Below are 57,494 nucleotides of genomic sequence, written 5' to 3'. Positions count from 1 at the left end.
CCTCTCCGGCGCCAACATGAGCGGTACGGATCTGACGGACGCGAGCCTCCACGCGGCCGATCTGACGCGCGCCGATCTGTCCCGCGCCACGCTGGACCGCGCGCAGCTCTCCTCCGCGCTCCTCAAGGACGCCGACCTCGCCTTCGCGAAGGGGTCGCGCGCGCGCTTCGAGGACGCGTCGCTCGAGGGCGCCGACCTGCGGCAAGCGCGCCTGGTCGAGGCCGTCTTCGATCGGGCGTGCCTCGCGGACATCAACGGGACCAAGGCCGACATCTCGCGCGCGAGCCTCGCGGGCGCCAACCTCGCGGGCGCCGTCCTGCGCGCGGCGAAGCTGAAGGAGGCGAGCCTGCCGTGCGCCAACGTCGAGGGCGCCGATCTGCGCGACGCGGACCTCGCGGGCGCCAACGTCTATGGGGTCAAGCTCGCGAGCGCGAAATCGAGCGGCGCTATCCTGCGCGCGCTCGTCGAGATCCCACCGGCCGACGCCGGCATCGACGGCTCTTCGGCAGGTTGACCATCCGACGGATTCTGCCTAGTTCTATCAGCGAGCTCCTCGGGACGACCGGCGAACGATTCACCCGGTGGCATCGGGCGCGCGTCCTCGAACAACGCAGGGAAGGCCATGGACGACCTCATCAAGATCTCATCGGGCGTGCTCCCCAGCTCCACGCGCGTCGTCGGCTTTCGGGGCGTCGAGGCCATCTCGCGCCCGTATCAGCTCGAGATCTTCCTCCTGCTCCAGGGCGAGGACGCGGAGTCCCTGGACCTGCCCGATGCCGTCGGCGCCAAGGCGTCGCTCGTGCTCGACTGGCCCAAGGACAACGTCCCGCCCTTCGTCTTCGCCGGCGTCCTCGCGACCGTCGGCGTGCTCCACGAGCTGGACGGGCGCTCGCTCCTCCGGGCGGTGCTGGTCCCGAAGCTCTGGCTGCTCGGCCTCTCCAGGCGCAGCCGCATCTTCACCAAGCTGTCGCTGCCCGACGTCATGAAGGCCGTCCTCGAGGAGAACGGCATCGGACCCGACGAGTACGAGATGCGCCTCGGCAGCTACGAGGTCGAGGAGCACATCTGCCAGTACCGGGAGAGCGATCTCGACTTCATTTCGCGGTGGATGGAGCGCGAAGGCATCTTCTACTTCTTCGAGCACACGCCCGACGGCGACAAGGTCATCTTCTGCGACACGAAGTCGTACGAGGAGGACCCGATCGGCGAGCCTGTCCGGTACCACCCGCAGCTGGGGTACGACGTGAGCGCGGGGATGGCGCTCCGCACGTTCACCAGCCAGCACACGACCTTGCCGGCGGTGATCAAGCTCAAGGATTACGACTATGCGCGGCCCAACCTGAGCGTCGCCGGGTCGGCGCGCGTATCGCCGAACGGCGCGGGCGAGGTGAGCCTGTACGGCGAGCGCTTCTTCACGCCGGCCGCGGGCGATCGGCTCGCGAAGATCCGGGCCGAGGAGCTGCTCGCGCGGCAGGTGCTGTACCAGGGGGCGGGCACGCGGCTGCACCTCCGGCCCGGCTACACGTTCGAGCTCGACGAGCACCCGCGCGCGGCGTTCAACGCGAAGCACCTCACCATCGAGGCGCACCATCACGGCAACCAGCTGGCCGGGGCCGCCGGGTACCGCGAGCTGCTCGATCTGCCCCACGAGGAGACCTATTTCGTCGAGATCACCGCCATCCCCGCGAAGACGCAGCTCCGCGCGGAGTCCCGCACGCCCTGGCCCCGCATCTACGGATACGAGAACGGCAGCGTCGACGGCCCGGCCGAGAGCGAGTACGCCCAGATCGACGATCTCGGCCGCTACAACGTGAAGTTCAAGTTCGACGAGAGCAACCTGAAGAGCGGGAAGGCCTCGACGTTCGTGCGCATGATGCAGCCGCACGGCGGCGGCATCGAGGGCTTTCATTTCCCGCTCCGCAGGGGCACGGAGGTGGTGCTCAGCTTCCTCGGCGGCGACCCCGATCGGCCGGTGATCGCGGGCGTGGTGCCGAATGCGCTCACGCCGAGCCCTGTCACGAGCGGCAACCACACGAAGAACGTCCTCCAGACGGGCGGGCGGAACCGGCTCGAGCTCGAGGACAAGACAGGGCAGCAGCGCGTCACCCTCTCGACGCCGTACTCGAACACGTACCTTCGCATGGGCGCGCCGAACGACGATCACGAGCTCATCGTGAAGACGGACGACAACACGCTGCTCGACGCGGGCAAGAACTTCGACCAGACCGTGGGCCTGAACGGCGGCGGCTCCTGGGTCGCCACCATCAAGGACAACTGGATCACCCACGTCCAGTCCGGGATCCACGAGCTCTTCGTCGACGCGAGCACCTCGTACACCGAGGTCAAGGGCGACACGGCGCTCCACGTGCTCAGCGGCAACCTCTTCACCGACGTCGACACGGGCGTGATGACCACCACGGTGAAAGGAGACACCACGACGACGGTGAAGACCGGCGATTACACGGTCAACGTCGAGGCCGGGGACACCCTCGTCGACACGAAGGCCGGGACCACGACCGTCAAGAGCAAGGGCAAGATGACGCTCGAGACGCAGGACCAGTGCGAGGTCAAGGTCAAGAGCAACATGATCCAGACGGTCGACGGCAACCTGATGGGGCAGATCAAGGGCGCCGAGGAGCTCAAGACGTACGGCCCGTTCAAGAAGCTCTTCGTCTCGAACAACGTCAACGTGACGGCCGGCATCAAGTCCGACACGTTCCTCGGCCTCTCGAACACCAACGCCGTCGGCGCCACCGTCGCCACCTTCATCGGCGCGAAGGCGACGCTGGAGCTCTCGGCCGCGCTCACCGCGACCTACGCGGCCAAGCTCGACATCACGGGCGGCGTGGCGCTGGCGTTCAAATGGGGCGCCTCGCTCGCGATCAACAGCGCCGTCGAGGTCACGGTGAAGCCTGTCTCCATCCAGTCAGGCGCGGCGAAGATCTCCCAGCTGCCGACGCGGCTCGCGATGACGGCGCTGCGTTATCACCTCTCGGGCGTCCATGTGCTCAGCTGAGAGAGCGAGCAAGGTCATCTCGTCCAGGAGCTCGGCCTCGACCGCCGGCCCCCGCGGCCAGGCCGCGGCTCGGCGCCCGTGAGCCCGAAGGGGAGATCGCGCAGCGACATGGGTACGATCATCGTCCTCTCTGCCATTCTCGTGCCGCTCCTCGTCCTCGCGGCCATCCTGTTCTTCGTCTTCCGCAGGGAAGATGCCGGCGTCCGCGCAGGGCAAGAGCGGATGACCCAGCTCGCCGCGAGGGCGGCCCGCGCGAGCCTCGCTCAGGCCACGGTGGTGTCGAGCCGGACCCTCGGCACCTTCGAAGACGGCGCCATGGCCTTCGTCGAGCTCCGGCTGGAGGTGCAGCCGGCCGGCGGGGCCGCGTACCTCGCGAGGACGGAGTGGGAGCTGAACATCAGCTCGCTGTCGATGGCGGAGCCGGGAAAGCGCGTCGCCGTCAAGATCGATGGTGACGACCGCGAGCTCGTTTATCCTGACGTGAGCTGGGCCAACCTGTCTCGCTCGTACATCGCGCGCGGCGCGGCGGACAATCGCGCCAATCGCGCCGGGCGCGTCCAATGAGCGCCCGCCCGGCCTGAGCGACCCTTATCCCCCATGCGTGTCATCAAACCTCAGCGTCTCTCCGTCCTGCAGCGCGTGTTCGAGCTGAAGCAGCAGCGCTTCCTCGCGCTCGGCCTCACGGCGTACCTCCCGCTCGACGCTCCGGAGCTGCCGCTCCCGGAGATCGCGATGTGGCAGGAGATCCCGAGGCAGCTCGGCAAGGACGTCGCGCTCGACGAGGGGCTGCCGAAGCCGCGGAGCGAGGTGCTCGCCTTCGGCAAGGCCTTCGCGGCGGGCGGCACCCCGCGCCCGGCGTTCCGGGCCCGCGTCCAGGTCGGCCCGATCGACAAGGCCGTGTACGTCGTCGGCAAGCGCCGCTGGGAGCGCGGCGTGCCGAGCGAGCCCGAGCCCCTGACCGAGCTCGCCCTCGGCTGGGACAAGGCCTTCGGCGGGCCGGGCTTCGCCCCGAACCCGATCGGGACGGGGGCTGCCCCGGCCGAGGAGGACGGGAAGAGCCACCACCCGCTCCCGCAGCTCGAGCACCCGAAGCACCTCATCACCTCGCCAGGCGACAGGCCGCCTCCCGCGGCGTTCGGGCCCCTCGACCCCACCTGGCCCGAGCGCCACGCGAAGCTCGGGACGTACGACGCGGCGTGGCTCGAGAGCGACTTCCCGGGCTTCGCCCGCGATCTCGACCCGGAGTACTTCATGGTGGCGCCGCCCGATCAACGCCTGCCCGGCTTCTTCCAGGGCGGGGAGCCGATCGCGCTCGAGCAGCTCCACCCCGAGCAGGCCACGCTGACGGGCCGCGTGACCGAGCTCGTCGCGCGTTGCTTCGTGACGCGGGCCTCGCGCGAGGACGCGCTCGAGGAGATCGGGACGAGGCTCGAGACGCTCGTGCTCCTGCCCAACATCCGCCGCATGATCGCGATCTTCCGGGGCGTCGCGCGCGTCGAGGAGGACGACGCCCGCGACGTGAAGTGCCTGCTCGCCGCGCTCGAGCGCCGCGGCGCCCCCCGGCCGAAGGAGCACTACGACGCCGTCCTGGCGCAGCGCCTCGACAAGAAGAAGGGGCACCTCGTCGCCCTGCGCGATCGCGATCTGCTCCCGGACCCCGACCCCGACGCCCCCGCGCTGCCGGACGAGAAGATCAGCGACATGGACGATCTCCTGCGCCGCGAGGGCGTGCTGGAGCGGCGGTCGCGCGAGCGGGCGCAGCGGGAGCTCGACAACGCGCGCATGGCCGTGCGGGTGCTCGGGATCGATCCGGACGAGAAGGGCATCCCGCGCGAGCTGCCGCCGCCGGAGGCGCCGCCGAAGCTCGACGAGCTGCCCGAGTACATGGAGCGGGTCGAGGCGGAGGCCGCCCGCCTCGAGGCCGAGGCGAAGGTCAAGCAGGCCGAGGCCCTCGAAGACGCGCGCCAGAACCTCGCCGAGCACGGCATCGACATCGACGAGGTGATCGAGAAATCGAAGCGCGAGGCAGGCGGGCCGCCCGGGTTTCGCGCGGACGAGCACCTCGCCCGCATGCGAGAGACCGCCCAGATCGGCCGCGACCTCGGCGCTCCGATGGACGAGCTCGAGGCGCAGCTCGAGGATCCGGCGTTCCTCGCGAAGCTGCGCAAGCTCGAGGAGGCGCAGCTCCTCGCCTACAGGCAGGCCGCGCACCACATGGCGCCCGCGGCGCTCCCGGACGACGCCGCGCAGCGCGACCTCCGCGGGCGCGTGGAGGCGGCGGTCGCGTCGGGGAGCCCGATGACCGGCTGGGACCTCACCGGCGCCGACCTCCGCGGGCTCGACCTGTCCGGGGCCGTCCTGCGGGAGGCGCTCCTCGAGCGCGCGGACCTGCGCGGGTGCGCGCTCGCCGGCGCGGATCTGTCGGGCGCCGTGCTTGTGCGCGCCTGCCTCGAGGGCGCCCGCCTCGAGGGCGTCCGCCTCGAGGGCGCGAACCTCGGCGAGGTCGCGGCGCGCGGGGCCGACTTCGGCGGCGCGCGCCTCGCCAAGGCGATCCTGCAGCGCGGCGAGCTCGAGGGCGCGCGCTTCGCCGGCGCCGACCTCCGCGGCGCCGACCTGTTCGAGGCGCGCCTCGCGCGCGGCGAGCTCGAGGGCGCGCTCGCGGACGAGGTCCTCTTCTACGAGTGCGACCTCGAGGGGGCGCGGCTGGATCGCGCAAACCTTCGGAAAGCCACGTTTTTCCGGTGTCGCATGGCCGGCGCGAGCCTCGCGGAGGCCGTGATCGAGGGCGCGGCGCTCGTCGAGACGGGCGCCGAGGGCGCTTGCTTCCGGGCCGCCCGCGCGAACAACCTGCGCCTCGTGCTCGCGTGCCAGCTCGGCGGGGCCGATTTCTCGGGCGCGGAGCTCGCCCTCGCGACGATGCGCGGCGCCTCGCTGAAGGGCGCCGGGCTCGCGCGCGTCCGGGCCGACGGCTGTGACCTCAGCGAGTCGGACTTGCAGGGGGCCCGCCTCGCGGGCGCGAGCCTGCAAGGGGCGCGGCTGATGCGCGCGGATCTCGGCGACGCCGAGCTGTCGGACGCGAACCTGATGGAGGCGATGCTGCAAGGCGCGAAGGTCCACGGCGCGTCGTTCTCCCGGGCGAACCTGTTCCGCGCGAACCTGATGGGCACCGAGGGCGACACGCGCACGAGCTTCAAGGACGCCCACGTCGTCCAGACCTTGTTCCCGAGGCGAAAGCGATGACCAAGGACGATCTCCTCGCCCGCGTCGCGAGCGCGGATCCGGTGGCCGACGAGGATCTCGCGGGCATGGACCTCCGCGGCGCCGATCTCTCCGGAGCCGTCTTCGAGCGCGTGTCGTTCCGGGGCGCCGACCTCACGGGCGCGCGGCTCCACGAGTCCATCTTCTCGGATTGCCGGTTCGAGGGGGCGCAGCTCGCGGGGGCGCGCCTCCGCCACGGCACGTGGGACCGGTGCACGTTCCTCGCGGCCGACCTGCGTGAGGCCGATCTGGTCGCCGTAAGCCTCGTCGAGTGCGATCTGTCGCGCTCCTCGCTCGACGGCGCCGACCTGACCATCGCGAGCCTGATCAAGCCGCGCCTCGAGGAGGCGAGCCTGAAGGGGGCGAACCTCGACCGCGCCGCGCTCGTCGACGCCGACGCCCCGCGGGTGAGCTTCGAGGGCGCGAACCTCGCGCAGACGGTGCTCCTCAAGGCGGACCTGTCGACGGCGCGCCTGCGCGGCGCGCGGCTCGAGAAGGCGATGCTGATCGGGGGCAAGCTCGCCGGCCAGGATCTCTCGGGCATGGATCTCACGCTCGCGCAGCTCATGGAGGTCGACCTCGGCGGCTGCGACCTCCGGGGCGCGCGGATGGCGCAGACGAATTTCAAGGGGGCTTCCCTCGCGGGCGCGCGCCTCGACGAGGCGAGCCTCGAGCGGGCGCTCTTCGCGGAGGCCTGCCTGTCGGACGCGACGCTCAGGAAGGCGAAGGTCGATCAGGCGCTCTTCGTGAAGGCGCGGCTCGAGGGCGCGAGCCTCGAGGGCGCGAGCGCGCACCAGGCCATCTTCAAGCACGCGAGCTGCGCCCGCGCGACGTTCGCCGGCGCCGACCTGACGTACGCCGATTTCTCGTACGCGGACCTCGCGGGCGCCGACTTCTCGCACTGCACGCTGTTCCGCGCGCGGTTCCACCGGACGCGCGAGCAGGACACTCGATTCACGAACCGATCCGCGGCGCTCGGCGACGACGAGGAGCTCAGCAAGGCGGAGCGGCGTACGGAGGGCCGATGAGCTCGGCGCGGAGGTACCGATGAGAGACAATCTGGCGAGAAAGCTGTCGTGGCCTGCGCAGGAGGTCGCGATCGTGGTGGGCGTCTCGGGTCGCAGCCTGCGTGTCAGGTCGAGCTCGGGCGAGGTGGAGGCGCGGCGGGCCGCCAGCTGTCTTCTCGAGCCCGCCCTCGGCGACGAGGTGCTCGTCGCGCACCACGAGCGCGGCTCGCACGTGCTCGCGGTGCTCGAGCGCGACGACGCGGCGCCGGCGCGGCTCTCGGCCGAGGGCGACCTGGAGATCGCCGCCGCGTCGGGCAGGGTGTCGGTGAGCGGGCGCGATGGGGTCGAGGTGATCACGCCCGCCGAGGCCACGATCGCCGCGGGCTCCGCGCGCCTCTCGGCGGCGCGCGCCGAGGCGGTGGTCGGGGTCCTGAGCCTGCTCGGCGACAGCCTCACGGCGAAGGTCGACCGCATCAAGACCGTGGCGCAGTCGGTGGAGACGGTCGCCGAGCGCCTCGTCCAGCGGCTCGACAGGGCTTACCGCTTCATCGCGCGGTCCGAGACGGTGCGCGCCGAGTACCTGGAGCTCGAGGCGCGGGCTGCGTTCCACGTCAAGGCGGAGACGACGCTCGTGAACAGCGGCGGGCTGACCAAGATCGACGGTTCCCAGATCCACCTTGGCTGAGAGGGAGAGATGTTCGCGAACACGCAGATGATGGGCATGTCTCTCGGCGCACCCGACGTGTGCCTCACGCCGATGCCTGCACCGACCCCGGTCCCGTACCCGAACATCGCGATGCAGCCGATGGGCATCCCGGCCGCGTACAACGTGCTGTTCATGTGCACGCCGGCGCACAACCTGGCGACCACCGTGCCGCTCACGAACGGCGACAATCCCGGCGTCGCCCTCGGGGTCGCCTCGGGCATGGTGATGGGCCCGTCGCGGCATGTCACGGCGTCGTTCACCGTGCTCGCCGGCGGCATCCCGGCCACGCGACTGACCAGCATGACGATCACGAACTCGACGAACTGTCCGGCCGTATCGATCGTGCCGAGCCAGGTCAAGGTGCTCCTCCTCGCGCCGTGAGGGACCATAGCAGGCACCGCCTTTCGCTCATCACGGGCCGCTATGCGGCGCGGCAGCAAGAGAAGCTCGCGGGCGACCGCCGGGCGTTCGACGACGCCTTCCGGGCGGTGAGCGGCGAGGTGATAAGGCCGGTCCTCGAGGAGATCGCCTCCGAGCTCCGCTCCGCCGGCCACGTTCCGCGCATCGCGGTCGATGAGGAGCCCGAGGCGCCGAGCATCGCGCTCGAGCTGGGGATCCGGGGAGCGGGCGCCTCACAGGGGGCGGACCGCATCGCCTTCTCGGTCATCCAGCGGCGCGAGGCGCCGGAGGTCCTCGCCTATCTCATCGTGAGGCCGCCGCCGATGGATCTCCTGCGCTTCGCGAGCCCCGCCGAGATCACCGCATACCAGGTGGAGCAGCTCGTGATCGACGCGATAGAGCATATCTTCGCGTGCCGCTCTGTGTGATGCGCACGGCCGTGCACGGTCGGCTCACCGCAGCGCGGAAGTCCCGCGGGCAGCCGCTGATGAGCTCCTGAGTCGCATAGCCGATCCCGTACTCGTCGAGCGTGGCCGACCGGGTGCGTCACTCACAGCACGAAACCCGCCCTCCACGACGGTGACCGATGGTGGGGGAGGGGGGCAATCTGTCGCGACAAGCGCGTATGGGAAACAGCAGAGCGTCTGTTTCGCCAGCTCACGCGAGCGCGATCCTCAGAAGCTCATGCGCAGGGTCGCGCCCGTCGGGCCGACGGTGAGCTCGGGGGCCTGGATCGCCACCTTGTGAGGGATATCGTCGCGCACCCAGACCCGCTGGTTGCCGACGAGGCCCGCGACGAGCAGCACGAAGCCGGTCACCTGCGTGGCCCCGTCGAAGAGGAGGAGGGCGGCAGCGAGCCGGCCGTCGTCGCGGTCGACGTCGACCTCCTCGCCCGTGCCGAGCGTGATGAACGGGCCGCCCACGGGCACGAGCAGCGGCGAGTAGCTGACGGCGTCATGGCCTCCCTCGCTCAGGATGCTCCCCGCCGTCAGCGCCGAGAGCGCCCACGCGCTGGCGAGGACGATCGACCCCGCGACCACCAGCCGGCGGTTCATCTGCGTCTCGACGCGATAGCCAGCCGGCCGGATCCCGCCTTCCGTGAAGGTCAACGTCCGCGGCATGCCGAGGATGACGGACGGCGCATACGGCACGTAGCCGGGCGGCACGTGGTCAGGCGGCGGCGCGTATCCAGGCGGCAGCGCGTGGCCGGGCGGTGCGTAGCCGGGCGGCGCATAGCCGGGCGGCGCATGGCCGGGTGGCGCGTAGCCGGGCGGCGCGCCGGCAGGGGACGGCGCGTGGCCAGACGGCGCCGCGCTCTGCGCGGACGGGGGGGCGTCGCTCTCCGCCGCGGCCGGCGCTGCGAGCGCGAGCGCGCCAAACAGCGCGGCCATCGAGAGGGCGGTGCGGATCGCGGTCACGTGCGTCTCCCTTCGGGGTGAGGGCTGTCGGCGCAGGGGCACGAGCTCAGAATTTCCATCGGAGGCTGGCGGAGGACCCGCCGATCGAGACCTCGGGCCAGCGGGACGCAGCGAGCCCAGGGTCGCGTGAGCTCACCGTGAACTGGCGCTCGAGGTAGAGGTCCTCGTTCGCGAGACCGGCGGCGTACAGGATGAGCCCGCCCACCTGGGTCACGGCGTCCATCGTGAGCCAGAAGATGCCCGCGCCCTCCGCTTCCAGGGTCCCGATCGCGATCATCGGGCCGGCGAACGGGATGAGCAGCGGCCCGAACTCGTCGAAATCGTCGTCGTCGAACGACGCGATGCCCGCGACCGTGAACGTGAGAGCGTACGGGATCCCGAACGTCAGCAGCCCCGCCGTGGCGAGCTTGCGGTCCGCCCTGGTCCGGAGCGCGTAGCCGCGCGGGATCGGGTCCCCCTCTTCGTACTCGATGGTCCGTGGGTTGGCCCACGGCGGCAGCGGCGGCGCCGGCAGGTAGTAGCCCTGCGGGATGGGCACCAGCGCGCCGCCCGCCGGAGCGACAGGGGCGGGCGCCGGAGCGATCGGGGCGGGCGCCGGAGCGATCGGGGCGGGCGCCGGAGCGACAGGGGCGGGCGCCGGAGCGACAGGGGCGGGCGCCGGAGCGATCGGGGCGGGCGCCGGAGCGATCGGGGCGGGCGCCGGAGCGATCGGGGCACCCGCTGCCGCGGGCGTCGCGCCTGGCGCGGTGGGCCTCGCCGCGTCGCCGCGCGCCGGCTTCTGCGGCGCGGCCTGCGCCTGCGCGGCCGCCGGCGCGGCGAGTCCGAGCAGCGCCGCGAGCACCGCGGCGGCCTGCACGCCGCGAACGCGCGGCGCTGCGTCGCGGCGCAGCGGTACGATACTCCCTTTCGTTTGCCCGATCGGCATGCTGGCTCCCGTCGCGCTCGCGCGACGACTCCAAGGAACTGCGGGTGGCTTCGGTGCAGCGAGGCCAGGATACGCAGACCGTTCACGAACTCAATCCGCCCGCACAGTGCGGGCGGGCGCCGCGCTGGGAGCCCCGACGCTGGCGAGCCGGTCGCCCGCTCCGGCCGCACGATGGGCCACCCCTCGGCCATGCGCCGCACGCCGGAGGAGACCCTCGTCGTCGCGCAGCCCGCGATGCCCCGCCCCTCGGCGCACGCTGGGCTGCCGCTCCCCGGGCGCCGGCGGCGCCCTCGCGCCCCTCGCTCGCCAGCGCAATACCCGCCATCGCCGAGCGTGGTCTGCGCGCGCGCGGCGCCGTGGCCCCGCCGCCGCGAGTCATGAGCCGCCGGCGACGCGAGTCATGAGCCGCCGGCGACGCGAGTCATGAGCCGCCGGCGACGCGCGGTCGAGCCGTGCACCTGGGACAGCCCTGACAGGCAAGGACCGTAGCGAGTGGACCCCTGGGACAACCACGATGCGTAAGGGTCATGGCAAGTGGACGCCTGGGATCACCCTGACAGGTAAAGACTGTATGTCTCTCACCTGCTCTGGCTCAGCTCGCCACCGCCTTATCGGGCGCTACGCTGTTGTCTGATCAAGGGTGATGTCGCAGCCCCCCACGGCGAGCTCGGCAGAACCATGGCCTTCCATGACATGGCGGCGACGACCGCCAGCGGAGGAGCGAGACGATGACAAGGACCTCATTCATGGTGTTGGCGTGCGCGGCCGCCGCGCTGAGCAGCGCGTCGTGCGGAGGGACGGACAAGGGCAATCGGGCCACGGGCGGCGGCGATACGGGCAGCGGCGCTGCCGGCGGCGGCGGTACCGGCGGCGGCGCTACCGGCAGCGGCGCTACCGGCAGCGGCGCTACCGGCAGCGGCGCCACGTCAGGGACCGGCGCACAGCCAGGGGCCGGCGAGCAGTTCTCCGTCGACGCGCAGGGCGGGACCTTCACAGCGGACGACGGCTTCACCATCGAGGTGCCGCCGGGCGCGGTGAACGAGAACACGGTGATCACCATCGAGCGCATCGACGAGGCCCCCGAGGGCGCGGTGGGGCCCATGTACGTCCTCGGCCCGGAGGGCCTGACGTTCGAGAGGCCGATCACGCTCACGCTGCCGATCACCGTCGAGCTCAGGGCGGAGCTGGGCGAAAGCGCGGTCCTCGGCGCCTATGGCTTCACCGCGCAGGAGGGCTCGGACGAATTCGCGCCGCTCGCGCGGCACGACGTCTCGAGGGACAGCGTCGTCACGGAGACCGATCGCCTCTCGAGGATCTATCCAGGCATGATCCTGGCGACCCCGATGGCCAGCCTGCACCGCTACCCGAGCGCGCTGGCCGCCGACGAGTCCTTCCTCTACTTCGCGAGCGGCGGCACCGAGGACGTCGCGACCGGGGACAACAACGACGGATTCATCTACCGCGTGAGGCTGGGCACCGCCGAGGCAGAGGCGATGATCCCCGCCGATCCCGATCCCAAGGCGCTGTGGGTCAACGACTCCCACGTGTACTGGGCGAGCGGCGGCGATGATGACCCGGTGATCCCCTCGGCGCTCCGGCGCGTCGACAAGGCGACCCTGGAGGTGGAGACGCTGGCCCAGATCGGCTATGTCGTGAGCGTCATCGGCGACGCGTCGGCCGTCTATTTCGGCGACGGTGATGGAGAGAACCTCTTCGCGATGCCGCTCGACGGCGGCGAGCCGGTCGCCCTCGCGTCCGGCGCCGGGAGGCCCGCGTACCTCGCGCAGGACGCGCAGAACCTCTACTGGACCGGCGGCGCGGCGACCAACAAGGTCTACAAGGTGGCGAAGGCGGGCGGGGAGGTGACCGTCATCGCCGACAACGAGGCCGAGCCGGCCGGGATCGCGGTGGACGCGGCGTTCGTCTACTGGGCCAACGCCGGCGACGGCGGCGTGTTCAAGGCGCCCATCGCCGGAGGACAGAAGACCTTGATCCACAGGGGGGACTCGATGGCGGGGCTGGCCCTCCGGGGCTCGACGCTGTTCTCCACGGACACGCGCGGGAACCGCAGCGTCAACGCGCACGATCTCGAGAGCAACAGGACCGTCCTGCTGGCGTTCGGACAGCCCGTCCCCTGGCGTGTCATCGCCCCGGAGGCGCAAAGCGTGTTCTGGTCCAACGCCGGCGACTACCGCTACCAGGGGCAAGTCGCGTCCTACCACGCTCCCTGATCCCCCGTGCCCCGGCGGTGACCGCGAGGGCGCGCCCGCGTGGCTCGCCCTCGTTGTCGCCGTGGGTCAGGGGCCGAACGCCGCGACGAAGACGTCCTCGTCCCCTGTCAGCGGGCCGGAGCCGAGGTCGAGGGTGCCCGTGAACGTCGCCGTGGCCAGCACGCGATCGAGCGGATCGACGGCGATGCTGAAGGGCGACCGACCCGTCGCTGGAGTCGCTCCCGACGCCCTTGCTCCAGAGGGTGATGCCCGCCGGGTCCAGCTTGAACAGGAAGATGTCCTGCGCGCCCGCGCTGCTCACCGGCCCCGCGCCGAAGTCGACAGTCCCCTCGAACGAGCCGAGGACGACCACGTTGTCCTCGCCGTCGACCGACAGGCCATACACGTCTTGATAGGCCTGGTCGCCGAAATGGCGGACCCACTCCACGTCCCCTGCCGGGTCCGTCCTCATGACGTAGATGTCGCTCAGCCCGGCGCTCGGGATCGGCCCGGTGCCGACATCCAGCGAGTCGACGTAGCCTCCCGCGTTCACGAGGCTCCCATCGGAGAGCGCGGCGATCTTCGCGCCGAACTCGTCCCCAGGGCCGCCGTAGCGCCTCGCCCAGGCGAGCCCGCCGTCCGGATCGAGCTTCGCGATCAGCACGTCGCGCTGCCCCGCGCTCGTGAGCGGGCCTCCGCCGAGATCGGCCGTACCGCTGAGCTGGCCAGTGAGGAGGACATTGCTGGCCCCGTCGGCGTTGATGCACCGTGGCCGTGGCCGTGACCGCGCCGTGGGTGCCTGTCATTCGCCCGGAGCGCGCTCGCGGACGCCGCTGTTCCGTCGGGCTCGGGGCTCCCCTGTTTGCTTTCAGGGGGCGCGGCGCAACCGACCATGGCGGATGTCATCATCACGGCGGCATGCGTCCTGCTGTTCCTGAGAATCGTCGAGACGTGAGGCATGAGCTCCTCCAGCGCGCCTCGAGGTGCGCGCTCTTTGCTCGACCATGACGACCTGCGAGCCATGGGGCGTGCAGGCCATGGTCTCCGTGGAGCGATCGATGTTGCCATCCTCTCGATCATTTCAACTCCATGATGGCCTGGCATTGCGAGTCCGCCGTCGACCTGAACGCACGCCGGTCCAGGGAGAGGCGCCACGGGCGCTGAGCGGCTGCAGACGTAGATGGCTGAAAATCCGCTCGCCGCGGTCCGCGGTCCGCGGTCCGCGAACGGCGAAGGGCCACTGCCGCGCTCGCCGAGCGCGGCGCCGCTGGGCTTCAAGCAGCTCGCGGGCCGAGGTGGAGGCGCGAGCCTCCATCGCCCTGCCGATGGAGGAGGCTGTCGCCTCCATCGCCGGGTCGAGCGGCGGTCTGGCCCCACGACCTGCGTCGCGCTCCTGCGCTGCGAGGCCATCGAGGGCACAGGAGCGCTCAGGGGATCGTCGTAGGCACGCTCCCTGCTCTCTGGCTGGTTGCGGGGGCGGGGCGGCCCGAGCGGCCGGCATACCAAGGGGAGTCACACCATGAAGATTGCTGCGTATCATCTCGGTCTCGGTCTCATCACCTTCTCGACGGTCACGGGCTGCGTGGCGGCGGATGACGGCAGCTTCGACGAGGAAGACATAGCGGAGAGCGCCGAGGCGCTCGGAGGAAACCCTGACCCCTGCGCGATGGGGACCGACCCGAACTTCACCAGCCCGCAGCTCACCGCGATCGGAGCGAGCGCAAACTACGTCCGCGCCTACCAGTGGATCGACGGCATCTGTCCGGACATCGGGCAGGATCGGGCGACGACGATCGTGGATTTCCCCGTGCCCGGCTATTATCAGCACCAGACCCCGGAGACATACCGCTTCGACGTGCAGCCTACCTTCTGGGACTCCTCGTCCACCTCGTGGAGCGACGCGTCACAGGCGATGAGCGACTGCGCGAACACCAAGATGGCCACGCGCGTGCAGCGCTGGGACGCCGCCACGAGCCAGTTCGTGCAGCTCACGTACAAGGAGCAGGCGGGCACGTGGCTCTGGGACAACCCGCTGACCGGCCGCGGGCACTGCTCGACGCCGGCGTTCGTCTACTTCCACGAGAACTACGGGACCGCGCAGCAGGTCGCCACGAGCAAGTACCGCGTCCGCACCTGGGCCACGCAGCCCGACGGCTCCCACGCGACCGTCTGGATCACGGGGACACACACGGGCCTGTAACCCGCGCGCGACGCTCAGCTGTTCGCGCGAAGCGCCTTGAATTCGCCCGGGTCCTTGATCACCGCTGGATTGTTTGCGTCGGCGAAGAGCGTGGTGTCGTCGTACTTGCCGAAGTGAGTCACCTCGTTCGTGCCACCGACCGCCGGGAAGCCGTCCGGGCCGGCCTTCACGCCGATGGCGTTCATCAAGCCGCAGAAGTACTTGTTGATCGGCTGCGTGGCGATGTCCGGCGGGGTCCCGGTGGCGTCCACTTCGCTGTAGGCGAGCTCCGTCTGGCCGGGGCCGCAAGCTCTCTCGCTGTTGCCGCGGGTCAGGTCCGCCCTGCCGCCTTCCACGTTCACGGCCTGACCCACCTTGAAGTAGCCTCCACAGCTCCCCGCCTGGAGGATCGGAAGGTTGTTGAGGTTGTGGCTGTTGCCGTCCGAGCATTCCTGGAACCAGACGGTCGCGGTGTTGTCGAGGAGCTTCACGTCGCCCTCCTCCAGGCTGTCGAGCCGACCGACGAGGTAGGCGAACTTCTTCGCGTACCAGTCGTCGATCTCATGGATCATCTCGAGCACGCCAGGGACGCACGTCCCGCCCATGCTGGCGTTGCCGATCCGGTGGGAGAGGCCATGGGACTCTATCGTGTGATCGATGCCATCCCACTTGAAGACCGTGGTCCCGGGGAACTTCATGAAGATGACGCGGCTCTGGTCGCAGAGGGCCGAGAGGACCGCGAGGTCCATCATGACGTTCGTCGATCTCGACAGGTCGCGATTGATGCCGCCTTGCGACGCCTGCACGGACTGGCTCGTCAGGCCGAGCGCCGTCGCGGTGGCTTCGCTGCACTGGGCCGTGACCGCGCCCGACGTCTCGTGGAGGAGATCCATCCAATCGGAGAGCTTTCGCCTGTCCGACCGGCTCATGTCGAACCGCTGGAGGGTCGCAAGGTCGTCTCGCACGACGTCGATGACGCTCTTGCCGCGGGCCACCTCGTACGTGTCCGGCGACATGGACCCGCGATCGAAGAGGCTCGTCAGGTTGTTGAAGATCGCCGCCGGAGACCCGACGCCCGGGAACACCTCCTCGGGCGCGGAGTACGAGAAATTCGATTTGCCGTCGGATCTCGTCCCGCCGATGTGCATCACGAGGGGAGCCGCGCCGCCGGGGTTGACCTGATCCGCACAGATGTGGTCGAGCGATCGACCGGTTGATTTGGCGTCGAACCTGGGGTTCTGGGGCGTCACCGGGTGACAGGTGAAATACGAGCCCATGACCTGGCTGTGGGGATCTTCGTCCTGGCCGTGGGTTCGCTCGAAGCTCCACTCGTTCATCGCGCGGATGCCGCGGGGCACGAGGAGCTTGGCCGCGAAGGGGGCGAGGTGCTTGAGCGTCGTCGCCTCGTAATCGGCGGCGGTCAGGGGGCCATGGGCCTTCTCGGGGAACCACCGGTTCGTCAGGCAGCCATAGTGCGTGAAGAGCACGATCAGCCGCTTCGGCGCCCCGGCGCCGCCCGCCTGCGCATTCGCGGTGCGCCCCGCGATGGAGCTCAAGAACGGCGCGGCGACGACGGCTCCACCCAGGCCTCGGAGGAACAATCTTCGGGTCAGAGTCTTCGCCATGGGCGGATTTCCTTTTCGGTCGTCGTCCCGATGTGCGAGCGCTGTCGTGTTGCTCGCGTGCTCCCCACGCCAAGTAGAGCGCCATGCGTGAGGTGCATCAAACGGAGATTTCGCCCGCGCGGCACAGCCATGCGGCATAGTGGCAACACGAGTGGAACACCTGTGTCGAGCGGACCGATCGAATGCTACTCTGGCGGTCGAGGAGCGCCCATGCCCGATCCGTACGACCTGCAACGATTCGTGGACGCGCAGGCTCCGGTCTATGCCCGCGTCCTGGCCGAGCTGCGCCGAGGAGAGAAGACAAGCCACTGGATGTGGTTCATTTTTCCGCAGCTGAAGGGCCTGGGCCACAGCGCCATGGCGCAGAGGTTCGGCATCGCTTCGAAGGGAGAAGCCGAGGCGTATCTGCAGCACCCGACGCTCGGTCCGAGGCTGCTGGAGTGCACTGGCCTCGTGAACCAGATCGAGGGGCGCTCGCTCTACGACATCTTCGATAGCCCCGATGACATGAAGTTTTGCTCGTCGATGACCCTGTTCTCCCGCGCGGCCCCCGGCGAGGGGGCGTTCCTCGCGGCCCTCGACAAGTACTGCGGCGGCGAGCCCGATCCGCGGACGCTCGCGCTGCTCGAGTAGCGCCGGCCGTCGCCGGCCGCGCCGCTGGAGCGCCCCCCGTGGGTGGATCGTCGACGCGCTCGTCCGCGTCGCGTGCGCCCTCCTTGCCTGTAACATTTCAATGTCACGGTTGCTGTCGGCCCGCGCGGGAACAGCACGACCGACGTTGCGGACGCCACCTTTCCTGCCGCCAGCTCCAGATTTCGCCCTGGGCGGCCGCTTGGAACCGAGGCAACGCAATTTCCTACTTGATCCGCCGTCGTGGACGGACGAGTGAGCCGGCGCTCGCTCCGGCCGGGGGCGGGCGAGAGGACCATCACCCGTGGATGCATTGTCGTACCAGTCGCTCGTAACGGGCGCCGTCGCGCTCATGGTCGCACGCACGTTCTACGTGCGTGTCAAGAAGGCCCCTGAAGGCAACGAGACGATGGCGCGCATCGCGCGCTACGTCCGCGAGGGGGCGATGGCCTTCCTCGCGCGCGAGTACAAGGTGCTCGCCGTCTACGCCGCCGCCGTCTTCGCGCTCCTGGCCGCGACGCTCGGGCTCCTGTCCGCGGGCGCCTTCGCCGCCGGCGCGTTCCTGTCGCTCATCGCCGGCTTCTTCGGCATGAAGGCCGCGACGTACGCCAACGTTCGCACGGCCGAGGCCGCGCGCGCGCACGGCAAGCCCACCGCGCTCGTCACCGCGCTCGACGGCGGCGCCGTCATGGGCCTCTGCGTCGCGGGGCTCGGCCTCATCGGCCTGGGCGGCATCTACGCCCTGTTCCGCAGCCACGAGCACCTCGCGACGATCGTCCACTCGTTCGCCGTCGGCGCGAGCTCGATCGCGCTCTTCGCCCGCATCGGCGGCGGCATCTACACGAAGGCCGCCGACGTCGGCGCCGACATCGTCGGCAAGGTCGAGGCGAACATCCCGGAGGACGACCCCCGCAACCCGGGCGTCATCGCCGACAACGTGGGCGACAACGTGGGCGACATCGCGGGCATGGGCGCCGACATCTACGAGAGCTACGTGGCCGCGGTCGTCGCGGCGATCGCGCTCGGCCTCACGCTGCCGATCGCCAAGCTGCAGCAGCTCGCGCCGTCGGTGAGCGAGCAGGAGCTCCGCGCGATGGCGGTGTCGCTGCCGCTGCTGCTCGCGACGATCGGCCTCGCGGTCTCGGTCGTCGGCATCTTCATCACGCGCGCGCTCAAGAACCTGCCGCCGGCCCGGGTGCTGCGCCTCGCGCTCATCGTCCCGCCGTTCCTCGTCGTGCTCGCGGCGGCCGGCATCCTCCCGGGGCTCGGCTTCAGCTCCGGCACCGTCATCACCCTCGCGGCCGGCGCCGCGGGCGGCGCCATCGTCGGCCTCGTGACCGACTACTACACGTCGATGGGCCCCATCCACAAGGTGGCCCAGAGCTCGCTCACCGGCCCCGGCACCAACGTCATCCGCGGCATCGCGGTCGGCCTCGAGAGCGTCGCGATCCCCCTCATGACCCTCGTCGCCGTGGGCTGGATCTCGAACCACTACCTCGGCCTCTACGGCATCGCGCTCGCCGCGGTCGGCATGCTCGCGGGCACCGCGATCGTCATGACCGTCGACGCGTACGGCCCGATCGCCGACAACGGCGGCGGCATCTCCGAGATGGCCGGCCTCGGCAAGGAGGTCCGCGCGATCACCGACGAGCTCGACGCGGTCGGCAACACCACCGCGGCCGTCGGCAAGGGCTTCGCGATCGGCTCGGCGGTGCTCACCGTCGTCGCGCTGTTCGCCGCCTTCAACATGGAGGTCGACGCGGTCCGCCGCGCGAAGGGGCTCCCGGAGCTCGTGCTGTACCTGACCGACGCCAAGGTCCTCATGGGGCTGCTCTTCGGCGCGCTGCTCCCGTGCCTCGTCGGCGCGCTCACGATGACCGCCGTCGGCCGCGCGGCCGGCGCGATCGTCGAGGAGATCCGCCGTCAGTTCCGCGAGATCCCCGGCCTGCTCGAGGGCAAGCCGGGCGTCGACCCGCAGCCGAAGGTCATCGTCGACATCGCCACGTCGGCCGCCATCCGCGAGATGATCGCGCCCGGCGCCATCGCGGTGCTCGCGCCGGTCGTCGTCGGCTTCGTGGCCGGCCCCGAGGTCCTCGCGGGCACGCTGGCCGGCGCGCTCGTCGTCGGCGCGGTGCTCTCGCTGATGATGGCGAACGGCGGCGGCGCCTGGGACAACGCCAAGAAGCACATCGAGAAGGGCGGCCTCGACGGCCACGCGAAGGGCTCCGACGCCCACAAGGCCGCCGTCGTCGGCGACACCGTGGGCGATCCCTTCAAGGACACGTCGGGCCCCGGCATCTCGATCCTCATCAAGGTGATGGGCGTCGTGTCGCTCCTCATCGCCCCGCTCATCGCCTGAGCGGACGCGCCGTCGCTGCGAACAACGAGCGAGAACGCGGCCCTCACCGGCCGCGTTCTCGCTTTTGTGGCTTCACGCACGGCTCTCGTCCTGCCTCGGCCGTCGGATTTTCCTCTGCTGACAGCGGCGCTACCGTGCTGTAAATGGCCTGTCTTCGGCGGGGGAGAAGGATGGCCGGGTGAGGATCAGCCGCCGCTCGCAGGTGCCGCCGTTCGCGGTCATGGAGGTGCTCGCCGCCGCCAACGCGCGGCGCGCGGCGGGGGAGCCGGTCATCAGCCTGTGCGCGGGCCAGCCGGGCTCTGGGGCGCCCGCCGCCGTGCGCGCGCGGGCGGCCGCGCTGCTCGCGGAGGGCGACCTCGGGTACACCGAGGCGCTCGGCATCCCGGCGCTGCGCCGCGCGCTCGCGGAGCACTACGGCCGCTGGTACGGCGTGGACGTCGACCCGTCGCGCGTCGCCCTCACCACGGGGTCGTCGGGCGGGTTCCTGCTCGCGTTCCTCGCGGCGTTCGAGGCGGGTGACCGCGTGGCGCTCGCTCGCCCGGGCTACCCGGCGTACCGGAACATCCTTCGCTCCCTCGGGGTGGAGGTGGTCGAGCTTCCGTGCGGCCCGGAGAGCCGCTTCCAGCTGACGACGTCGCAGCTCAGGGCCGCGTGCGACGGCGCAAAGCTCGACGGCGTGGTCCTGGCGAGCCCGGCGAACCCGACGGGGACGATGGTCGACGCCGCGGAGCTCGACGCGATGGCGCGCTGGTGCGCGGAGCGCGGCGTCCGCCTGGTGAGCGACGAGATCTATCACGGCCTCACGTACGGCCCGTGGGCCGGGCGCCAGGCGACGGCGGCGCGGCACGTCGACGCGGGCGCGGTCGTCGTGTCGAGCTTCTCGAAGTACTGGGCCATGACGGGCTGGCGCCTGGGGTGGCTCGTGCTGCCGCCGGAGCTCGTGCCGACGGTCGACGCGCTGGCGGGCAACCTCGCGCTGTGCCCGCCCGCCCTGGCGCAGCACGCGGCGCTCGCGGCCCTGACCCCGGAGGCGTACGCCGAGGCCGACCGGCTGGTGGAGGGCTACGCGGCCGCGCGCGACCTGCTGCTGCGGCGGCTGCCCGAGCTCGGCTGGAAGGTCGCCCCGCCTGACGGCGCCTTCTACCTGTATGCCGACGTCGGCACGGACGACTCGGTCGCGTGGTGCGAGCGGCTGCTCGCCGACACGGGCGTGGCGCTCACGCCGGGCACGGACTTCGATGGCGAAGGCGGCGCGCGGTACGTCCGGCTGTCCTTCGCGGCTCCGGTCGAGCAGGTCGACGAGGCGGTGACGCGGATCGTCGCCTGGCAGCGCGCGCGGTGAGCGGCGGGCGGGCGCTGGAGGTGCCCGGGGAGCTCACGAGGCGGCGCGCTAGCCCGCGAGTCGCGCGCCGCTTCCGCCGCTGCCGGCGAGCTGGGTCTGGTACAACGCGTGGTAGTCGCCGCCCGCGGCGAGCAGCTCCGCGTGCGTGCCGCGCTCGACGATGCGGCCCGCGTTCATCACGAGGAGCATGTCGGCGTCGCGGATCGTCGAAAGACGATGCGCGATGACGAAGCTCGTGCGCTGGGCCCGCAAGGCGGCCATCGCGCGCTGGACGAGCACCTCGGTCCGGGTGTCGACCGAGGAGGTCGCCTCGTCGAGGATCAGGATCGCCGGGTTCGCGAGGAACGCGCGGGCGATCGTGATGAGCTGCTTCTCACCGGCGCTCAGGTTGCCCGAGTCCTCGTCGATCACCGTATCGTAACCGGCGGGCAGGGCGCGCACGAAGCGGTCGACGTGCGCCGCGCGCGCCGCCTCCTGGATATCAGCCTCGGTCGCGGCCGCGTTGCCGAAGGCGATATTGTCGCGGATCGTGCCAGAGAACAGCCATGTATCCTGCAGCACGATACCGAGCCTCGCGCGCAGCTCGTGGCGCGGCAAGCGCGCGATGTCGACGCCGTCGATCAGGATCCGACCGCCGTCGAGCTCGTAAAACCGCATCAAGAGGTTCACGAGCGTTGTCTTGCCGGCGCCCGTCGGGCCGACGATCGCGACCGTCTGGCCTGGCTTGATGGTGAGGTCGAGGTCCTCGATGAGGGGCTCGTCGGGCTTGTAGCGGAACGTGACGTGCTCGAACCGGACCTCGCCGCTCACCCTCGGCAGCGCCGCGGGCGGGGTGGCGTCGGGGGACTGGCCCTGTTCGTCGAGCAGCTCGAACACCCGCTCTGCAGAGGCAACACCCGATTGCAGGACGTTGGTGACGGACGCGAGCTGGCCGAGCTGCTGAGAGAACTGGCGCGAGTACTGGATGAACGCTTGCACGCTGCCGAGCAGCATCGCGCCCGACGCGACGCGCAGGCCGCCGATGACGGCGATCGCGACGTAGGTCAGGTTCCCGACGAAATTGACCGCCGGCATGATGGTGCTGGACATGAACTGCGCGCGGAAGCTGGTCTCGAACAGCTCCTCGTTCGTGGACTGGAAGCGCGCCTCGACGTCGCGGCGCCGCCCGAGCACGTTGACGAGCGAGTGGCCGGTGAACGCCTCCTCGATCTGGCCGTTGAGCGCGCCGACCTGCGCCCACTGCGCGGCGAATTTCGCCTGCGCGCGCTTCGCGACCGCCGCGGTCGTGAGCACCGAGAGCGGCACGGTGAAGAGCGTGATCACCGCGAGCACCGGCGAGATCACGACGAGCATGACGACGATGCCGAGGAGCGTCAGCGCGCCGTTCATGATCTGCGTCAGCGTCTGCTGCAGGCCCTGCGCGAGGTTGTCGATGTCGTTCGTGACGCGGCTCAAGAGCTCGCCGTGCGGGCGGCCGTCGAAGTAGGCGAGCGGCAAGCGGGCGAGCTTGTCCTGCGCCTCGGCGCGGAGCTGCCGCACGGTGCGCTGCACGACGTCGTTGAGCAGGTGGCCCTGCAGCCAGGCGAACAGCGACGCGCCGGCGTAGAGCGCCATCACGAGCAGGAGCAGCTCGGCGAGCTCGCGGAGCTGGATGCCGCGGCCGGGAACGACGTCCATGTGGCCCACGAGCTCGGCGAGCCGCGCCTGGCCGGAGCGCTGGAGCTCCGCGACGGCCTCGGCCTTCGTGGCGGCCGCCGGGAGGCGAGCGCCCATGACGCCGGAGAAGATGATGTCCGTCGCGCGGCCGAGCAGCTTCGGACCGGCCAGGCCGAGCCCCACGCTGAGCAGCGAGCAAGCGAGCACGACCGCGAGGCGCGCGCGCTCGGGGGCGAGGCGGCCGAGGAGGCGCCGCGCGGAGGGGGCGAACTGCTTCGCCTTCTGCGGCGGCGCGGCGCCCATGCCGAAGGGGCCGCGCGGCAGGACCGGGGAGCGCGCCCCCGCGGGGGCGGCGGGCGGGGGACCCGCGTGACGCGCGCTCACGCGGCCACCGCCGCGTCGCGCTGCGACGCCACGATCTCGGCGTACGTCGGGCACGACGCGAGCAGCTCGCCATGCTTGCCCTGGCCGACAATCTCGCCGTCGTCGAGCACGAGGATCTGGTCGGCGTCGACGATGCTCGACACGCGCTGCGCGACGACGATCACCGCGGCGGCGCGCGTGCGCTCGGCGAGCGCGGCCCGCAGCCGGGCCTCGGTCGCGACGTCGAGCGCGGAGAAGGCGTCGTCGAACAGGAACACGCGCGGCCGGCGCAGCAGGGCGCGGGCGATCGACAGCCGCTGGCGCTGGCCGCCGGAGACGTTCGTGCCGCCCTGCCCGATCGGCGTGTCGAGCCCTCGCGGCATCGCCTCGACGAAGTCGCGCGCCTGGGCGGCGGCGAGCGCCGCCCAGAGCTGCTCGTCGGTCGCCGCGGGGTCGCCGTAGCGCAGGTTCGAGGCCACCGTGCCGGAGAACAGGAAGGCCCGCTGCGGCACGAGCCCGATGCACGACCACACCGCGTCGAGGGAGAGCATGCGCGCGTCGACGCCGTCGAGCCGGACCTCGCCCCTCGTCGGATCGATGAGCCGCGCGATCAGGTCGAGCAGCGTGGTCTTGCCCGAGCCGGTGCTGCCGATGATCGCGGTGACCTGCCCGGGGCGCGCCACGAACGAGATGCCGCGCAGGACGGGCAGCTCGGCGCCCGGGTAGCGGTACTCGACGTCTCGCAGCTCGACGACGCCGGTCGGCTCGACGAGCGTCACGGGCTGGTCGGGAGCGCGCACGGACGGCTCGGTGTCCAGCACCTCGACGATGCGCTCCGAGCACGCGGCCGCGCGCGGCAGCATGACGGCCATGAACGTCACCATCATCACGGCCATCAGGATCTGCACCAGGTAGGCGAGGAACGCCGTCATCGAGCCGATCGCGAGCGTGCCGTCCGCGATCTGGCGCGCGCCGAACCACAGGACGGCGACGCTCGAAGCGTTGAAGACGAACATCACGGTCGGGAACATCAGCGCTTGCAGGCGCCCGATGCGCAGCGCGGTCTCGGTGAGGTCGCCGTTCGCGCGCTCGAAGCGCGCCGCCTCGGCGCGCTCGCGCACGAAGGCGCGGATCACGCGCACGCCGGTGATCTGCTCGCGCAGCACGCGGTTCACCGTGTCGATGAGGGGCTGCATCCGCCGGAACTGCGGCACCATCCGCGACATGATCGCGACGACGGCGCCCGCGAGCAGGGGCACCGCGATCGCGAGCAGCCAGGCGAGCGACCCGTCCTCGCGCAGCGCCATCACGACGCCGCCGACGCACATGATCGGCGCGAGGACGAGCATCGTACAGCCCATCATCACCACCATCTGCACCTGCTGGACGTCGTTGGTCGTGCGCGTGATGAGCGACGGCGCCCCGAACCGCGACAGCTCGCGCGCGGAGAACTCGCCGACGCGGTGGAACACCGCCGCGCGCAGGTCGCGGCCGAAGCTCATCGCGACGCGCGCGCCGGCGTAGTTCGCGGCGACCGAACCCACGATCTGGACGCCGGTGATCGCGAGCATGATCGCGCCGAGCTCCAGGATCCGCTGCGTGTCACCGAGCGCGATGCCCTGGTCGATGATGTCGGCGTTCAGGCTCGGCAGGTACAGCGAAGCGAGCGTCGCCACGAGCTGGAGCGCGACGACGAGCGCCAGCAAGCGCGCCTGTGGGCGCAGGAAGCGGCGCAACAGCTGCCTCAGCAAGGCTCCTCCTCCTCCTCGGAGCGGCGGCGGATACCGTCGAGCAGGACCGCCACGACCTCCGCGGCGGTCAGGGGCATGCCGTCGGTGAGCCGCGGGTGCGTGCCCGCGAACGTCATCATGCGGACGAGCCGCGCCGCATACGCCGGATCGCAGCGCAGCTCGTCGCGCGACGCCTCGAACAGGCGCTCGATCTGCACGTGAACCTGCTCATCGTGGCGCGGCGCCTGGGCGCAATCGGACCCGGGGCGCACGGGCGGCGGCATCGTCATGCCGAGCATCGAGATGAGCTGCCAGATGCCCTCGACGCGGCGCTGCAGGACCTCGACCGCCTGGATCAGGCGCTCGCGCAGCGGCGCCGCGAGATCGATGCGCTCCAGCTCTCGCAGCGTCGGCGCCGGATCGAACAGGGCCGCGATCGCGGCCTGGATCAGCGACTCCTTGTCGGGGAACACGCGGAACAGCGTCCCTTCCGCGGTGCCGGCGGCCATCGCGATCTGCGCCGTCGTTACCTCGCGGCCGTGCAGGCGCAGCAGCGGGATGGTCGCCGCGATGATGCTCGCGCGACGCTCCTCCGGACGCAGGGGAGGAGCTCGCCGGCTTGGGGGTGCCATGCGTCCCGTGTACCGGAGTGAGCGCTCACTCGTCAAGAGTGAGTGCTCACTCACTCGGTCTGAAGGCGGCCGGTTGGGCCTGCGCCGGGGCACAACGGCCCCTGGTCGGACGCGCCCGGGGGGCGCTGCTCTCGGACGACCTCAGCGAGCAGGGGCCATGGCCAGGACGATCTTGCCGCGCGGGCGGGGGCGAGCGCCCTCGAGCATCTCGTGCGCGCTGCGGACCTCGGCGAGCGGCAGCACGGCGCCGATGTCGACCGAGAGCTCGCCCGCGTCGAGCAGGGCGGCGATGCGGTCGAGGTGGGCCGTCGTGACGTCGACGAGGAAGAAGCTCGCCCGCACGCCGCGACGGGCGGCCTCCTCCCGATCAGGGGCCGACACCGCCGAGACCAGGGCGCCACGTGGCTTGAGCACGGCGAAGGACCGCGCCTGCGTGTCGCCACCGACGAGGTCGATGACGGCATCGACGTCCCTGGCGGCATCCTCGAAGCGCTCGCTCCGGTAGTCCGCGACGACGTCCGCGCCGAGGCTGCGGACGAAGTCGCGATCCTTGGCCGAGGCCGTCGCGATCACACGGGCGCCGGCCCGGCGCGCGAGCTGCACCGCGTACGTGCCGACGCTGCCGGCCGCACCGTGCACCAGCACGGTCTGTCCGGCTTCGAGCTGGGCCCGATCGAACAGCGCCTGCCACGCCGTGACCGCGATGACCGGCACGGAGGCGGCCTGCACGTCGGAGAACCGGAGGGGCTTGCGCGTCACCATGCACGCCTGCGCCACGGCATAGTCCGCGTGTGCGCCTGTGAAGCGCTTGTTGGCGACGCCAAAGACCGCCGCGCCCGGCGCGAGGCCAGTCACCTCGGGGCCCACCGCGGCCACGGTGCCCGCGAGGTCCGAGCCGAGCGTCAGCGGCAACGGCTGGGGCAGCACGCTCTTGCCCGCACGAATCCAGGCGTCCCACGGCCCGACCCCGGCCGCCGCGACGCGGACCAGCACCTGGCCCGGGCCGGGCAGCGGGACCGGCACCTCGTCGATGGTGATGACCTCGGGGCCGCCGAACCGGTGGACCCGGGCGGCGTCGGTCGAGCTGGGGAGCATCGTCGTGAACATGGTGCGGACCTCGCGGGCGTCGAGGGAGCGCGCCGGCGGAAGAGGTCGCAAGGGCAGACGTGAACGGGCGTGCCCAGGACAGAGCAGGCTCTGGCCGCATGTCGATGAGGCGAACGCCAGCCTCGAGCTGCAGGTCCAGCGGCCAGGACCGCGTCCGCCGCATGTCGCCGCCGCGGTCCTCCGGATCAGCGCGCGCTGGAGAGCCTCGCGATGAACCCGCGGGACTCGTTATCGCTCTCGCTCCCGAGCGGCGCGGCGAGGCCGTCGAGGTGGAGCGCGCCCGTCACGGCGCCGGCGACGTAGACGGGCCCGCCGAGCGCCCCGTCCACCGCGACGACGCGGAGGGCGACGGTGCCGGCTCCTTCGACCTTGGCCGCGGAGATCAGGTTGCCCTGCGCGTCGAGCCGCATCAGAAACCCCGCCCGCTTCTGGGACGTCGTGAGGTTCCCGGCGCTCCCCAGCGGGATCGTGCCCGTGAACTCCCCGGTGACGTAGATCGCGCCGGCGCCGTCCACCGCCACGCCGGCCGCGACCTGGCTCTCCTTGTCGTCGCCGAACCCGCGGCTCCACACGACGCCCTTCCTCGAGACGCGCGCGACGAAGAAGCTCTCCGTGTCCCCCGCGTCGGGCAACGCCGGGCAGCCGCCGCCGAAGTCGACGACCCCCCGGTACGAGCCGGCGATCACGACGTCGCCGCCCGGGAGCAGCGCGGCGCCGTGCTGCGCCACCTGCTGATCTCCCTCGAGGTTCAGCGTGGTCAAGTCCACCAGAGCGCCGTCGATCGCCGTGTAGCGCGCGACGAAGACGTCGCGCTGCTCCGAGGCGAAGGGGGTCTGCCCGCCGAACGTGACCGCTCCGCCGAGCGACTCGTAGTCGCCCACGACGGTCACGAGGTTGCCGCTCGCCTTCGGGTTGACGGGGAGCGCCTTGACGGTCACGGCCGCCCGCGGCCCGAGGCGGTGTTGCCACTTGCACGCGCCGTCCGCCGGGTAGAGCGCGGCGAGCAGCGCCGACTCGGCCGGGACGCTCTTCAGCTCGCACGGGCCGAAGCTCCGGCCGGCGTCCGTCACGTCGACGGCGAAGACGACCGCCTCGGAGCTCGCCGCCATGGCGCGCGCCGTGGTGTTGTGCTGCGCGTCGAGGCTCCACGCCCACCCACAACGGCCGTTCGCGTCGAGCGCGGCGACGAAGCTCGTCGTGTAGCTGGTGGCGACCAGCGCAGGGCCGACGCGGCACGCGTCGAGGAGCCCACCGGGGAGATTGGTCGCCCCCGCGGCCTCCCCCGCCACGTAGGTGGCGCCGCCGCCCGCAGCCAGGTGCAAGCCCCAGACATCGTTCGCCGACAGCCCGTACCGGGAATCGTTTGCCCCGCCGGAGGTCCATTTCGCGACCGAGAAGCGGAACGCCCCGCTGTCGAGGACCTCCGTGATGACCGCCGTCAGCGCGCCGTCCGACGCCGCGAGATCGCCGACGTCGAAGCCGAGCGTCTCTCCCCAGCTGGCCGACGGCGCGACGACGGTCCCCTCGGCGTCGCTGCACAGCGGACCCCCGCCGCCGCTGCCTCCACCGCCGCCGTCGCCGCCGCTGCCTCCACCGCCGCCGTCGCCGCCGCTGCCTCCATCGCCGCCGTCGCCGCCCCCTGCACCACCGCCGCCGTCGCCGCCCCCTGCACCACCGGTGCCCTCACCACCGGCGCCCGAGCCTCCGGTGCCAGGGCCTCCCGAGGAGGAGGCCGAGGCCGTGCCCGCGCCGGACTGCGACGAATCCAGCTCGCCGACCTCCAGCCCGATGAGCGCGTTGCAGCCCCCCGCCGCCGCGGCGAGCAGGAAGGCGCACGACACGGCGGATCGGACGGCACGAGGTTCGGGTCTCATCGGGTCGGCTCTCCGTTGCGTGGCGTCCTCGACCCGCCACCGAGGCAGCGCGGGCTCAATGGCATCCCCTGACGTAACTGGGAAAGGTGATGGTCGACTTGCAGGTGAGGTCGCAGGACCCGAACGGGCCCCGGCTTCCACACGGGACGTCGCTCAGAAACACGCTGCTCGCCGTGGCACAGACGAGCAGGCCAGCGCATTTGACGGCGGCGAACTCCGTCTCCTCCTCGCCGCTGCAGTCGTAATCGAAGCTGCGTCCCGGAGGGATCGGCGCGTCATAGAAGGTGCTGGGCTGGTTCGGGTGGACCGAGGGGTTGTCGTCGTTGCAGTCGTCGCCGCCCTCGCACGCGATCGACAGATAGCCGTCCTTGTCGGCGTCGCAGTCGACGGTGCCGCCGCTGGAGCTGGAGGTCGCCGGGCCGGCGCTCGCGCTGGAGGTCGTCGAGCCGCCGCCGGCGCCGGAGGTCGCCGCGCTGGAGGTCGTCGAGCCGCCGCCGGCGCCGGAGGTCGCCGGGCCGGCGCTCGCGCTGGAGGTCGCCGAGCCGCCGCCGGAGCCCGCGGAGCCGCCGCCAGAGCCCGCGGCGCCGCCGCCGGAGCCCGTCGCGCCGTCGCCGGTCCCGCCGGCGCTGGAGGCCTCCGCGCCGCCGCCGGGGCCCACCGCGCCCGAGGACGCGGCGGCGGAGCTCGCCGACTCCGCGGCGCCGCTCGCGCCCCCCACGCCCGTGCTGGAGCGCTCCGTGAAGGTGGCGTCGGGGAATCCACAGCTGAGTCCGGCAGGGAGGGCCAGGCAGAGACAGAAGAGGCGGTGAAGCGAGCGCATCCTCTCATGGAAGCTGCCAGTCCCCGCTTCGTCAACCCGGGCTGGAATGCGCGCCGCTGCGGTCCGGTCGCAGGCTGCGTGTCGTCGTGCGGAAATGTCATGGACTGCTCGCGTGGTGCGCTGGCGTCCGCGCGTGGCGCTCACGGCAACCCCTTCACCCGGGCGATGAACCCTTCGCCGGGCGCCGCGCTGGGATGGTCGCTGGGGACGAGAGAGAACGTCTCCGTCAGCTCACCGCCGATGGTGAAGGGATCGCCGATCGTCGCGCCCGGCGCGACCGCCCACACGCCCACGGTGCCTGTGCCCGTGAACGCGGTCGCCGAGAGGACGTTGCCGCTGGGATTGAGCACGATCAGAAAGCTCTGCAATTCGTCCGTCCCGGCCGTGAGGCTCTCGCCGTTCCCCAGGGCGATCTCGCCCTCGAGCGTGCCGGCCATGTAGATCGCCCCTGCTCCGTCCACCGCCAGACTGACGACCATCTGATCTCGCTCCTCGTCGCCGAACCCGCGGCTCCAGACCACTCCCTCCCGCGAGACGCGCGCGACGAACGAGTTCTCCGTGTCTCCTGTGGGAGGCAGGAGCGGACAGTCGTCCTCGAAGCTGAAGGACGGCCCGGTGTAGGTCCCGGAAATCACGAGTTCGCCGTCCGGGAGCAGCGCGGACCCGTGCCGCGCCGCGGCCTGGGTCCCAGGGGCCGTGAGCGGGATGAGGCCCGTCAGGGCGCCGTCATCGAGCCGGAAGCGCGCCACGAACAGGTCGCGATCCGGCGCGCGGGGGAGCTTGCTTCCCTGGATGTCGATGGGCTCATCCGGCGCGTCGTAGTCGCCGACGACGAGCACCTCGCCGGTCTCCGGCGCGGCGACGACCTCGGCGACGTGCACGGCCGCGGAGGATCCGAGCGCGCGGCTCCACCGGCACTTGCCGCCTGCGTTGAAGGTCACGAGATCCGTGACCCCGCGCTGATCGGCGGCCCCGAGGACGCAATCGTCGGTGGTCGCGCTCGTCGCCCCGGATCGCGAGACGGCGAAGGCGACCCGGTCCGCCGTCGCCGCGAGCCCGAGCGGGTAGGCGTTGAACTCCGCGTCCACGGTCCAGGCCCACCTGCACTTGCCCAGCTGGTCGAGCGCCAGCAGGAAGCTCGGCTTGCGGCCGGTGTCCGCGCTGGCGGTGCACCTGCCGCCCGACGCGAGCAAGGTGAGGGGAGCTTCCGACCAGCCGGCCACATAAGCGAGGTCCGAGGCGACGGCCAGGTGCTCGGCCGAGACGCTGCCGAGCATGTCGCCGGTCGTCATCCCGTACGCGCTCTCGCGGACCCCGGACGGGCTCCACCTCGCGACCGAGAACCCCGTCCTGGTCTTGGTGGGCTCGCTGGCGAGCACCCGGCTCTCCTTGACCAGGGCCGTCACACCGCCGTCTCGCGCCGCGAGGCCGACGACCGCCAGGCCGGACAGCGCGCCCCACTCTCCCGACGGTGTCCGGACGGCTCCCTCGCGGGCGTAGCTGCAGAACGCCTCGTTCCCGCCGCCAGCGCCGCCCTCGCCTGCGCCACCCTCGCCAGCGCCGCCCTCGCCAGCGCCGCCCTCGCCAGCGCCGCCCTCGCCGCGACCGCCTTCACCTCCTGCGCCGCCGGCCGACACGCTCGAAGCGGTCGCGCCCGCGCCGCCCGCCGAGGCGTCGAGCTCGCCGACCTCGAGCCCGATGATCGCGTTGCAGCCCCCCGCGGCCGCGGTGATGAGCAGCCCGGCGCAGAACATGGGTCGAGTGCTCCTGAGATCGCGCTTCATCTCCCGTCTCCTGGTGGCGCGGCGCCGCCGCGGCCGCCAGCGAGAGCCCTCGCCTCGCTCGCCACCATCGACTTCATGGCGAGCGTCGCTCCAGGAGTCGAGAGGGTTCCGGCGCGCCCCTCACCGAAAGGCGCGCTCTCCGCCGTCCGCCCGCGCCCGCGCCGCGGCGATCCGGTCGCAGCGGCCGATGCGGGGGCGGGGCGTCGAGCGCTCGCGGCCCGGCGCGCCGGACCGCGGGGATCACCGCACGCCCGGGAGCTCGGCGATGAACCCGCGCCCCATTGCGTCGGTGAGCGGCGGGTCGCGCCCGATATCGAGGGTGCTGCCCAGCTCCCCGCCGAGATAGAGGGCGTCTCCAGGCGCCGGGCCGGGCGCGGCGGCCCACACGTAAGCGTCGCCCGTCCCCCTCAGCTCGGAGGCGGAGACGACGTTGCCGCGGGCATCGAGCACGATCAGAAACCCGACCATCGGATCGGCGTCCGTCGCGGGAGCGACGAGCTTCCCGCCGTTCCCGAGGTCGATCTCGCCCTGGTAGTTCCCCGTCACGTAGATCAGTCCATCGGGCGCCGCCGCCACGCTGGCGACCCACTGCCGGTGCCCCGCGTCGCCGAACCCGCGGCCCCAGACAACGGACGGGCCGGAGACGCGCATGACGAAGAAGTTCTCCATGTCCGGCGCGTCCTCTTCGGGCGCCGGCGGGCAGCCCTCGCCGAAATCGAGCGCGCCGGCGTAGGAGCCGACGATCACGACGTCGCCGCCCGGGAGCAGCGCGGCCCCGCGCCGGTCCACCTCCTGACGCCCGGGGAGGGGGAACGCGTCGATGCCCTTGAGCGACCCCTCGGTCAGCGCGAAGCGCGCCACGAACACATCGCGATCCTGCGAGGGAGGGAGCAGCGCTCCCCCGACGACGTAGCCCTCCTCGCCCTCGTAGCGGCCGACCGCCAGCACCTCGCCCCGCGCCTCGTCGACGAGGAGCTCTCCGACGGTCACGGCCGGCGACGGGCCGATGGGCATCCCCCACAGGCAACCGCCTGCCGCCGGATCGAGCGCGGCCAGCCCCACGGACGTCTCCGCGTCGCCCATCGCGAGGGTGCACGCGCCGTCGTTCACGCTCGGCCCCTTCACCGAGGCGGCGATCACCACCGCGCCGGGCGCCGCCGCGAGGCCGAGCGGGGTGGAGGTGGCGCCGCCGTCCGGCGACCACGCCCACCGGCACTGGCCCTTCTCGTCGAGCGCAGCGAGGAAGCTCGGGTGAGAGAGCGCGAGCCCGCTGAGGACGCACCCGGTGGTGGACGCGCTGGGCAGCTGGGGGCCGCTGTCCGACCACCCGGCCACATAGGCGAGCCCCTGGCCGACGGAGAGGTGCGTGGCCTTGATGTCGCCTTCCAGCAGATCGGTCGCCGTCAGCCCATACCCGGCGTCGCGGGTGCCGCCGCGCGCCCACCGCGCGACGGAGATCGAGCCCTTCTCGTTGATGATGGCCGTCACCCCGTCGCCGTGCGCCGCGACGTCGGTGACGTCGAGCCCGATGGTCGTGCCCCAGCGCGCCTGCGGCCCGCGGATGGCGTCCTCGCGATCCCCGCCGCAGAACGGCGCCTCGCCGCCGCCGCCGCCCGAGCCGCCCGCGCCGCCGCCGCCCGCGCCAGCGCCGCCGCCGCCCGCGCCAGCGCCGCCGTCGCCTCCGCCGCTGCCGCCCGTGCCGGCGCCGCCGCCGTCGCTGCCACTGCCGCCCGCGCCGCCCGCGCCGCCCGTCGATGCGTCCAGCTGGCCGACCTCGAGGCCGATGAGCGCATTGCAACCTCCCACGCCCGCGGCGACGAGCAGGACGGCGGAGACCACGGCACGGATGCTCCTCTGATCGCGCTTCACCACCAGGGCCCCTCCCTCGCGGCGACGCCGCGCAGCTCCCGTCAAAAGACGATGGTCGCCACGGCGCCTCCCGGCACCACGCCGAGGGTGGCCCGGGGCGCCGGCGACCCTTGCCCCGAGGAGGGCGCCGTGAAGACGAGCACCGCGCCCGTGCCCAGCGCCGCCGCCCCGACGAGGAACGCGACCGTCGAGATCGTCCCCGCGGTCACGCCCTGCTTCTGCAGCTTGATCCCCTGATCCAGGCAGACGTTGTCCTCGTCGCAGTACGCCTCGGCGTCGCCCTTCTTCCCGATCGCGCGCGCGCCGAACACGGCGCCGACGCCGATCCCGACCGCGCCGACGCCGGCGCTGATCCAGCCGGCCGTCCGCCGGGGTGAGCCCCCCGCCTCCTGCGGGGCGGTCTTCGGCGGGAGCGCAGGCCCCGCGCCCGCGGCGGCCGCGGCCTCCTCCGGCGCCACGAGCAGCTCGACCTGCGCGCCCTCCGCGAGCTGCACCGTGAAGATCTTCTGCTTCCGGCCCGGCGCCGCCGCCGTCACCTGGACCTCGCCCGGGTCGACCGGCAACGGCGAGCCCAGCGAGCCCGCGCCGACCGGGACCCCCGCGCGCTGCACCGCCGTGTCCGCGGGCGCCCCCGGCGCGAGCCGGATCGTGAGCCTCGGCACGCGGGCCTCGAGCGCCGCCGCGCGCGACTGGGCGATGGGGCGGCGGTCGTCGTTCGCGGGCAGATCGCGCGCGAGCTGCCGGAAGATCGACCACGCGGTCGCGACCCTGCCGCGCTTCTCCTCGCAGTCGCCGAGGTTGAGCAGCGCCCCGGGCGCCGGATCGAGCTCGTAGCTCTCCTGGAATTTCGGGCACGCGGCGTCGTAGTCCTTCGCCTGCAGCGCCGCCCTGCCGGCGTCGAACAGCGCCTCCGCGGCCGCAGGATCGCGCCCCTGCGCGGAGGCGTCGGGGCAGGCGAGGAGCACGGCTCCTCCCACGGCGAGCACCTCCGCCGGGAATCGTCTACGCGGGCTCGATCTACGCATCCGTGCGACCTCAACGTCTCCGGTTGTACGGGTCCTCCGCCGGCGTCGGCGCGGGGGCCGGCGTCGGCGCGGCGGGCGCCTTCGTCGCGGTCGCGGGGGATCGCGCCCTGCCCCCGGCGGCGGGCCTCGGCGCGGCCGCGCTCGCGCTCGCGGCCGTCGCGGGCGCGGCCTCGGGCGCCGGCGCGGCCGTCGCGCCCGCGGCCTCGGGCGCCGGCGTTGTCGCGGGCGCGGACGGCGCGATCGCGGGGACCGCATCGCCGGACGGCGCCGGCTGCACGCCGGCCCCGGGCGAGCCTGCGCTGTCGGGCGGCGCCGTCGTCGCCCCGGCGCCCGCGGTGGAGCGCGGCTCGGCCTCCACCGTGGAGCCGTGCGACGGATCCTCCGCGCCCCTTTCGCCCGCGCGCTGCCACCACACGAGCGCGACCAGGGCGCCCACGGCCAGCGCGCCGGCGAGGAGCGCGCCCGTGGCCACCGCGCGCGGCGCGGAGCGCTCCGCGCTGGCCGCGCGCTCCACGACCGGCGAGACCGTGCCGGTGCTGGCCGCGCCGCCGCCGGCCGCGACGCCGCTGGCCGTGCCCGCCGCCGCGAACTCCGTGCCGCGCGGCCCGCTCCCGGGGCCTCGCGCGTGCGCCGACGGGCGCCCTGGATCCGAGTGCAGGAGCCCGCGCCCGTGCTCCGAGTGCAGCGGCGCGCGCCCGTGCTCCGGTGGCGCGCCCGGGGCCAGCTCGAGCGCCGCGCCGCCCCGCGCCTGGCGGAGCGCGCGCTGCATCGCGCGGGCGTTCGGCCAGCGGCGGTCGGGGTCGAACGCGAGCGCCACGTCCATCACGCCGGCGATCGGCGGGGGCAGGGCCGGCAGGACGCTGCCCACGGGCGGCGCCGGCTGCGTCATCGCCGCGAGGAGCAGCAGCGGCAGCGTCTCGGCCTCGTGCACGTACCGCCCCGAGAGCAGCTGGTACATCGTGCTCCCGACGGCCCATAGATCGCTGCGCGGGTCGACCCTGTCCCACTGCCCCCGCGCCTGCTCCGGCGGCATGAACTGCGGCGTCCCCATCAGGGTGCCGGCGCGCGTGGAGGCGTTCGCCGGGGAGGAGAGCTCGCGCAGCCGCGCGATGCCGAAGTCGAGCACCTTCAGCTGCCCGTGGCGCGTGAGGAACAGGTTGTCCGGCTTGAGGTCGCGGTGCACGATCCCGCGCTCGTGCGCGACGGCGAGCACGTCGAGCAGGTCGTCGGCGATGGCGAGCACCTCGTTCACGCCGAGCACGCCGCCCGGCTCGCGCGCGCGGCGCGCCTCGACGGTCTCGCCCTCGAGCAGCTCCATCACAAGGAACACCGAGCCGTCGTCGGTGACGTCGTCGTCGAGCACCCGGACGATGCCCGGGTGCTCGACGCGGTTGGCGACGTAGCCCTCGCGCAGGAAGCGCGAGCGCGCCTCCTCGTCCTCGGACAGCTCGCGGCGGAGGATCTTCACCGCGCCGCGCATCCCGTTGCGGTGGGTGGCGGCGTAGACCATGGCCATCCCGCCGAAGCCCAGCAGGCGCTCCAGCCGCCACTTGCCGCGCAGGACCTGGCCTACGAGCGCTTCGGGCCGGAAGCCTTCAGGGTGGACGCGGGTCATCGGCGAGCATCACCCCCGGCGCGGGCCACGTGGGTCGTCGCGTCGCCGCCGAGGCCAGCGGAGCCAGCGAGGCCGGCGCGGCTCTGGCGACGGAAACGGCTGGCGGGCGCGCGGGGCATGACGGGCGCATGTTACCCCGGTCTGACGCCGCGGTGCGTGAAACCGTCCACGGTACGCCTGCGCGCTCGCCGGATCGGGCGGATCCCGGGCGTCGCGGGCAGCGGCGCGCGGCCCGACGCCCTTGACGTCGCGCGCGAACGGGGACACTCCGCCGCCCTCACGGGGATCGAGCGAGCATGCGCAAGACGATGAGCCGAGCGGCGTTGATCCTCCTCGCCGCCATTTCCTCGATCCGGTGCGGCGGCGCGGGCGCCCATCCCCCCGAGGGCCCGGCGGCGCGGGAGACCGCCGGCCGGCCGCATGCGCCTGCCAGTCAGGGCCGCGGGCAGCGGCACGCGGCCCACCACCACGGCCACCCGCCCGCGCAGGGCCGCCCGGCCGCGGAGGCCCCGGACGACGAGCTGCGCGCCGTGGCCGCGATCCACGGCGGGGCGGGGCCGTGGGCCGTCGCCGGCTACCGCATGGGGCGCTTTGCGCTCGCAAAACTCGGGCTGCCAGCGAGGAGCTTCGATCTCGAGGTGATCCACCACAGCCCGCGGAACGTGCAGTTCTCCTGCATCGCCGACGGCGCCGCCGCCGCGACGGGGGCCAGCCTCGGGAAGCTGAATCTCAGCCTGATCGAGGCGAGCGAGGACGGCGTGGAGACCACGTACAGGCGCAGGTCGACCGGGCAGGCCGTGACCCTCCGCCCGTCTGCGGCGTTCCGCGCGCGCTTCCGCGACGTGCCGCGAGAGAAGCTGGAATCGGCCGGCAGGGAGGTCCTCTCCTTGCCGGACGCCGAGGTATTCGAGGAAGCGCCGGCGCGCGTCGCCGGCCCGCCGCCCGGCGCGCCGCGGTGACGCGCCTGCCCCGGGGGGCGCGCCGCCTCCGGAATTCACCGGAACCGCAGGCGCACACGTGCTACGCCCGGCGCCGCTGAGATGATCACGCTCGAAAAGCTCACCAAGCGGTACGGTCCCAAAATTCTCTTCGAGAACGTCACGATGCGCTTCGACCCCGGCAAGCGCTACGTGCTCGTCGGCGCGAACGGAGCGGGGAAATCGACGCTCCTCAAGGTCATCTCCGGCGAGGAGGAGTCGGATCAGGGCTCGGTCGAGATCCCGAAGCAGCTCCGCGTCGGGGTGCTCAAGCAGGACCATTTCGCCTACGAGTCCTGCCGCATCCTCGATACGGTCCTGATGGGCAACCGGGCGCTCTGGGACGCGATGCAGGAGCGCGATCGGCTGTACGAGGTCGAGATGACCGACGAGGTCGGCATGCGGCTCGCCGAGCTCGAGGGGACGATCGGCGAGGAGGACGGCTACACCGCCGAGTCGCGCGCCGCCGAGATCCTCGAGGGGCTCGGGATCGCGACCGCCCGGCACACGAGCGCGGTGAGCACGCTCGCGGGCGGGTACAAGCTCCGCGTCCTCATCGCCCAGACGCTCTTCGGGGGCGCGGACGTCCTGCTCCTCGACGAGCCGACGAACCACCTCGACCTCGACTCGATCCGCTGGCTCGAGTCGTACCTGACCGACACCTTCCGCGGCACGCTCCTCGTCGTCAGCCACGACCGGCACTTCATGAACGCGATCGCGACGCACGTCGCCGACGTCGACTACCAGACGGTCACGCTCTACACGGGCGACTACGACGACTTCATCGAGCAGAAGACGACCGGCAAGCGCCAGTCGGAGGCCGACGCCGCGCAGAAGAAGAAGAAGATCGCCGAGCTCAAGGACTTCGTGGCCCGCTTCGGCGCGAGCGCCAGCCGGTCGAGCCAGGCGCAGTCGCGCGTGAAGGAGATCGAGAAGCTCGAGGCGGGCATCCAGGTGCGGCGCTCGAGCGTCGTGCGCCCGTACATCAAGTTCGAGATCGAGAAGCCCTCTGGCCGCGACGTGCTGCGCGTCGAGGGCCTCTCCAAGAGCTTCGGGGATCGGCGCGTGATCCAGAAGCTCGATTTCAACCTGAACCGCGGCGACAAGCTCGCGGTCATCGGGCCGAGCGGCATCGGCAAGTCGACGCTGCTCAAGCTCCTCGTCGGCGAGTACACGCCCGACGCCGGGGCCGTCACGTGGGGCCACGACACGAACGTCGGCTACTTCGCGCAGGATCACCACGAGGCGATCGAGGCGGGGTTCACGGCGTACGACTGGCTGTACCGCTTCGACCCGTCCGCCCCGAAGGAGCACGTGCGCTCGGTGCTCGGGAAGCTGCTCTTCAGCGGCGAGGCCGGGCTCAAGAAGACGGAGAACCTCTCCGGCGGCGAGGCGGCGCGCCTGTTCCTCGCGAAGCTCATCCTGGTGAAGAACAACATCGTCGTGCTCGACGAGCCGACGAACCACCTCGACGTCGAGAGCATCGACGCGCTCCTCCAGGCGCTCGTCGAGTACAAGGGGACGGTCGTCGTGACGAGCCACGACCGGCACTTCGTGGGCAAGCTCGGCACCCGCGTGCTCGATCTGTCGTCGAAGGATCCGCGCGTCTTCAACGGCACGTACGACGAGTACCTCGAGGGGCCGGGGAACCCGGACGCGCTGAAGAACGCCAGGGCCTCGTAGCCTCGCGCTCGGCGGCGAAGGCGTGGCGCCTCGTGGCTGCCGGCCCCCTCACTCGAACTCCGAGCCGGGGTGGGCGGCTTGCGAGGTGCGCAGGTAGTAGAGCGGCGCGTGGTCACCCCAGGAGACCGGCAGGCGCAGCCAGCTCAGGCCGGGCAGCTGATCTCTGACCCAGGCGAGGAGGCCGATGGCCGTGCACAAGCTCATCTTGATCGCCTGGGTCACGGGCCGCTCCTGCTCTGCCCAGCCCGCGCTCGTCGACGCGTACTCCTGGCCGAAATGCGAGAACCTTCCTGTCGTTATCGGCGGCAGGCGCGGAACGATGTCGTTCCCGTAGATGTGCCGGAAGAGCTTCTTCCCGAACTTTTCGCCGAAGTGCCTGGCAAACGTAGGCCCGCCGACCATTGGCTGGCCGTAGGTGTACACCCCCTTCAGCAGCGGCCGGAGCCCGGCGAGCTGCCTCTCCGAGTAGATGAGCGCGGCGGCGAGCACGGCCAGCGCTCCGCCCAGGCTGTGGCCGGTGATGTAGAGCGCCTCCAGCTGACCGGCGGGCGCGTCGCCTTCCTCGGTCAGAGGCGGAGGATCGCCGCTCCGCGGGCCATCCTCCGCGGGGCGCTGCTCGGCGCCCCTGTCCAGCGAGCCCCGCAGCGGGCAGCTGCGCAGCGCCTGGTCGGCCTCCAGCGCCCGGCAGACCGACGCGCCGCTCGCAGCGGCCCGGAGCAGATCCCTCATGACCGGCCACAGCGCCGCCGTGGCGCGGTAGAAGCCGCCGTGCACGTTCCCCACGGAGGGAAACGTGTCCGCCCTGACGCTCGCGTCCGTCAGCCAATCGATGTGGTTGCGCGGCTCCGTGCCGCTGAAGCAAAGGATCGCCAGCCGGCGATCGTGGCTCTGGACCACGTAGGCGGTGGAGTCCACGAACAGCGCGTCGTTCTTGAACTCGACGGAGACACATTCGTTGGCGATGCCACGGCGTGTGAGCATCCTTCCGAGCGCATCGGCGTCCGAATACGTCCACGCCGACGCGGCCGCGAGGATGTACGCGGTATCCCGGTCGTATACCCCCTCTTCTGCGTTCACCATCTGGTCGATGACGCCCTTCGGCGGCTCGCGCCCGGTGCCGGTGGCCGACTCCATCTTGAACGTCTCTTCCGTGGTCCTGCCTGCCAGCCTACCCGGCTCGCCCTCTCCGCCCTGGGTGACAGCGCTGCCCTGCGCCCTCGCGAGGGCCGCGCGACGCTGTTCCTCCCCAGGCGGACGCAACAACCCCGGCGCCGGTGAACGTGCGATCGAGATTCTCATGCTGCACCTCTCTCGTCCTCGTAGACCCGAGCCTTCTCTCCGTGCAATCCGGGCGCCGGAGTCGGGCTGCTCACGCCGCTCCCGGCGCGTGCGTTCCTGGCCGAAGGTACTCTCGACGCAGGAACGCGACGTAGAGCAGCGCCTGGATTGCGCCGAGCGAGCCGCCGACATAGGCGAGCCCGAGGTAGGCCGCCTGGTAGTCGGCGAACGTCACCAGCCAGAACCAGAACAGCCCGAAGCCGAGCTGCGCGATCACCGCGACGGAGGCGTTGAAGCGGTGGCGAGACGGGTTCACGACGGCCGGCACGTACATGATCGAGAGGGCGAGGAGCAGCGCGCCGGCGTAGCGCATCCACACATCCGCCTTGAACGACAGGATCGGCGGCAACGACAGCGCAGCGAGCGCCCACCGCGGCGAGATGATGGATGGAATGGCCATGGCGACGTTGATGAGGATGCCGAGCGCGACGACGGCCTGGAAGGCCTTCGCATAACGGTTGTCGATTCGCGATGTCATGGTGGTGTCCCCCCGGGGTGGCGGCGGCCTAAAGCGTCTTGAGGTATTCGATCAGCGCCGACTTGTCGCCGTCGCTCAGCTCCGTCCCGTAGCGCTCTCCGGTGTGCCCTTTGTTGCTGTTGCCGGGGAGCCGCGTATCGAACAGGAACGCCGGCCTGCCCTCGATCTCGCGGATGTCCGTCCGGAAACCGACCCGGGCGGGGTCGTACACATCGTGACCCCGGTAGAAGCGTGTGGGCCGGCGCTCGGCCGGCGTGAGCAGGTCCCACAGCGTCGGGACAGAGCCGTTGTGCAGGAAGGGCGCCCTCGCCCAGACGCCGTCGAGCGGCTGGTTGGCGTAGCCGTTGGTCTTCCGGAAGTGCTTGAACTCCCAGTCGTAGCCCTCCCCGTAGGCGCGCTGGATCTGCTGGAGCTTTGTCGTGTAAGAGTTCAATCGGTGCTCGTCGGTGCCGATCTCCTCGATCGGCACGACCTGCCCCACGTACGCCCCGGAGGGCGCGTGGCAGCTCGCGCACCGCCCTTCGAACAACGCCTCTCCGCGCTGGAGCGTGGCCCGGTCGGCGCTGCCCTCGAAGGGGAACGCCGGCGCCGGCAGCTGGTCGAGCCACAGCTTGATGCGCATGATCCTCGGTAGATCCACGTCCTCACGGGTGGCGCCGGCGCCGAACGCGGCGCTCACGTTGCGCTCGCTGACCGAGGTGTTGTTCCCGTCCCAGTGCAGGTGCATGCCCTCGCGCATCTTCTGGTTCCACACGGAAGGGAAATCGGCGGTGCCGATCCGCTCCTCGTCGGGAATGCCATCCTGGTAATAGGCGGCAAACGGGCCCGACTTGTAGGGATTGAACGTGTCGACGCGGCCCGGCCCGAAGCGGGGGTGGTCCGGGAACCTGAAGCCGGCCAGCGTCCGCTGCCGGAAGGCCAGGCCCACCTTCATCCGCTCGACGGCCGTGCGATAGAGGGAGCGCTCGATCGGGAACAGCGCGCCGTCCTTCTCCAGCTCCGCGAGCACGCGGTCCGGCGTGAACCGGGGGTCCTCGGCGCACCGCGAGAGAAAGTCGAAGTACGCCTCCAGGTCGACCGTGTTGGCCGGCATCGCGAGGTAGCGGACGGGGGCGGCGTCCGGAGCCGCCCGCACGGAGCCGACGTGGCACACCGCGCAGTTGAGGCCGACCAGGTCGATCCCCCGCCTGCGCACGGAGAACCCGATCGGCGTCACGTGGCCCGGCTCCTGGATGAAGCCGAACGCCCTGTAGTCCGGCGGCCCCGGGGGCATGTGCTCGCGGAACAACCGGGGCAAGATCTCCACCACGCGCAGCGGCAAGCCGCTCTCGGTGTCGCCGCCGATCGAGCCATATTTGAAGTGATCCTCGATCGCCTCGTACTCCACCGGGCGGTTCGGCGAGTACCGATAGGAGAGGAGGAGAGCCACCCCGAGGAGGGAGGCTGCACCCGCGATCCCGTACTGGAGGCGACGCCACCTCCGGCGGCCCTCGTGCGCAGGCGCGCCCGCTTGCTGAGCTGTCTTCATGAATATCCTCCCCGGCATGGACGTCGCTCCGCTATTTCGACCCTGCGCCGGGCGCCCCCGGCGCATCGACGCGCGCCCAGGGCGCGAACGCGTTCTCGACCTGGCGGAGCATCGGCGCGAGATCGGGATTGTGGCGCAGGAGGACGCTCGACATGGTGTTGTTGTCGATCCAGTCGAGGCCCTCGCGGCTGTAGACGTTCTCGTTGTAGTCCGTCGTGAAGAACCGATCGCTCTTCAGCCTTCGCGACGCCATCAGGATGAAGACGCGGAACGCCGTGTCGCTGAACCCGAAGCCCGCCGGGAAATCCTCCGCGAACATCCCGACCATCAGGTCGACGCGCTCGACGTCGCCGTACACCTCGCGGAGCTCGCGGGCCCACTCCTTGTTGCTCGTGATCTCCTCGAACGACTTCACCGGATCGAGGTGCAGGAGGCGGCGGAACTGGTTGTACCGCGGCACGCCGCGCTCGCGGTCGCGCATCACGTCGATCGCCGCGAGGTCGATCCTGGACTGGTCGTCGCGCTGGAGGTCGCGAAGGAAAGCGGGGTAATTGTGCAGGACCACCGCACCCGGGTGGGCGATGCCGAACGAATAGAGGAGGTCGGTCATCGACAGATCGCCGTTGAAGGCCGACACCGTTTGCTGACCGGAGACGTCGGGCAGCGCGACGCTCCGCTCCAGGCCGCCGGTGCCGGCGCGGAACAGCTGGATCGCGTCGGGCATGAGCGGATGCATCCGATAGACCGAGACGAACTCCTCGGTCATCGCGTAGGGCGCCGTGTGGTGCACCTTCTGGGAGCCGATGATGCCGTTCCACACCTCGCTGCCGCGCCGGGGGCCGACGGCGCGCCCGCGGCCGAGGGCGCGCGTGAGGCGTTCGCCCGCGAAACCCCACCAGTTCGCGTTCATGGCGATGTCCAGCGTGGGGTGCCCCAGGATGGCGGTCGTCCATTCGACGGTGTGGATCTTGGCGATCAGCGCCACGTTGACGAGGCGGGCGGTGTGGAAGAGGCGAGCCGCGCTCCACTCCGGGTAGTGCCGCCGGAGGTGATCCACGATGGCGTTGTGCTCCTTCACGAACAGCGTGTGAATGAGGCTGAGGCCGATCCACCACTGATTGGACACCTCCGCCAGCTTCCGCATCTGCGCGGGGATGGATCCGATCAGATGGCCCTCGACGAGGTCCAGCTTCAGCTTGCCTTCGGCCCCCTCCCTGTCGTCGATCAGCCTCGCGAGCTCCTCCTCGCTCGAGCCGTAGAACATCGAAGCGTCCCACCAGTGCGAGCTGTGGTTGAGGTACGTCGGCGGGCGATCCGCCGTGTCCGGCAGCCGCGTGTTGTCCGGCGGCGTCCGCCGGATCAGCATCGGATCCTCGTACCAGTCGTCGCCGCGCTCCTTGTCGAGCGGCACGCGGAGCTCGTTGCCTTTCACCGGCGTGCCGTGGTTGAACCAGTCGCGCGTCATCAGCTGGATCCACGCCGCCGCGAGCAGGTTCAGCGATGTCGCCGGGACGAACTCTCGCCGAGCGAGCAGCCGGCTGCTGACGATCCTCGGGCTCGGCTCCATCATCTTGTCTTCCGGCTCCGGGTACGTGTACTTGAGCGGCACGTTCCGGCCGAACCGCGTCCCGGTGCAGCCCATGGATGGCTCGTCGAGATCGTTGTAGGAGCCGTCGGGCGTCCGCTGGATCAGCGCCTCGGGGCGAGGCGGCGCCGCTGTGCGCTCCGATTTGCCCTGCGGGGCGTCGTTCGTATCGTAAAGGTTCTCCCGCCGGAGCTTGTTCCTGTAGGCCAGGAGGTTGAGCGTGCCGAGGCTGGGCGGCAGGCGGTGCCACGGGACGAGCCTGTTGATCAGCGAGAATGCGCCCTCGAAGGCGCGCGTCGTGAGCCGGCGTTTCATAGGGATCCTTTGCACGGTGTCAGCGGTCACTCCGGGTCTCGTCCGGTGAGACATCGAAGCGGACCCGGAAATGGTTGAACGTGTAAGGAACGCGCTGTGACCGCCGCAGGTCCGGCCGGACGAGGCGGAAGCGGCGGCCGCTGAGCAGCGCCGCGAGGACCGCCTTGGCGAGGAACAGGGCGAGGGGTCTCCCCGCGCACACCTGGGCTCCGCCCCCCAGGTGATGGAACAGCGGGTGCGCTGCGCCGTCGACCCACGAGCGCGGAGAGAACCTGTCGGCCGTGGCGACCCGCTCGCGATCCCGGTGGTTGAAGCCGTTCGGGATCAGGACCGGCGTCCTCGCGGGGATCTCGACGCCTCCGAGGACATCGGCGGTCGTCGTCTCGCGGAAGAGCAGCGGCGTCGTCGGCCAGAGGCGCATGGCCTCTTGCACGCATCCTTCGAGGTACGCGAGCCGGTCGATCCCCTCGGCGGTGGCGAGATCGACCGCGGCCATCTCGCGCCGCACCTCGCGCTCGGCGTCGGGGTGCGCGGCGATCAAGGCCAGCGCCCGGACCACGTTCGTGCCCAGCGTCTGCCACATCGCGAACAGCCAGTGCGGGACCTGGTTCTCGACCTTGGTCAGCTCTGTCGCAGGCACCTGTCTGCAGAGCGCGGCCAGGCTGCCCGGCTCGGCGGCGTCGAGGTAGGCTTGGACGCGGGCATAAAAGCGGTCATAGTACCTCGAGCGCCTCGGCTTGATCAGCTGGTTGGCCTCGCGCAGCATCCGCTTGAGCAGGCCGGTCACCTCCGCGTCGTCCCTCGCGGCAGCGCCGAAGACGATCCTCCGCGTGATCGTCTCGAAGAGACGATCGTAAGCATCCCAGGAGCACAGCGAGCCGCCCGCGCGGGCCGCGATCGCGACTTCGTCTCGAACGACCGAGATGAACTGCTCCGCGCAACGGTGCTTTGAACGGTGGAAGTCGAGCACGATCTCGTTGAACCAGCGCCGCTCCCGCCACGCCTCGCCGCGCGAGATGGTGACGGCGTTCGGCTGGAAGAGCCGCATCCCCTCGCGCTTGAAGCTCCCGGCCTGATAGACGTCGGGGGAAAGCTCGAGCACCCGGTGAACGTCCTCACGATCGAGGACGATGAGCGATCTGCGGAGACCCAGGCGGACCCAGAAGATGCCGCTCCGATGCTTGTCCCGCATCCGCCCCAGGAAACCGACGGCCCCGGGATCGCGGTGGACCGCGAGCCAGAAGTGCACCCACGGCCGCCGGTCGGTGAAGACGCCCTGCAGTAGATACGGAACGAGGTAACCGAGATTATAGACCAGGGCATCAGCGGACGACAAATCGGGAATCATCCGCTGCGTGCCGGCCCGGAGCGCGTGAGATGGCATGTGCCCCTCCGGCGGCTATATCTACTTGGCCCGGCGGGGCGCGCAAGGGCGCTCCAGCCTTGCGCTGGTGTCCAAGAGTCTGGACGATTGCGACCGTCCACTGGAGAGCCTATGCCCACGAGAGATTGTGAGAAAACCGCTCAGAAGGCCGGCGAGCCCGCAGGTCGAGGGGGCGCGGGCGACGTCATCTTCCGTGAGCTCAAGCTCCCCAAAATCACCGTCAAGAACCGCATATTCCGGTCGAGCATCTCGGGCCGCTTCGACAACTACGACGGTTCCGGGACCTATGTCCGGATCAACTGGGAAGAGAAATTCGCCGCCGGCGGGGTCGGAGCGATCATCTCGTCGTTCGTGCCGGTCCACACCCGCGGCCGCATCCTCCCGAACTACGCGATGATCAACCACGATGGGACGATCCCCTTCTGGGCCGCGCTGGGCGAGCGGATCCACCGCCACGATTGCAGGTACATCCTCCAGCTGAGCCACTCGGGCCGTCAGCAGGACATCGGCGGCGTCGAGAACCTCGCGTTCCGGGCGCAGAGCTCGACCAGCGAGACCGAGCCGTTCAACGGGTTTCTCTGCCGGTCCATGACGAGGGAGGAGATCAAGTACACCGTCCAGTGCTTCGCCGACGGGGCGAGGCGCGCGAAGGCGGCGGGGCTCGACGGGGTGGAGACGCACAGCGCGAACGGCTACCTCATCCACCAGTTCCTGAGCTCCGGCATCAACGATCGGAAGGACGAGTACGGAGGGTCGGTCGAGAACCGGGCGCGGTTCCTCGTCGAGATCATCCGGGCGATCCGCGGCGCGGTGGGCGACGACTTCCACGTGCAGGCCAAGATCAGCGCGAACGACTACAACGACGTCGTGCCCTTCGAGAAGAAAGGGAATACGATCGAGGACTCCGTCGCGATCTGCCAGATGCTCGAGGAGGCGGGGGTCGATGCCATCCACGTCTCGTCCGGGAGCATGTTCCCCCATCCGCGCAACCCTGCGGGCGACTTTCCGATGGACGAGGCCCGCCGGTGGTATGACGGGCTCCTGTCGAGCGGCGTCCACACCGGGCGCAACTACCTCCTGTTCCGGTACCGGCTCCTGCGCCCGCTGTTTCGCTACTTCTGGTTCCGCCGGGCGGGCACCAAGGTCGAGGGCATCAGCACCGAGGACGCGCGGATCATCAAGCGTCACGTGAAGGTCCCGGTCATCGTCACCGGCGGCTTCCAGACGGCCTCGGTCATCGCCGATGTCATCCGCGGCGGGGCTGCCGACGCGGTCAGCATCGCCAGGCCGCTCATCGCCAACAACGATCTCGTCAGGATGTTCGAGCGCGGCCTCGACGCCGCGCCCAGGCCTTGCACTTATTGCAACAAGTGTCTCCTGAACGTGACGGAGAACCCGCTGGGTTGCTATGATCTCAGCCGTTACGACGGCGATTACATCAGGATGATGGAGGAGGTCATGTCCGTCTTCTATCCATCTCCCTATGTCTCGGGGCCGCCGCCCTTCGCCGGGCTCGTCGCCTCCGAGCCCCCCGGGGCGCCGCCTGTCCCGCTCCGGGTGCCCAGTCGCGTGCCCGTGGACCGCGGGCGCCTGCGCTGATCCGGAACGAGCGCCCATCGTCCGCGCGGCGCGCGGCGCGCGGCCGCGGCGGCTCCCACCCCGGCGGCCGCCGGGGTGCGACGCCTCACGCCTCCTGGTCGCTGTGTGCGGGGGGGGGGGGCGGAGCAGCTGCCTTCGCTCCGCAGCCAGCTTCAGCGCTCCGCGCCGGCGCCTGGATCGCGCAGCATCAAGGCGGCGATGCGCTCGCTCAGGGCACCGATCGTCATTGAAGGGTTGCGTCCGGTGGCCCCGGGGAGAATCGCGCCATCCGCGACGACCAGGTTCTTGTAGCCGAACACCCTCCCCGCATGGTCGACCACGCCCTCGGTGCGGCTGCGGCTCATGCCACAACCTCCCAGCGGGTGCACCGAGACCATGCCCCGGACGAGCCGCCAGAACAGGGGCACATAGAGCTGGCCGCCAGTCGCCTCGGACAGCCGTCTATGCATCTCCAGGATCGTGTCGGCCAGCGCTCTCGACTCGTCGACGCGCCACGTGAGGTCGATGTCCTGTTCCCACGGCTTCGCGAAGCGAGGGCCCAGGCGCAGCTCGCCGTCGGCGGCGTCGACGCCCTGGCCCAACCAGAGCATCAGGTTGCGGGTCGGATTCACCTCGTCCAGACCGCGCGCGAGCTGTCGCTCGAGCAGCCATGCCAGCGGCCGCAACGCGGGTGACGCCAGCGTGGCGCGCATCGCGTTCAACAGCATATTCGGGAATCCGTCGTCTTGGATGTAAAAGCGCTGCCCGTTCACGCTGCCGTCCATGAACTCCAGCCCTGACGCGATGGTGGGGCCGATGCCCTGCTTCACCTGGTCGCCATCCGGGTAAAACGCAGGAGTCAGGAAGTTGGCGTTCGGACTCCAGTGTTTCCCGAGCCGTCGGCTGATGTTCGGCAGGGTGCGGTGCTCGTCGCGGCAGCGCAGCAAGAGCTCCGTGGTGCCGAGCGAGCCCGCTGCCAGGACGACCATCTCCGCGCGCACGCTGCCGGCAATCAGGCGCTCACGGTCGACGCGATCGAAGGACACGCGGTAGCCGCTGCCATCCGGCTCGATGCGGCGCGCGATGTGCAACGGTCGCACTTCGGCCCCGTGGCGCTCCGCGAGAGGGATGTAGTTGAGGTCGAGCGTATTCTTCGCCCGAACGTCGCAGCCGATGTCGCAGTTGCCGAGGTGGACGCATGTACCCTGCCGCTCCCCCTGCTGATTGATGAACGACTTCGAGTGCTGATGGCCGAGCGGGTCGTGGAGGCCATGATGCCAGTCTTCGTCGAACGTGATCCCCAGCGGCACGCTGGTGAAGCGGTCGCCATGGCCGAGCTTCGCGGCCGCTCTCCGGAGCAGGCGCGCGCGCGCTGTGAGCTGTCGGCTAGGGATCGGCTGCACGCTGAGCATGTCCCGCACCTTCGCATAGTACGGTCGCAGCTCCTTGTAGGTGATCTCCGGCGGCCACCCGGCGTCGAACAGCTCGGGTCGAGCCTCCAGCAGGACAGCGGAGTAACACAGGGATCCGCCTCCTACGCCGGCGCCCTGCGCGACGATCATGCGCGGGAAGAAGCGCAGGTCGAGCCAGCCGTTGTGCTTCGCTGGGGAATTTTTCCGATAGAGCCAGGCGTCGGTCGGCCCGCGCGGGTGCTGAGTTGCGGTCCAGCGCCTGCCCCGTTCGAGGACGAGAACGCGGGCACCTCCCTCTGCCAGCCGAGCCGCCGTGATGGCGCCCCCGAAGCCGCTCCCGATCACGATGACGTCGAATTGATCACCCATGAGGCACGCTCCTCGCGAGGGGCCTTTCACCTGGACGGTGCGTCAGCTCTCCGGTCGCTCGCCATGCAGAGCGCTCCGCCGGGTCGATCGCGCTGGCGTCGCGGATTACGACTACCGGATCCGCCTCCCGCCCGAGCGGATGGCGGTCGATGCGTCGTTCCGGTTGGTGCGCCAACCCGGGTGATGGAAATGCACGACATGATCGGCGTTGTATGAGGCGACGGCCTCCGTGAACGTGATCCGACCGATACGACGCCAGTTGGTGACCTTCACGCGCCGGAACCCCGGTATCCCTATGTTCACGGCGCAGTCGGACACGCTGATGTCGAACACGATCGAGCCAGTGGGCTCCGAGGCTCCCGGCTCGAAGATGTGAGCATAGATCTCATCTCGGAAATCCAGGTTTTTGCCCTGTATCCGGGCCTGTCGAGGCGCCATCTTGAGCAGCATGTGCTCGGGGCACCTCGTGCGCTCGCCCTCGGGCTTGCCGAGCTCGGCGATCTCATGGAGCTGGCGGGCGTCCGCCACCTTGTCCACGAGCGAAAAGACCAGACCAGCGCGGGCCAGGATGAGGAGGTAGATCCCGCGCCGGCATGCGGTCACGTCGGGCGCGTTTCGGAGCATCGCGTCGTTGATGAAGTCGGTGTGCATGCCCCCGAGGTCTTCCTGGGACATGAAGCTGGCGGGAATGAGCGGATCCGCGTGGTTCGGGTCCATCGTCGGATAAATCTTTCCGGCGAGGCTCAATGAGCGTCGTTGCCCACGGCGCGTCTCATTGCCGTCCGATGAGTATCTTCCGATGATCAAGCCCTTGGCGCCTTGCTTGAAGTAGCCGCTATACTCGCTCTCCTCCGTGATCTCCCATACTCCGAGGAGACAGATGCCGTTGGGCGCTACTATCCTGCGGAAGCCCTTGCCGTCGGGGCCCCAGCGAAGGTCCGCCCTCGAGTCGACCGCGCGCCCCGCGGCTTGCTTCATGAGATCGGCGTGAGCAGAGAAGGCGCCTGACCACGCGTTGCGGATGGTCGACTTGAACATCGGCAGGGGGCCGGGGGCCTCGCCGCTTCGGCCTTTGCGATATGGGTTCTCGTACAGGGCGTCTCGGACCTCTGCATATTTGGAGCCGCAGTAGGCGAGGTCCTCGTCGCTCATCCCTTGCGGCCCGCGCAAGGCACTCAGGTCGAAATTCCACCTGCTCATGATTGCTTCCCCCGTAGCTCGTTCTGAGCGCGTTTCTTGATCCGTTGCACCCCCGCGGCCATGTACCGGTTATAGAGGACCTTGATCGCGGGAGTGAGGAGGAGCGTCGCCAGGGCGGACGTGCCCTCGAACTCATAAAGCCATTTCACCTTCGTGCCGGCGCCGTCGTCCGTGAACCACCATTGCCCTCGCGCCTCCTTCACCAGGCAGCGGAGGATGGGATTCGTGAAGTTGGTTACTGCGTACGAGAAATAGTCTGGCGCATCGGCAGCTACCACCTCTTCGCGTACGGTGCTGCCGTCCGTCAGGTGGATTGTCCGGTACGAACCAGGCACATCCCACGGTCCAGTGGTGCCGGAGGTCCACTCTGCGCCGGGAAAGCCGTACCCCGCGCGCAGCACGGTGTGCAGCTCCGTGTCGAACACCCCGGGGACGAGCCAGGCGAAAAGGGGTGCCCTCGGCACCGCGATTCGAGACGATACGACGGAGGAGACGGTTGACATCAGTAATTCCCTCTTGGGTTGAAGGCGGGCGGGTATGCCGAGGGCTACGCTGACGGTCAATGACGCTGCGCTTCGCCGTCGTGGGCGCTGCCCTCCCCATACTCATCGTCCAGCAGCGCGCCGGCCGCCTCGGGCATGTTCTTGTAGTAATGTGGACAGAAGCCCTCGAGGGCATTGTCGAGGCCCAGGGGATTTGCGCGCCATTCAGGCAGGCAGCAGGGTAGTCGGGCTCGTCGCGCTGAGCAAGGCACGGGCGCCGGCGGTGGCGGCATCCGGGTCGAGACGTTCGAGAACGTCCGGGTCACGCACAACCTGGTAATAGCCCTTTCGAAGCGTCGCGCAGCGACGATGTCGTTCTGACGTGCAATGTGGCCAGGGCCGGCTCTGCGGTGTCCTCGGTCCTGTTGATCCCGGTCATCTCGACGTCCGGGTGGGCGCCAATCGAATCAACGTTCGACTTGAAGTGGCCCGGCGAGGCTCGTCTTCGCGTCTTCGGTCGGGTGGCGGAGCCGGTCTCGACAGCGGGTGAGGGCGCGGCAGGTCATCAGCAGAGCAGGTTGGTGACGAACATGCTCTGGTCGTCGCTTGCAGGTTAAGGAATCGCACGCTGCATCAGGATCACGTCGAGCCAGCGGTCGAACTTGTGCCCGACGTCGCGGAGCAGCCCGGCGTCCTCGAACCCGAGCGCGCGGTGCAGCGCGACGCTCGCCGCCTGGTCTCCGGCGATCTGCGCGATGATCGTGCGGTGGCCGAGCGAGATCGCGCGGCTCACGAGATCGGCGAGGATGCGGCGCCCGAGCCCCCGCCGGTGGAGGCCGTCGCGCACGTAGACCGAGTTCTCGACGGAGCGGGCGTAGGCCTCGCGCGGGTTCCACAGGGAGAGCGAGCCCCAGCCGACCACGGTCCCGTCGCCCTCGACGGCCACGGTGGCGGGGTGCAGGGGGCCGTGCGCGGCGAGCCAGGCGCGGCGCTCCGCCGGGGTCGGGACGGTGGTGGCGAAGGTGCAGGTCGAGCGCTCGACGTAGAACGCATAGATCTCCTCGATCGCCGAGAGATCGGCCTCGGTCGCCAGGCGGATGAGAACGCCGTCGCCTGGCGCCGGGAGCGGCGCGAGGTCGGGCGCGACGAACGCGGCGCGGGCGTCGTCCGAGAGCAGCCGCGCGCGAGAGTAATGGGCGAAGAGCGCCTTGCTGCTGCGGTGGCGGTCGAGGAGGCCCTCCGCGAGCTCGTGGACGGCGGCGCCTCGGTGCTCGGCGGCGTGGCGGGCGACGAGCGTGAGCCAGGCGACCGTGATCGTCTCGTGGTAACCGTTCATCGGCGGGTGCCGCGCGTTGAAGGCCTGCAGGGCGGAGCGCATGCGCGCGAGCGCCCCCTCGGGCCCGTGGGCGCGCACGTAGTGCAGGGCGAGGAGCAGGTGGCGCGCGTGCGAGAAGTCGCGCTGCTCGATCGCGGCGTCCTCGATGGCGGCGGCGAGCGCCGCGAGGTCGCGCTCGTCGATCTGGCGTTCGCGGCGTTCGCGGCGTTCGCGACGCGCGCGGCGCTCGCCACGATCGCCGAAGGGCGGCAGTCCGTCGGCGCCGCTCACGGCGCCTCCTTCCGGGCGGCTCCGCGGCCGGGCGCCTTGCGGGGGCGCGCTTCGCCGTCGCGCGCCTCTCCGGACGGCAGCGGCAGGGGCGGGAGCGCGGTCTCCTTGGCGGTGGACAGGACGATCGTCGTGCGCGTGCGCACCACGCCGTCGTGGGCCTTGAGCTCCTGCGTGAGCAGGCGCTCGAGCGCCTCGGTGTCGCGGCAGCGCACCTTGAGCAGGTAGTCCTCGTCGCCGGCGACGTGGTGGCACTCCTGGATCTCGGCCGCGCGCTCGACGGCGCGCAGGAACTCGCCGCGACCGCGCCGGTTCGCGATCGAGACCGAGATGAAGGCCGTGAGCCCGGCGCCCACGGCCCGGGCGTCGAGGCGCGCCTCCCACCCCGTGATGACGCCGCGCTCCTCGAGCCGCCGCACCCGCTCGGCCACGGCGGGCGCGGAGAGGCCGACCGCCTCGCCGAGGTCCGCCCACGACCGGCGCGCGTCGCGGGCGAGGAGGTGGATCGCTTTCAGATCGATGGCATCCATGGTGGTTGTCATTGGAAGTGAATGAATTATGGATAAAATTGTTTCGAAATACAAGTCATGGGCCTGCATGCGCCGGCGCGTCGCTCCCGTCGCCGTCCCTGCTCGCCCCCTCTCGCCGCGCGGCCACGCTGCTTGCGGCGCAGCACCAGAGCAGCATCGCTGCTGGCCCGCGAGCAGGGGCGATCGCGATCTGCCGCGCCCGGGCCCTCGCCGGCGGCGCGGCGCTCCGGCGCGCGGGCCCTGCCGGCGCGGCGTCGGGCGTCGGCACGGGCCCCTGCTCGGGCGGCCAGCATGAGAGCTCGGGAGAGACGCGGAGGGCAATAACCCGCACAAGCTGACGGTCGACAAGGTCCGGGCGTTGCTCGAGCGCGCCGGCTTCATCGCCGACACCGTGGAGATCCTCACCTTCGTCGACCACGCCGCCGACGTCGACGAGATCTTGAGGCACAGCGGGTCGAGCTCGTTCGGCAACCACCTCTCGCACCTGAGCCCCGAGGAGAAGCGCGAGGTGCGAGCGCGGCTCGCGAAGGAGATCGAGGCGTTCCGCACGCCGAAGGGCATCCGGCTCGAGCGCAACCTCATCTTCGCGATCGCCCACACGGCAGGCAACTAGCCCGCCCGCCGGCGCCGCTTCACTCCAGCGTGCCTCGCGGGTGAGAGCTCTGTTAGAATCGAGCGACCATGCGAGGGGAAGACGGGAAAGGCTCATGCTGCGTCGCGGGCTGAGCGGCGCGGCAGGGTTGCTGCTCCTCGGTGCTGCGGCCTGCGGCACCACCCCCGACGGCCCGAGCGGAGCGACAGGTGGCAGCGGCGGCTCCGGGGCCGCCGAGCCGTCCGGGGGCGGGCAAGCGGGTTCTCCCGGGGGGCGTGACTGCGGGACGGCGGGGGAGGTGATCGCGGTGGGCACGAACCTCCGTGACGAGGCGACCGGGCCCGCGCCCGAGCTGGAGCGCCTGCGCGGCTGTACGCGCTTCCTCGGCACGCTTCATCTGCTGAATCTGGGCGGGCCCGAGGCGATCGACGCGCTCACGGATCTCAGGGAAATCGCGGGGTCCTTGCTGCTCCTTTCGCCTCCCGAGGATCTCGGACCCCTGTCCAACCTGACGCGGATCGAAGGTCGGTTGCTGGTCGTGGGAGCACTGGAATCCTTGCGCGGCCTGGAGTCGATCCAGGTCGTCTCCGGGCTGTGGCTCTACCAGAGCGGCTTCGCCGACTTCTCGTGGCTCCCTGCGCTCGCGGAGATCGGCGATTCCATGATCGCCCGGCGCAACGCCCAGCTGACCGCTGAAGCGCTGGAGTCCTTCGCGACGTCGCACGTGCGCAGCGGCGCGCTGGTGTCCCTCATGAACGCCGTTCCCAGGGAGCCGCCGGACCCCGATGCCGAGGCGGTCGTGTGTGGCCAGCCGAGCGATCTGGCGATCGTGCCCTACACGAGCGTGGCCGGATGCACCCGCTTCCGGGGCTCGATCCACCTGAGCGACGTGACGCCAGGCGCCTTGGAGCCGCTCTCCTCCCTCGTCCACATCGACGGCTCGCTGACCCTCTTCCGCAACCACACGGACGACTTCACCGCGCTGCGCAACCTGCGCCGCGTCGGCGCGAATTTTCAGATGCATCTGCTGGAAGGCCCGGGCCTCGACGGGTTCGACGCCCTCGCGGAGGTGGGTGAGCTCAGACTCCTGAGCCCGGGCGAGCTCACGGGCTTCGACTGGCTCCCAGCGCTCACCAGCGTTCGTGAATCCGCGTTGGCGGTGAGGGGGGCCCCCCTGTCCATGGAGGCGGTAGAATCTCTTCTTTCGCGCCTGGACATCGGGGGCGAGACCGCGGTGATGACCCGCGACTGACGCGCCCTCGTCGCGTTCGAATTCATCGCGCCGCCCGCGCGCGGCTGACGAGCGCCGCTGCGCCCGCGAGCCCGGCGAGGCCAGCCACCCAGGGCCAAGGGGATGTCCTCGTCGCCGAAGGGACGGTGACCTTGCCGAGGTCCGTCTCTTCGACCACCTCCTTGATGTGCGGGTACACGCGGATGAAGGCGAGCGCTCCAGCGACCATCCCGAGCAGCCCGAACACCGCGTCGCGGCGGCCTTCACCGACGGCGGCGAGGGTCGTGCCGGGGCAATAACCGAGGATCGCCATCCCAGCGCCGAAGGCCACGCCGCCCAGGATCACCGAACGTACCTGGAACGGCTTCACGTCGAGCTCGGTCGCGCCGGCCGCGCGCAGGCCGTGCGCCCCGATCGAGCCGGCGGCCGCCGCGGTCGACATGATCCGCGCAATGCTGCTGTCGCGCAGCAGGAGCTGCTCGATGATGAGGTCGGCATCCGAGGCCCCTCCTCGCTGGAGGAGGGCGCCGAACGCGGTCCCGGTCGCGAGGCCGAGCGCCAGTCTTCCGAGCGGATCCTGCCTCATCGCGCGCCTCCTCGAAACAGGAGCTTCGCCGTCAAGACGGAGCTCAGACCCATCGCGACGTCGAACGCGAGGCTCGCCGCGGCGAGCTGCATCGTGCCGCTGATGCCGTGCCCGCTCGTGCATCCTTTGCCGAGCCGCGCGCCGAACATCATCAGGGCGCCCCCGCAAAACGCGGCCGCGTAGCGCTTTCCGCGGCTCTCCCCGAACCGCGCCCGCCATGCGTCCGGCAGCGCGGAGCCTCGCGTGCCCGAGGCGCGCGAGGCCAGGAACGCGCCAAGGACGATGCCCGGGACGAGCAGCACCTCCCAGTCGATCTTCGGCGTCGCCTCGCGCTTGGCCACGAACTCGTTCACCCGGCTGGCCTGCGGCGCGAGCCGGCGCGCCAGCGCGCTCGCCCCCGTCTCGAACGCGGACGTCACGCCGAGAGGCCGCTTCGCGGTCCCCATCGCGAACGCCTCCAGCGCTCCGATCGCGAGCCCGGCGATCTCCGGCGCCCAGCGCGCGCCTCCCTGCGAGCTCATCGTCGCGCTCCTTCGATATCCAGGGTGGTCACCGTGCGCTCGGGGCCCTGCTTCTTCGGCAAACCGAGCTTCTCCCACGCCGTCATCCCGCCGAGGACGCTGGCGACGTCCGTGAAGCCGCGGCGACGGAGGATGCTCGTCGCGAGCCCGGCGCGGTGACCGACGCTGCAGACGAGCGCGATGCGGCCATGACGCGGCAGCGCGGGCTGGATCTTCTCGAAGTGCTCGTCGAGATATCCCACGTACATGTGCCGTGCGCCTCCGACGTGCCCCTCCGTCTCGAACTCCTGATCATCGCGGACGGCAGGTCGGTCCGGCCCGTCTCCCCGATGAACAGCGTATCGCCGGTGAAGACGCCAAAGGCGCGCCCGGGCACGTCCGGGAGGAACACGGCATAACAGGTGCTCTCCGGCGTGTGTCCCGGCGTATGGAGCGCGCGGAGGCGCAGCCCGATCAGGTCGAGCTCCTCGCCGTCCCGCAACCGGATGTCGCTCTGTCCGAAGAGCGGATGATCTCCGCTCACGATCTTCGCGCCCGTCGCCTTCGCGAGGGCGCCAGAGCCGATGACGAAGTCCTCGTGGCGGTGCGTCTCGAGGATGAACTTGATCACGAGATCCCTCTCTCGGGCCGCCGCGAGGACCTCGTCGATGTCCCTCCGCGGGTCCACCACGATCGCCTCGCCCTTGTTGCCGAGCAGGTAGGCGATGTGAGCGAGACCTGGAGTCTTCATCCGGTGTAGATGCATGCGCGGGAGCGGATGCAATCGAGGCGCCAGACCGGCCGCCGCGAGCGATCGGCGCGACGCGCGAGCTCGAGGGGTCACCCGTCGCGCGCAGGACCGCCACGCCTCGACCTGTCCGCTGTGGCGAGATGGTGCGTCCGCGAGGGCGAGCGACAGCGCAGGCGTCCTGCCCGCCTCGTCCGCGACGGCCGCTCCCATCACCGGGAGAAGCCAGAGCCGCCCTGACTCGCGCTCACGCCGCGCGGATATCGCTCTGGAACGGGGAGACGTTCTCCCGGAACATGAGCCACACGAAGAGGCAGCGCATCTCGAAGTACTCGTCGGCGGCGATGCCCGCGAGCGTGGGGTCGAGCTCGCCGATGTCGTGCCCTTCCCAGAGGAAGCCCGGCACGCCGCGCGCCCGGCTGACGAGCCCGCCGCTCTGCAGCTGGTCGCGCGCGCGGAACCAGCGGGTGAGCGACATGTTGACCGCCGCCGTGAAGTCGGGCCGGTGCGCGATGCGCTCCGGCAACGCGACCTTGTCGAGGCCGGCCGACCAGCAAAGCCAGCAGAGGGCGGCCCACTCGGCGCGGGCCCTCCGCATCAGGAGAGAGACCGGCAGGGCTCCTGGGTCGAGCGCCTCGTCCACGGTGAGCTCGACGGTCTCGACGCCATTCTCGGTCTCCTCGGTCAAGGTCGTCTCCGTCCGCGCGAGCTCCACCGGCCCGTCCGGCAAGAGGTGCGACAGGTCGGGCGGGAGCCACGGGCAGGGCTCCGTGCCCGGCAGGCTGCGCTGCACGGCCTCGCGCAGGCGCAGGAGGCGGGTGGCGTAGAGCTGGACCTTCTGCCGAACCTGCTCGATCGGCTGATCGAGCTCGACCGTGGCCGATGCGTCGCCGGGCACCGGGTCGATGGCCTGGCCCGCCGGCCAGAAAGCGAACTCCGGGTACAGAAGCCGCACGAAGGTCCTGAGGTGCTCGGCCACGGCGGGGGCCTCGGCCTCGACGCGGTCGGCGTCCTCGAGCACCCCGCGCGTGTCGCCGAGCTCTAGTCGCAGGAGCGCGCGCGTGATGCAGGTCGAGCGGCGCTCGGGCACGAGCAGCAGCGCCGCCTCGACGAGCGAGAGCGCGACGCGACGCGAGCCCCGGAAGACGGCGGCGAGCGTGCGGTACGCCGCGCCCGGCTCGGCGCCGAGCAAGAGCTCGTCCAGGACGCCGAGCGCGGTCGCGTCGGACGCCTCGAGCAGCGCTCGCCCGCGTTGCTCCACGACCTCGGGTCTCGGCTGCAGCGTCGCGCCGCGCAGGAACTCGGCGAGCCTCTCTCGCTCGCCCCCGCGGGCCGCCGCGCGGGCCGCCGCGCAGCAGGCCTCGCGCGCGCGGCCCTCCTGCAAGAGCTCTCGCGCGAGGGCCCAGACGCGCTCGGCGTCCCACGCCGCGACGTCTTCGGCGAGCGCGGGCGACGCGACGAGGCTCGCCTCGTCGAGGGCCGCGCCGAGCTCGCGTCGAACCACCGGCGCCCCGTCCGCGTCGAGCCCCGTGAACGCTCCGACCGGGTGGCCGTGCGCATACTGGCCGCGCTCCTCGCGCACGCGCCGGTCGAGGTAAGGGCTCGTGTCCGGATCGGGAAACCAGCGGACGGACGGGCCGTGGAAGCGTCCCTGGGGATCGAAGTGCCGCTCCTCGGCAGGGCGGCCCAGCGCGTCGTACCGGAGCTCGCGATGACGCGCGCCAGCGCGAACCTCGATCTCCTGAGAGGGCTTGCCCTCACACGTGAAGTAACGGTCGATGAAGGAGGCCGAGGCTTCGTCCTCCTCGCGGACCAGCCATCGTTGC

General features: G+C 71.1%; 47 protein-coding genes and 1 pseudogene (2 of these 48 cut by a window edge). 18 read left to right on the top strand and 30 right to left on the bottom strand.

What is annotated here, in order from left to right; all coding sequences use genetic code 11:
* From WMF44_RS30670 to WMF44_RS30635, 8 genes are all read left to right on the top strand, one after another.
* A protein-coding gene (locus WMF44_RS30670; RefSeq protein ID WP_437293592.1) for a DUF2169 family type VI secretion system accessory protein crosses the window boundary here: on the top strand, window positions 1-514 show its final stretch. It extends 1,667 nt beyond the left edge of the window; 514 of the gene's 2,181 nt are visible here — the last part of the coding sequence; its start codon lies beyond the left edge, outside the window; its stop codon occupies window positions 512-514.
* Between the two features lie 108 nt (window positions 515-622).
* Window positions 623-3,016 carry a type VI secretion system Vgr family protein gene (locus WMF44_RS30665; RefSeq protein ID WP_437293591.1) on the top strand — a complete coding sequence of 798 codons (2,394 nt, stop codon included), beginning with the start codon at window positions 623-625 and terminating at the stop codon, window positions 3,014-3,016.
* A 108-nt stretch (window positions 3,017-3,124) separates the two neighbouring features.
* The gene (locus WMF44_RS30660) at window positions 3,125-3,580 is read left to right on the top strand and encodes a hypothetical protein (RefSeq protein WP_437293590.1); all 456 of its coding nucleotides are present in this window, start codon (window positions 3,125-3,127) and stop codon (window positions 3,578-3,580) included.
* 33 nt (window positions 3,581-3,613) lie between these two features.
* Window positions 3,614-6,256, top strand: coding sequence for a DUF2169 family type VI secretion system accessory protein (locus tag WMF44_RS30655; protein WP_437293589.1), 2,643 nt, complete (start codon window positions 3,614-3,616; stop codon window positions 6,254-6,256).
* Window positions 6,253-7,302, top strand: coding sequence for a pentapeptide repeat-containing protein (locus tag WMF44_RS30650; RefSeq protein WP_437293588.1), 1,050 nt, complete (start codon window positions 6,253-6,255; stop codon window positions 7,300-7,302). Before WMF44_RS30655 ends, WMF44_RS30650 begins: the two co-directional genes overlap by 4 nt.
* A gap of 19 nt (window positions 7,303-7,321) precedes the next feature.
* Entirely contained in the window at window positions 7,322-7,966 is a 645-nt protein-coding gene (locus WMF44_RS30645) for a DUF3540 domain-containing protein (protein WP_437293587.1), read from the top strand.
* Window positions 7,967-7,975: 9 nt separating this feature from the next.
* On the top strand, window positions 7,976-8,368 hold the full coding sequence (locus WMF44_RS30640; protein WP_012238290.1) for a DUF4150 domain-containing protein: 393 nt from the start codon (window positions 7,976-7,978) through the stop codon (window positions 8,366-8,368).
* Window positions 8,365-8,814: a hypothetical protein gene (locus tag WMF44_RS30635; RefSeq protein ID WP_437293586.1), complete on the top strand. Its 450-nt coding sequence runs from the start codon at window positions 8,365-8,367 to the stop codon at window positions 8,812-8,814. The genes WMF44_RS30640 and WMF44_RS30635 overlap by 4 nt, the downstream gene beginning before the upstream one ends.
* 246 nt (window positions 8,815-9,060) lie before the next feature.
* Here the strand turns inward: WMF44_RS30635 and WMF44_RS30630 are convergent, their stop codons facing one another.
* Together WMF44_RS30630 and WMF44_RS30625 are read right to left on the bottom strand one after the other, a co-directional pair.
* Complete coding sequence (locus WMF44_RS30630) at window positions 9,061-9,804, bottom strand: hypothetical protein (protein WP_437293585.1); 744 nt, start codon at window positions 9,802-9,804, stop codon at window positions 9,061-9,063.
* Between the two features lie 46 nt (window positions 9,805-9,850).
* A complete protein-coding gene (locus WMF44_RS30625; protein ID WP_437293584.1) occupies window positions 9,851-10,729 on the bottom strand; it encodes a hypothetical protein in 879 nt (292 codons plus the stop codon).
* A 728-nt stretch (window positions 10,730-11,457) separates the two neighbouring features.
* Here WMF44_RS30625 and WMF44_RS30620 point away from each other — a divergent pair.
* Entirely contained in the window at window positions 11,458-12,960 is a 1,503-nt protein-coding gene (locus tag WMF44_RS30620) for a DUF5050 domain-containing protein (RefSeq protein WP_437293583.1), read from the top strand.
* On the opposite strand, the gene WMF44_RS30615 is transcribed toward WMF44_RS30620, so the two are convergent.
* Complete coding sequence (locus WMF44_RS30615) at window positions 12,872-13,603, bottom strand: hypothetical protein (protein WP_437293582.1); 732 nt, start codon at window positions 13,601-13,603, stop codon at window positions 12,872-12,874. The genes WMF44_RS30620 and WMF44_RS30615 overlap by 89 nt on opposite strands.
* A gap of 855 nt (window positions 13,604-14,458) precedes the next feature.
* Here WMF44_RS30615 and WMF44_RS30610 point away from each other — a divergent pair.
* A complete protein-coding gene (locus WMF44_RS30610) occupies window positions 14,459-15,139 on the top strand; it encodes a hypothetical protein (RefSeq protein ID WP_437293581.1) in 681 nt (226 codons plus the stop codon).
* Between the two features lie 14 nt (window positions 15,140-15,153).
* Here WMF44_RS30610 and WMF44_RS30605 read toward each other — a convergent pair whose 3' ends face one another.
* Complete coding sequence (locus WMF44_RS30605) at window positions 15,154-16,743, bottom strand: DUF1552 domain-containing protein (protein ID WP_437293580.1); 1,590 nt, start codon at window positions 16,741-16,743, stop codon at window positions 15,154-15,156.
* Window positions 16,744-16,953: 210 nt separating this feature from the next.
* Between WMF44_RS30605 and WMF44_RS30600 the strand changes: the two genes are divergently transcribed.
* From WMF44_RS30600 to WMF44_RS30590, 3 genes are all read left to right on the top strand, one after another.
* Window positions 16,954-17,376 carry a DUF1810 domain-containing protein gene (locus WMF44_RS30600; RefSeq protein ID WP_437293579.1) on the top strand — a complete coding sequence of 141 codons (423 nt, stop codon included), beginning with the start codon at window positions 16,954-16,956 and terminating at the stop codon, window positions 17,374-17,376.
* A 301-nt stretch (window positions 17,377-17,677) separates the two neighbouring features.
* A complete protein-coding gene (locus tag WMF44_RS30595) occupies window positions 17,678-19,732 on the top strand; it encodes a sodium-translocating pyrophosphatase (RefSeq protein WP_437293578.1) in 2,055 nt (684 codons plus the stop codon).
* Window positions 19,733-19,910: 178 nt separating this feature from the next.
* A complete protein-coding gene (locus tag WMF44_RS30590; RefSeq protein WP_437293577.1) occupies window positions 19,911-21,074 on the top strand; it encodes a pyridoxal phosphate-dependent aminotransferase in 1,164 nt (387 codons plus the stop codon).
* A gap of 48 nt (window positions 21,075-21,122) precedes the next feature.
* Here WMF44_RS30590 and WMF44_RS30585 read toward each other — a convergent pair whose 3' ends face one another.
* The 10 genes from WMF44_RS30585 to WMF44_RS30540 form a co-directional block, all read right to left on the bottom strand.
* Entirely contained in the window at window positions 21,123-23,033 is a 1,911-nt protein-coding gene (locus tag WMF44_RS30585; RefSeq protein WP_437301634.1) for an ABC transporter ATP-binding protein, read from the bottom strand.
* A 77-nt stretch (window positions 23,034-23,110) separates the two neighbouring features.
* Window positions 23,111-24,844 carry an ABC transporter ATP-binding protein gene (locus WMF44_RS30580; RefSeq protein ID WP_437293576.1) on the bottom strand — a complete coding sequence of 578 codons (1,734 nt, stop codon included), beginning with the start codon at window positions 24,842-24,844 and terminating at the stop codon, window positions 23,111-23,113.
* Window positions 24,838-25,455, bottom strand: coding sequence for a TetR/AcrR family transcriptional regulator (locus WMF44_RS30575; RefSeq protein ID WP_437293575.1), 618 nt, complete (start codon window positions 25,453-25,455; stop codon window positions 24,838-24,840). The genes WMF44_RS30580 and WMF44_RS30575 overlap by 7 nt, the downstream gene beginning before the upstream one ends.
* A 141-nt stretch (window positions 25,456-25,596) precedes the next feature.
* Window positions 25,597-26,562, bottom strand: a complete 966-nt coding sequence (locus WMF44_RS30570) for an NADP-dependent oxidoreductase (RefSeq protein ID WP_437293574.1) — start codon at window positions 26,560-26,562, stop codon at window positions 25,597-25,599.
* 185 nt (window positions 26,563-26,747) lie between these two features.
* Entirely contained in the window at window positions 26,748-28,436 is a 1,689-nt protein-coding gene (locus WMF44_RS30565; protein ID WP_437293573.1) for a hypothetical protein, read from the bottom strand.
* A 55-nt stretch (window positions 28,437-28,491) separates the two neighbouring features.
* Entirely contained in the window at window positions 28,492-29,256 is a 765-nt protein-coding gene (locus tag WMF44_RS30560) for a hypothetical protein (protein WP_437293572.1), read from the bottom strand.
* 140 nt (window positions 29,257-29,396) lie between these two features.
* Window positions 29,397-31,040 carry a hypothetical protein gene (locus WMF44_RS30555; protein WP_437293571.1) on the bottom strand — a complete coding sequence of 548 codons (1,644 nt, stop codon included), beginning with the start codon at window positions 31,038-31,040 and terminating at the stop codon, window positions 29,397-29,399.
* Window positions 31,041-31,280: 240 nt separating this feature from the next.
* Window positions 31,281-32,912: a hypothetical protein gene (locus WMF44_RS30550; RefSeq protein ID WP_437293570.1), complete on the bottom strand. Its 1,632-nt coding sequence runs from the start codon at window positions 32,910-32,912 to the stop codon at window positions 31,281-31,283.
* 38 nt (window positions 32,913-32,950) lie between these two features.
* Window positions 32,951-33,934, bottom strand: a complete 984-nt coding sequence (locus tag WMF44_RS30545; RefSeq protein ID WP_437293569.1) for a tetratricopeptide repeat protein — start codon at window positions 33,932-33,934, stop codon at window positions 32,951-32,953.
* A 10-nt stretch (window positions 33,935-33,944) separates the two neighbouring features.
* Window positions 33,945-35,549, bottom strand: a complete 1,605-nt coding sequence (locus WMF44_RS30540) for a protein kinase domain-containing protein (protein WP_437293568.1) — start codon at window positions 35,547-35,549, stop codon at window positions 33,945-33,947.
* Between the two features lie 296 nt (window positions 35,550-35,845).
* On the opposite strand from WMF44_RS30540, the gene WMF44_RS30535 reads away from it, so the two are divergent.
* Window positions 35,846-36,508, top strand: a complete 663-nt coding sequence (locus WMF44_RS30535) for an FmdE family protein (protein ID WP_437293567.1) — start codon at window positions 35,846-35,848, stop codon at window positions 36,506-36,508.
* 81 nt (window positions 36,509-36,589) lie between these two features.
* A complete protein-coding gene (locus WMF44_RS30530; RefSeq protein WP_437293566.1) occupies window positions 36,590-38,209 on the top strand; it encodes an ABC-F family ATP-binding cassette domain-containing protein in 1,620 nt (539 codons plus the stop codon).
* 48 nt (window positions 38,210-38,257) lie between these two features.
* Here the strand turns inward: WMF44_RS30530 and WMF44_RS30525 are convergent, their stop codons facing one another.
* The 5 genes from WMF44_RS30525 to WMF44_RS30505 all read right to left on the bottom strand — a co-directional run bounded on the left by WMF44_RS30525 (window position 38,258) and on the right by WMF44_RS30505 (window position 44,789).
* A complete protein-coding gene (locus WMF44_RS30525; protein ID WP_437293565.1) occupies window positions 38,258-39,508 on the bottom strand; it encodes a lipase family protein in 1,251 nt (416 codons plus the stop codon).
* Between the two features lie 70 nt (window positions 39,509-39,578).
* A complete protein-coding gene (locus tag WMF44_RS30520) occupies window positions 39,579-40,025 on the bottom strand; it encodes a hypothetical protein (protein ID WP_437293564.1) in 447 nt (148 codons plus the stop codon).
* Window positions 40,026-40,053: 28 nt separating this feature from the next.
* A complete protein-coding gene (locus WMF44_RS30515; RefSeq protein ID WP_437293563.1) occupies window positions 40,054-41,553 on the bottom strand; it encodes a cytochrome c in 1,500 nt (499 codons plus the stop codon).
* A 31-nt stretch (window positions 41,554-41,584) separates the two neighbouring features.
* Entirely contained in the window at window positions 41,585-43,453 is a 1,869-nt protein-coding gene (locus WMF44_RS30510; RefSeq protein ID WP_437293562.1) for a peroxidase family protein, read from the bottom strand.
* A gap of 19 nt (window positions 43,454-43,472) precedes the next feature.
* Window positions 43,473-44,789 (bottom strand): cytochrome P450, encoded by a 1,317-nt coding sequence (locus WMF44_RS30505; protein ID WP_437293561.1) that lies wholly within the window; start codon window positions 44,787-44,789, stop codon window positions 43,473-43,475.
* Window positions 44,790-44,948: 159 nt separating this feature from the next.
* Here WMF44_RS30505 and WMF44_RS30500 point away from each other — a divergent pair, with 159 nt between their 5' ends.
* Complete coding sequence (locus WMF44_RS30500; protein ID WP_437293560.1) at window positions 44,949-46,436, top strand: NADH:flavin oxidoreductase; 1,488 nt, start codon at window positions 44,949-44,951, stop codon at window positions 46,434-46,436.
* 152 nt (window positions 46,437-46,588) lie between these two features.
* Here the strand turns inward: WMF44_RS30500 and WMF44_RS30495 are convergent, their stop codons facing one another.
* The 6 genes from WMF44_RS30495 to WMF44_RS30470 all read right to left on the bottom strand — a co-directional run bounded on the left by WMF44_RS30495 (window position 46,589) and on the right by WMF44_RS30470 (window position 52,279).
* Entirely contained in the window at window positions 46,589-48,172 is a 1,584-nt protein-coding gene (locus WMF44_RS30495; protein ID WP_437293559.1) for a GMC oxidoreductase, read from the bottom strand.
* Between the two features lie 135 nt (window positions 48,173-48,307).
* Window positions 48,308-49,396, bottom strand: coding sequence for a hypothetical protein (locus WMF44_RS30490; protein WP_437293558.1), 1,089 nt, complete (start codon window positions 49,394-49,396; stop codon window positions 48,308-48,310).
* Window positions 49,393-49,899, bottom strand: coding sequence for an SRPBCC family protein (locus tag WMF44_RS30485; protein WP_437293557.1), 507 nt, complete (start codon window positions 49,897-49,899; stop codon window positions 49,393-49,395). Before WMF44_RS30485 ends, WMF44_RS30490 begins: the two co-directional genes overlap by 4 nt.
* A gap of 592 nt (window positions 49,900-50,491) precedes the next feature.
* Window positions 50,492-51,484, bottom strand: coding sequence for an N-acetyltransferase family protein (locus tag WMF44_RS30480; RefSeq protein ID WP_437293556.1), 993 nt, complete (start codon window positions 51,482-51,484; stop codon window positions 50,492-50,494).
* Window positions 51,481-52,011, bottom strand: coding sequence for an Lrp/AsnC family transcriptional regulator (locus WMF44_RS30475; RefSeq protein WP_437293555.1), 531 nt, complete (start codon window positions 52,009-52,011; stop codon window positions 51,481-51,483). Before WMF44_RS30475 ends, WMF44_RS30480 begins: the two co-directional genes overlap by 4 nt.
* A gap of 55 nt (window positions 52,012-52,066) precedes the next feature.
* Window positions 52,067-52,279, bottom strand: a complete 213-nt coding sequence (locus WMF44_RS30470; protein WP_437293554.1) for a hypothetical protein — start codon at window positions 52,277-52,279, stop codon at window positions 52,067-52,069.
* A gap of 90 nt (window positions 52,280-52,369) precedes the next feature.
* Here WMF44_RS30470 and WMF44_RS30465 point away from each other — a divergent pair, with 90 nt between their 5' ends.
* Together WMF44_RS30465 and WMF44_RS30460 are read left to right on the top strand one after the other, a co-directional pair.
* On the top strand, window positions 52,370-52,624 hold the full coding sequence (locus WMF44_RS30465; protein ID WP_437293553.1) for a hypothetical protein: 255 nt from the start codon (window positions 52,370-52,372) through the stop codon (window positions 52,622-52,624).
* 94 nt (window positions 52,625-52,718) lie between these two features.
* Window positions 52,719-53,855, top strand: a complete 1,137-nt coding sequence (locus WMF44_RS30460; protein WP_437293552.1) for a hypothetical protein — start codon at window positions 52,719-52,721, stop codon at window positions 53,853-53,855.
* Between the two features lie 22 nt (window positions 53,856-53,877).
* On the opposite strand, the gene WMF44_RS30455 is transcribed toward WMF44_RS30460, so the two are convergent.
* The 5 genes and pseudogenes from WMF44_RS30455 to WMF44_RS30435 all read right to left on the bottom strand — a co-directional run.
* A complete protein-coding gene (locus WMF44_RS30455) occupies window positions 53,878-54,420 on the bottom strand; it encodes a DUF6691 family protein (RefSeq protein ID WP_437293551.1) in 543 nt (180 codons plus the stop codon).
* Window positions 54,417-54,941, bottom strand: a complete 525-nt coding sequence (locus WMF44_RS30450; RefSeq protein ID WP_437293550.1) for a YeeE/YedE thiosulfate transporter family protein — start codon at window positions 54,939-54,941, stop codon at window positions 54,417-54,419. Before WMF44_RS30450 ends, WMF44_RS30455 begins: the two co-directional genes overlap by 4 nt.
* Window positions 54,938-55,189, bottom strand: coding sequence for a rhodanese-like domain-containing protein (locus WMF44_RS30445; RefSeq protein ID WP_437293549.1), 252 nt, complete (start codon window positions 55,187-55,189; stop codon window positions 54,938-54,940). Before WMF44_RS30445 ends, WMF44_RS30450 begins: the two co-directional genes overlap by 4 nt.
* A gap of 116 nt (window positions 55,190-55,305) precedes the next feature.
* Window positions 55,306-55,671: pseudogene (locus tag WMF44_RS30440) on the bottom strand (MBL fold metallo-hydrolase); the annotation flags it as partial.
* Window positions 55,672-55,915: 244 nt separating this feature from the next.
* Window positions 55,916-57,494: the 3' portion of a toxin-antitoxin system YwqK family antitoxin gene (locus WMF44_RS30435; protein ID WP_437293548.1), read on the bottom strand. It continues 488 nt past the right edge of the window; only the last 1,579 of its 2,067 coding nucleotides appear in the window; its start codon lies off the right edge, out of view; its stop codon occupies window positions 55,916-55,918.

It is taken from the genome of Sorangium sp. So ce426 (genome assembly GCF_051475585.1).
GTDB lineage: Bacteria > Myxococcota_A > Polyangia > Polyangiales > Polyangiaceae > Sorangium > Sorangium cellulosum_B.
Note: the sequence above shows the minus strand (reverse complement) of the source record. Positions and strands in the feature narration are given on the sequence as shown.

Excerpts from the sequence above, each read along its gene's own strand:
- WMF44_RS30520 (WP_437293564.1), bottom strand. The coding sequence starts at position 40,025 with ATGACATCGCGAATCGACAACCGTTATGCGAAGGCCTTCCAGGCCGTC.
- WMF44_RS30600 (WP_437293579.1), top strand. The coding sequence starts at position 16,954 with ATGCCCGATCCGTACGACCTGCAACGATTCGTGGACGCGCAGGCTCCG.
- WMF44_RS30620 (WP_437293583.1), top strand. The coding sequence starts at position 11,458 with ATGACAAGGACCTCATTCATGGTGTTGGCGTGCGCGGCCGCCGCGCTG.
- WMF44_RS30485 (WP_437293557.1), bottom strand. The coding sequence starts at position 49,899 with ATGTCAACCGTCTCCTCCGTCGTATCGTCTCGAATCGCGGTGCCGAGG.
- WMF44_RS30650 (WP_437293588.1), top strand. The coding sequence starts at position 6,253 with ATGACCAAGGACGATCTCCTCGCCCGCGTCGCGAGCGCGGATCCGGTG.
- WMF44_RS30500 (WP_437293560.1), top strand. The coding sequence starts at position 44,949 with ATGCCCACGAGAGATTGTGAGAAAACCGCTCAGAAGGCCGGCGAGCCC.
- WMF44_RS30605 (WP_437293580.1), bottom strand. The coding sequence starts at position 16,743 with ATGGCGAAGACTCTGACCCGAAGATTGTTCCTCCGAGGCCTGGGTGGA.
- WMF44_RS30530 (WP_437293566.1), top strand. The coding sequence starts at position 36,590 with ATGATCACGCTCGAAAAGCTCACCAAGCGGTACGGTCCCAAAATTCTC.
- WMF44_RS30525 (WP_437293565.1), bottom strand. The coding sequence starts at position 39,508 with ATGAGAATCTCGATCGCACGTTCACCGGCGCCGGGGTTGTTGCGTCCG.
- WMF44_RS30545 (WP_437293569.1), bottom strand. The coding sequence starts at position 33,934 with ATGCGTAGATCGAGCCCGCGTAGACGATTCCCGGCGGAGGTGCTCGCC.
- WMF44_RS30655 (WP_437293589.1), top strand. The coding sequence starts at position 3,614 with ATGCGTGTCATCAAACCTCAGCGTCTCTCCGTCCTGCAGCGCGTGTTC.
- WMF44_RS30575 (WP_437293575.1), bottom strand. The coding sequence starts at position 25,455 with ATGGCACCCCCAAGCCGGCGAGCTCCTCCCCTGCGTCCGGAGGAGCGT.
- WMF44_RS30490 (WP_437293558.1), bottom strand. The coding sequence starts at position 49,396 with ATGAGCAGGTGGAATTTCGACCTGAGTGCCTTGCGCGGGCCGCAAGGG.
- WMF44_RS30515 (WP_437293563.1), bottom strand. The coding sequence starts at position 41,553 with ATGAAGACAGCTCAGCAAGCGGGCGCGCCTGCGCACGAGGGCCGCCGG.
- WMF44_RS30640 (WP_012238290.1), top strand. The coding sequence starts at position 7,976 with ATGTTCGCGAACACGCAGATGATGGGCATGTCTCTCGGCGCACCCGAC.
- WMF44_RS30450 (WP_437293550.1), bottom strand. The coding sequence starts at position 54,941 with ATGAGCTCGCAGGGAGGCGCGCGCTGGGCGCCGGAGATCGCCGGGCTC.
- WMF44_RS30475 (WP_437293555.1), bottom strand. The coding sequence starts at position 52,011 with ATGGATGCCATCGATCTGAAAGCGATCCACCTCCTCGCCCGCGACGCG.
- WMF44_RS30460 (WP_437293552.1), top strand. The coding sequence starts at position 52,719 with ATGCTGCGTCGCGGGCTGAGCGGCGCGGCAGGGTTGCTGCTCCTCGGT.
- WMF44_RS30565 (WP_437293573.1), bottom strand. The coding sequence starts at position 28,436 with ATGAGACCCGAACCTCGTGCCGTCCGATCCGCCGTGTCGTGCGCCTTC.
- WMF44_RS30455 (WP_437293551.1), bottom strand. The coding sequence starts at position 54,420 with ATGAGGCAGGATCCGCTCGGAAGACTGGCGCTCGGCCTCGCGACCGGG.
- WMF44_RS30535 (WP_437293567.1), top strand. The coding sequence starts at position 35,846 with ATGCGCAAGACGATGAGCCGAGCGGCGTTGATCCTCCTCGCCGCCATT.
- WMF44_RS30560 (WP_437293572.1), bottom strand. The coding sequence starts at position 29,256 with ATGCGCTCGCTTCACCGCCTCTTCTGTCTCTGCCTGGCCCTCCCTGCC.
- WMF44_RS30625 (WP_437293584.1), bottom strand. The coding sequence starts at position 10,729 with ATGCCGATCGGGCAAACGAAAGGGAGTATCGTACCGCTGCGCCGCGAC.
- WMF44_RS30645 (WP_437293587.1), top strand. The coding sequence starts at position 7,322 with ATGAGAGACAATCTGGCGAGAAAGCTGTCGTGGCCTGCGCAGGAGGTC.
- WMF44_RS30445 (WP_437293549.1), bottom strand. The coding sequence starts at position 55,189 with ATGTACGTGGGATATCTCGACGAGCACTTCGAGAAGATCCAGCCCGCG.
- WMF44_RS30660 (WP_437293590.1), top strand. The coding sequence starts at position 3,125 with ATGGGTACGATCATCGTCCTCTCTGCCATTCTCGTGCCGCTCCTCGTC.
- WMF44_RS30540 (WP_437293568.1), bottom strand. The coding sequence starts at position 35,549 with ATGACCCGCGTCCACCCTGAAGGCTTCCGGCCCGAAGCGCTCGTAGGC.
- WMF44_RS30510 (WP_437293562.1), bottom strand. The coding sequence starts at position 43,453 with ATGAAACGCCGGCTCACGACGCGCGCCTTCGAGGGCGCATTCTCGCTG.
- WMF44_RS30585 (WP_437301634.1), bottom strand. The coding sequence starts at position 23,033 with ATGGGCGCCGCGCCGCCGCAGAAGGCGAAGCAGTTCGCCCCCTCCGCG.
- WMF44_RS30555 (WP_437293571.1), bottom strand. The coding sequence starts at position 31,040 with ATGAAGCGCGATCTCAGGAGCACTCGACCCATGTTCTGCGCCGGGCTG.
- WMF44_RS30610 (WP_437293581.1), top strand. The coding sequence starts at position 14,459 with ATGAAGATTGCTGCGTATCATCTCGGTCTCGGTCTCATCACCTTCTCG.
- WMF44_RS30570 (WP_437293574.1), bottom strand. The coding sequence starts at position 26,562 with ATGTTCACGACGATGCTCCCCAGCTCGACCGACGCCGCCCGGGTCCAC.
- WMF44_RS30665 (WP_437293591.1), top strand. The coding sequence starts at position 623 with ATGGACGACCTCATCAAGATCTCATCGGGCGTGCTCCCCAGCTCCACG.